The sequence below is a fragment of the Pseudomonas fulva NBRC 16637 = DSM 17717 genome, from assembly GCF_000730565.1.
In the GTDB taxonomy this organism is placed as follows: domain Bacteria; phylum Pseudomonadota; class Gammaproteobacteria; order Pseudomonadales; family Pseudomonadaceae; genus Aquipseudomonas; species Aquipseudomonas fulva.
Genome location: NZ_BBIQ01000004.1, coordinates 173,015 through 230,685, shown reverse-complemented (window position 1 = coordinate 230,685; position 57,671 = coordinate 173,015). Strand labels below are relative to the sequence as shown.

Annotated in this window: 47 protein-coding genes and 1 riboswitch (2 of these 48 running past the window's edge); of the genes, 28 read left to right on the top strand and 19 right to left on the bottom strand. The window is 61.6% G+C overall.

The window, feature by feature from the left end; genetic code table 11:
* The 3 genes in view from PFU01S_RS06605 to PFU01S_RS06595 are tightly spaced (at most 48 nt apart) and all read right to left on the bottom strand, a layout consistent with a single transcriptional unit that may run on beyond the window.
* A protein-coding gene (locus PFU01S_RS06605; RefSeq protein ID WP_371259673.1) for a c-type cytochrome crosses the window boundary here: on the bottom strand, nt 1-720 show its 5' portion. It extends 555 nt beyond the left edge of the window; the window shows 720 of its 1,275 coding nt (coding positions 1-720); the start codon lies at nt 718-720; its stop codon lies beyond the left edge, outside the window.
* A gap of 48 nt (nt 721-768) precedes the next feature.
* Nucleotides 769-2,553, bottom strand: coding sequence for a GMC family oxidoreductase (locus PFU01S_RS06600; protein ID WP_028687449.1), 1,785 nt, complete (start codon nt 2,551-2,553; stop codon nt 769-771).
* A 3-nt stretch (nt 2,554-2,556) separates the two neighbouring features.
* Complete coding sequence (locus PFU01S_RS06595) at nt 2,557-3,300, bottom strand: gluconate 2-dehydrogenase subunit 3 family protein (RefSeq protein ID WP_028687450.1); 744 nt, start codon at nt 3,298-3,300, stop codon at nt 2,557-2,559.
* 171 nt (nt 3,301-3,471) lie between these two features.
* Between PFU01S_RS06595 and alkB the strand changes: the two genes are divergently transcribed.
* Together alkB and PFU01S_RS06585 are read left to right on the top strand one after the other, a co-directional pair.
* The gene (gene alkB, locus PFU01S_RS06590; protein WP_028687451.1) at nt 3,472-4,119 is read left to right on the top strand and encodes a DNA oxidative demethylase AlkB; all 648 of its coding nucleotides are present in this window, start codon (nt 3,472-3,474) and stop codon (nt 4,117-4,119) included.
* A gap of 142 nt (nt 4,120-4,261) precedes the next feature.
* The gene (locus tag PFU01S_RS06585; RefSeq protein WP_028687452.1) at nt 4,262-4,549 is read left to right on the top strand and encodes a hypothetical protein; all 288 of its coding nucleotides are present in this window, start codon (nt 4,262-4,264) and stop codon (nt 4,547-4,549) included.
* A 33-nt stretch (nt 4,550-4,582) separates the two neighbouring features.
* Here the strand turns inward: PFU01S_RS06585 and PFU01S_RS06580 are convergent, their stop codons facing one another.
* From PFU01S_RS06580 to PFU01S_RS06565, 4 genes are all read right to left on the bottom strand, one after another.
* Nucleotides 4,583-4,843, bottom strand: a complete 261-nt coding sequence (locus PFU01S_RS06580) for a DUF1652 domain-containing protein (RefSeq protein ID WP_027914949.1) — start codon at nt 4,841-4,843, stop codon at nt 4,583-4,585.
* A gap of 226 nt (nt 4,844-5,069) precedes the next feature.
* Nucleotides 5,070-5,933: a pirin family protein gene (locus PFU01S_RS06575; RefSeq protein ID WP_028687453.1), complete on the bottom strand. Its 864-nt coding sequence runs from the start codon at nt 5,931-5,933 to the stop codon at nt 5,070-5,072.
* A 45-nt stretch (nt 5,934-5,978) separates the two neighbouring features.
* Nucleotides 5,979-6,899 (bottom strand): alpha/beta fold hydrolase, encoded by a 921-nt coding sequence (locus tag PFU01S_RS06570; protein WP_042139243.1) that lies wholly within the window; start codon nt 6,897-6,899, stop codon nt 5,979-5,981.
* Between the two features lie 20 nt (nt 6,900-6,919).
* Nucleotides 6,920-7,543 carry a LysE family translocator gene (locus PFU01S_RS06565; RefSeq protein WP_033736985.1) on the bottom strand — a complete coding sequence of 208 codons (624 nt, stop codon included), beginning with the start codon at nt 7,541-7,543 and terminating at the stop codon, nt 6,920-6,922.
* Nucleotides 7,544-7,677: 134 nt separating this feature from the next.
* Between PFU01S_RS06565 and PFU01S_RS06560 the strand changes: the two genes are divergently transcribed.
* From PFU01S_RS06560 to PFU01S_RS06530, 8 genes are all read left to right on the top strand, one after another.
* Nucleotides 7,678-8,157: a GNAT family N-acetyltransferase gene (locus tag PFU01S_RS06560; RefSeq protein WP_028687455.1), complete on the top strand. Its 480-nt coding sequence runs from the start codon at nt 7,678-7,680 to the stop codon at nt 8,155-8,157.
* Nucleotides 8,158-8,201: 44 nt separating this feature from the next.
* Nucleotides 8,202-8,424: riboswitch (cobalamin riboswitch) on the top strand.
* Between the two features lie 88 nt (nt 8,425-8,512).
* The gene (locus PFU01S_RS06555) at nt 8,513-8,704 is read left to right on the top strand and encodes a CbtB domain-containing protein (protein ID WP_027914945.1); all 192 of its coding nucleotides are present in this window, start codon (nt 8,513-8,515) and stop codon (nt 8,702-8,704) included.
* 10 nt (nt 8,705-8,714) lie between these two features.
* Nucleotides 8,715-9,401 carry a CbtA family protein gene (locus tag PFU01S_RS06550; protein ID WP_028687456.1) on the top strand — a complete coding sequence of 229 codons (687 nt, stop codon included), beginning with the start codon at nt 8,715-8,717 and terminating at the stop codon, nt 9,399-9,401.
* Entirely contained in the window at nt 9,398-9,784 is a 387-nt protein-coding gene (locus PFU01S_RS06545) for a cobalamin biosynthesis protein (protein ID WP_028687457.1), read from the top strand. Before PFU01S_RS06550 ends, PFU01S_RS06545 begins: the two co-directional genes overlap by 4 nt.
* A 34-nt stretch (nt 9,785-9,818) precedes the next feature.
* Entirely contained in the window at nt 9,819-10,565 is a 747-nt protein-coding gene (cobM, locus tag PFU01S_RS06540; RefSeq protein WP_028687458.1) for a precorrin-4 C(11)-methyltransferase, read from the top strand.
* A 63-nt stretch (nt 10,566-10,628) separates the two neighbouring features.
* Nucleotides 10,629-10,871, top strand: coding sequence for a DUF1272 domain-containing protein (locus tag PFU01S_RS21670; protein WP_081783955.1), 243 nt, complete (start codon nt 10,629-10,631; stop codon nt 10,869-10,871).
* A gap of 220 nt (nt 10,872-11,091) precedes the next feature.
* On the top strand, nt 11,092-11,706 hold the full coding sequence (locus PFU01S_RS06535; protein ID WP_027914941.1) for a response regulator transcription factor: 615 nt from the start codon (nt 11,092-11,094) through the stop codon (nt 11,704-11,706).
* Between the two features lie 16 nt (nt 11,707-11,722).
* Entirely contained in the window at nt 11,723-15,004 is a 3,282-nt protein-coding gene (locus PFU01S_RS06530; protein WP_028687459.1) for a transporter substrate-binding domain-containing protein, read from the top strand.
* Nucleotides 15,005-15,047: 43 nt separating this feature from the next.
* Here the strand turns inward: PFU01S_RS06530 and gntR are convergent, their stop codons facing one another.
* Nucleotides 15,048-16,067, bottom strand: coding sequence for an HTH-type transcriptional regulator GntR (gene gntR, locus PFU01S_RS06525; RefSeq protein WP_027914939.1), 1,020 nt, complete (start codon nt 16,065-16,067; stop codon nt 15,048-15,050).
* A gap of 205 nt (nt 16,068-16,272) precedes the next feature.
* Here gntR and PFU01S_RS06520 point away from each other — a divergent pair, with 205 nt between their 5' ends.
* The 7 genes from PFU01S_RS06520 to PFU01S_RS06490 all read left to right on the top strand — a co-directional run bounded on the left by PFU01S_RS06520 (nt 16,273) and on the right by PFU01S_RS06490 (nt 25,912).
* The gene (locus PFU01S_RS06520) at nt 16,273-16,812 is read left to right on the top strand and encodes a gluconokinase (protein WP_028687460.1); all 540 of its coding nucleotides are present in this window, start codon (nt 16,273-16,275) and stop codon (nt 16,810-16,812) included.
* A 109-nt stretch (nt 16,813-16,921) separates the two neighbouring features.
* Nucleotides 16,922-18,274, top strand: coding sequence for a GntP family permease (locus PFU01S_RS06515; RefSeq protein ID WP_027914937.1), 1,353 nt, complete (start codon nt 16,922-16,924; stop codon nt 18,272-18,274).
* A gap of 85 nt (nt 18,275-18,359) precedes the next feature.
* Complete coding sequence (locus PFU01S_RS06510; RefSeq protein ID WP_027914936.1) at nt 18,360-18,647, top strand: hypothetical protein; 288 nt, start codon at nt 18,360-18,362, stop codon at nt 18,645-18,647.
* 175 nt (nt 18,648-18,822) lie between these two features.
* Complete coding sequence (gene mexE / locus PFU01S_RS06505) at nt 18,823-20,064, top strand: multidrug efflux RND transporter periplasmic adaptor subunit MexE (protein ID WP_027914935.1); 1,242 nt, start codon at nt 18,823-18,825, stop codon at nt 20,062-20,064.
* 12 nt (nt 20,065-20,076) lie between these two features.
* Nucleotides 20,077-23,256 (top strand): efflux RND transporter permease subunit, encoded by a 3,180-nt coding sequence (locus PFU01S_RS06500; protein ID WP_028687461.1) that lies wholly within the window; start codon nt 20,077-20,079, stop codon nt 23,254-23,256.
* A complete protein-coding gene (locus PFU01S_RS06495; protein WP_028687462.1) occupies nt 23,253-24,668 on the top strand; it encodes an efflux transporter outer membrane subunit in 1,416 nt (471 codons plus the stop codon). The genes PFU01S_RS06500 and PFU01S_RS06495 overlap by 4 nt, the downstream gene beginning before the upstream one ends.
* Nucleotides 24,669-24,856: 188 nt before the next feature.
* Complete coding sequence (locus PFU01S_RS06490; protein ID WP_028687463.1) at nt 24,857-25,912, top strand: tetratricopeptide repeat protein; 1,056 nt, start codon at nt 24,857-24,859, stop codon at nt 25,910-25,912.
* Between the two features lie 18 nt (nt 25,913-25,930).
* On the opposite strand, the gene PFU01S_RS06485 is transcribed toward PFU01S_RS06490, so the two are convergent.
* Nucleotides 25,931-27,823, bottom strand: a complete 1,893-nt coding sequence (locus PFU01S_RS06485; protein WP_080992871.1) for a hybrid sensor histidine kinase/response regulator — start codon at nt 27,821-27,823, stop codon at nt 25,931-25,933.
* Between the two features lie 473 nt (nt 27,824-28,296).
* On the opposite strand from PFU01S_RS06485, the gene PFU01S_RS06480 reads away from it, so the two are divergent.
* A complete protein-coding gene (locus tag PFU01S_RS06480; protein WP_028687464.1) occupies nt 28,297-29,109 on the top strand; it encodes a CSS-motif domain-containing protein in 813 nt (270 codons plus the stop codon).
* 15 nt (nt 29,110-29,124) lie between these two features.
* On the opposite strand, the gene hppD is transcribed toward PFU01S_RS06480, so the two are convergent.
* On the bottom strand, nt 29,125-30,201 hold the full coding sequence (gene hppD / locus PFU01S_RS06475) for a 4-hydroxyphenylpyruvate dioxygenase (RefSeq protein WP_027914930.1): 1,077 nt from the start codon (nt 30,199-30,201) through the stop codon (nt 29,125-29,127).
* Nucleotides 30,202-30,496: 295 nt separating this feature from the next.
* On the opposite strand from hppD, the gene PFU01S_RS06470 reads away from it, so the two are divergent.
* Entirely contained in the window at nt 30,497-32,083 is a 1,587-nt protein-coding gene (locus PFU01S_RS06470; protein WP_027914929.1) for an EAL domain-containing protein, read from the top strand.
* Nucleotides 32,084-32,116: 33 nt separating this feature from the next.
* The gene (gene rarD / locus PFU01S_RS06465) at nt 32,117-33,004 is read left to right on the top strand and encodes an EamA family transporter RarD (protein ID WP_027914928.1); all 888 of its coding nucleotides are present in this window, start codon (nt 32,117-32,119) and stop codon (nt 33,002-33,004) included.
* Here rarD and PFU01S_RS06460 read toward each other — a convergent pair.
* Entirely contained in the window at nt 32,967-34,538 is a 1,572-nt protein-coding gene (locus PFU01S_RS06460; RefSeq protein WP_028687465.1) for a TerC family protein, read from the bottom strand. The genes rarD and PFU01S_RS06460 overlap by 38 nt on opposite strands.
* 285 nt (nt 34,539-34,823) lie before the next feature.
* On the opposite strand from PFU01S_RS06460, the gene PFU01S_RS06455 reads away from it, so the two are divergent.
* Nucleotides 34,824-35,405, top strand: a complete 582-nt coding sequence (locus PFU01S_RS06455) for a LysE family translocator (protein ID WP_027914926.1) — start codon at nt 34,824-34,826, stop codon at nt 35,403-35,405.
* On the opposite strand, the gene PFU01S_RS06450 is transcribed toward PFU01S_RS06455, so the two are convergent.
* The 3 genes from PFU01S_RS06450 to PFU01S_RS06440 all read right to left on the bottom strand — a co-directional run bounded on the left by PFU01S_RS06450 (nt 35,398) and on the right by PFU01S_RS06440 (nt 38,571).
* A complete protein-coding gene (locus PFU01S_RS06450; protein WP_028687466.1) occupies nt 35,398-36,186 on the bottom strand; it encodes a helix-turn-helix transcriptional regulator in 789 nt (262 codons plus the stop codon). The genes PFU01S_RS06455 and PFU01S_RS06450 overlap by 8 nt on opposite strands.
* A gap of 36 nt (nt 36,187-36,222) precedes the next feature.
* The gene (locus PFU01S_RS06445; protein ID WP_028687467.1) at nt 36,223-37,353 is read right to left on the bottom strand and encodes a glycosyltransferase 61 family protein; all 1,131 of its coding nucleotides are present in this window, start codon (nt 37,351-37,353) and stop codon (nt 36,223-36,225) included.
* Between the two features lie 66 nt (nt 37,354-37,419).
* Nucleotides 37,420-38,571, bottom strand: coding sequence for a GNAT family N-acetyltransferase (locus PFU01S_RS06440; RefSeq protein ID WP_028687468.1), 1,152 nt, complete (start codon nt 38,569-38,571; stop codon nt 37,420-37,422).
* Nucleotides 38,572-38,885: 314 nt separating this feature from the next.
* On the opposite strand from PFU01S_RS06440, the gene PFU01S_RS06435 reads away from it, so the two are divergent.
* The 3 genes from PFU01S_RS06435 to PFU01S_RS06425 all read left to right on the top strand — a co-directional run bounded on the left by PFU01S_RS06435 (nt 38,886) and on the right by PFU01S_RS06425 (nt 45,696).
* On the top strand, nt 38,886-42,695 hold the full coding sequence (locus PFU01S_RS06435; protein ID WP_028687469.1) for a dermonecrotic toxin domain-containing protein: 3,810 nt from the start codon (nt 38,886-38,888) through the stop codon (nt 42,693-42,695).
* A 141-nt stretch (nt 42,696-42,836) separates the two neighbouring features.
* A complete protein-coding gene (locus tag PFU01S_RS06430) occupies nt 42,837-44,456 on the top strand; it encodes an NADP-dependent glyceraldehyde-3-phosphate dehydrogenase (protein WP_028687470.1) in 1,620 nt (539 codons plus the stop codon).
* A gap of 58 nt (nt 44,457-44,514) precedes the next feature.
* Nucleotides 44,515-45,696 carry a DUF8534 domain-containing protein gene (locus PFU01S_RS06425; protein ID WP_028687471.1) on the top strand — a complete coding sequence of 394 codons (1,182 nt, stop codon included), beginning with the start codon at nt 44,515-44,517 and terminating at the stop codon, nt 45,694-45,696.
* 9 nt (nt 45,697-45,705) lie between these two features.
* Here PFU01S_RS06425 and ilvA read toward each other — a convergent pair whose 3' ends face one another.
* From ilvA to PFU01S_RS06405, 4 genes are all read right to left on the bottom strand, one after another.
* Nucleotides 45,706-47,265: a threonine ammonia-lyase, biosynthetic gene (gene ilvA, locus PFU01S_RS06420; protein WP_028687472.1), complete on the bottom strand. Its 1,560-nt coding sequence runs from the start codon at nt 47,263-47,265 to the stop codon at nt 45,706-45,708.
* Between the two features lie 178 nt (nt 47,266-47,443).
* Nucleotides 47,444-47,875, bottom strand: a complete 432-nt coding sequence (locus PFU01S_RS06415; protein WP_023535716.1) for a PACE efflux transporter — start codon at nt 47,873-47,875, stop codon at nt 47,444-47,446.
* A gap of 81 nt (nt 47,876-47,956) precedes the next feature.
* Nucleotides 47,957-49,264, bottom strand: coding sequence for an ATP-binding protein (locus PFU01S_RS06410; protein WP_027914918.1), 1,308 nt, complete (start codon nt 49,262-49,264; stop codon nt 47,957-47,959).
* A 6-nt stretch (nt 49,265-49,270) separates the two neighbouring features.
* Nucleotides 49,271-49,966: a response regulator gene (locus tag PFU01S_RS06405; RefSeq protein WP_028687473.1), complete on the bottom strand. Its 696-nt coding sequence runs from the start codon at nt 49,964-49,966 to the stop codon at nt 49,271-49,273.
* Nucleotides 49,967-50,174: 208 nt separating this feature from the next.
* Between PFU01S_RS06405 and PFU01S_RS06400 the strand changes: the two genes are divergently transcribed.
* The 3 genes from PFU01S_RS06400 (at nt 50,175) to mobA (ending at nt 55,127) form a co-directional block, all read left to right on the top strand.
* A complete protein-coding gene (locus tag PFU01S_RS06400; protein ID WP_027914917.1) occupies nt 50,175-51,350 on the top strand; it encodes an efflux RND transporter periplasmic adaptor subunit in 1,176 nt (391 codons plus the stop codon).
* An 11-nt stretch (nt 51,351-51,361) separates the two neighbouring features.
* A complete protein-coding gene (locus tag PFU01S_RS06395; RefSeq protein ID WP_028687474.1) occupies nt 51,362-54,490 on the top strand; it encodes a multidrug efflux RND transporter permease subunit in 3,129 nt (1,042 codons plus the stop codon).
* A 61-nt stretch (nt 54,491-54,551) separates the two neighbouring features.
* On the top strand, nt 54,552-55,127 hold the full coding sequence (gene mobA / locus PFU01S_RS06390) for a molybdenum cofactor guanylyltransferase MobA (RefSeq protein ID WP_028687475.1): 576 nt from the start codon (nt 54,552-54,554) through the stop codon (nt 55,125-55,127).
* Between the two features lie 171 nt (nt 55,128-55,298).
* Here mobA and PFU01S_RS06385 read toward each other — a convergent pair whose 3' ends face one another.
* Complete coding sequence (locus PFU01S_RS06385; protein WP_080992850.1) at nt 55,299-55,604, bottom strand: DUF3077 domain-containing protein; 306 nt, start codon at nt 55,602-55,604, stop codon at nt 55,299-55,301.
* Nucleotides 55,605-56,639: 1,035 nt separating this feature from the next.
* Here PFU01S_RS06385 and PFU01S_RS06380 point away from each other — a divergent pair.
* Nucleotides 56,640-57,671 carry the 5' portion of an enoyl-CoA hydratase/isomerase family protein gene (locus PFU01S_RS06380; RefSeq protein ID WP_028687476.1) on the top strand. 39 nt of this gene lie beyond the right edge of the window, so the window shows 1,032 of its 1,071 coding nt (coding positions 1-1,032); it begins with the start codon at nt 56,640-56,642; the stop codon falls past the right edge of the window.

The window sequence follows — 57,671 nt, the reverse complement described above, 5'->3', positions numbered from 1 at the left end:
GCGGCCAGTCTTGAGAAACTGCACCAGCTGTGCCTCGCTCCAACTGCCCAGACCATCCTTGTGATCGCCTCGCAGATTCTTCGCCACCCAGCCTTCGAGAGGCGCGCTGCCGGCCAGGAAAGCATCGCCCTCCTTTGCACTTAACGCTTTTTCCTGCATGGTCAGTGCCCTTGGGGTATGGCAGGCACCGCAGTGGCCCAGGCCTTCGACCAGGTAAGCGCCGCGATCGATCACCGGATCTCGCTCGGGCAACGGCTGCCAATGTTCAGGCTTCGGGGCGAATACACCGCGCCAGATCGACAACGGCCAGCGCATGCTCAGGGGCCAAGGAATGTCCGTGTCCTTGTTCGGCTCCTGCACGGGGGTTACGCCCTTCATGAAGTAGGCGTACAACGCCTGCATGTCGGGTTCGGTCAACCGCGCATAGGACGGGTACGGCATGGCCGGGTACAGTGTACTGCCATCCTTGCGGATCCCACGGCGAAGGGCTCGGTCGAAGTCTTCGAAACTGTACTGACCGATGCCCTCGGATGAGGGGGTGATGTTGGTCGAGTAGATCGTGCCAATGGGCGTTTCCATCGGCAACCCACCCGCAAAGGGCTTGCCGTCCTTGGCCGTGTGGCAAGCCACACAGTCCCCTGCACGCGCCAGGTACTCACCCTGGCTAACCAGCGTCTGTTCGGCCTGCGCTGCCTGCGTTGTCTGCGCCGTCATGCCCATACCCACCAGCACAGTGGCGATCAACATTCTGTTCATGCTCATCGCTCCTTACACCGCCACCAGGGGGCCGGGATTCTTCAGGTACCGTTCACGAATGGCCCGTGCCGACCAGTAGGTCAGCGCAGCGACCAGACCGGTCGGGTTGTAGCCAAGCCCCTGCGGGAACGCCGAGGCCCCAGGTACGAACACGTTGTGTACATCCCAACACTGTAAATAGCGGTTCAAAGCGCTGGTTTTTGGGTCGGTCCCCATGATCGCCCCACCGTTGAGGTGAGTCGTCTGGTAGGAGGCAGTATTGAAGTGTTCCTTGACCTGCTTCCCCAGCACCGCAATGGCCTTGGGGTTCATGGCCTTGGCGATGGCGCTGAGCTTGCCGACCATGAACTGGTTCATTCGGATGTCGTTTTCCTGCCAATCGAAGGTCATGCGCAACAGCGGCAGGCCATAAGCATCACGGTAGGTAGGATCCAGGTCCAGGTAATTGCCGCGGTAGGACTGGTGCGCGCCGTGGGCATCCATGGATATCTGGTGGGTGTAGTAGTCGGCGGTGGCCTTTTTCCAGGCGCTGCCCCATGCAGGCGTGCCCGGCGGGTTGCCTACACCTGCGATGGGCCGGGTCCCCGCCTGGTTGACCCACATCGGGGAGCCACCCACGAAGCCGTGAGGGCCATGGTCGAAATTGTCGGCGTTGAAGTCGTCGATCGCCACGCCATTACCACCGGCGCCGATGAAGTTGTTGGTGTGCAAGTCCTTGTCGAAGAAGGCCTTGACCGTGCCCATGTTCTGATAGGCGAAATTGCGCCCGACCACCCCTTCGTTCTTGACCGGGTCGTAGGGCTTGCCGATGCCAGAAAGCAGCATCAGGCGCACATTGTTGAACTGAAAAGCCGACAGGATCACCAGGTCGGCCGGCTGTTCCACCTCACGGCCCTGGGCGTCGATGTAGGTGACCCCGGTCGCACGCTGCTTGCTGTCGTCCAGGTTCACCTTCAGTACATGGGCATTGGGCCTTAGCTCGAAGTGCTCCACCTGGCGCAGCGCGGGCAGGATGTTTACGTTCGGCGATGCCTTGGAGTACATGTAGCACACGTAGCCGCTGCAAAATCCGCAGAAATTGCACGGTCCCATCTGAGCGCCATACGGGTTGGTGTAAGGGCCGGATGTGTTGGCCGAGGGCAGGTTGTAAGGGTGATAGCCCAACGACGAGGTGGCCTTCTGGAAAACCTGAGCCGACACCACGTTCTTCTGCGAGGGCAGCGGGAACGGATTGGAGCGGTCCGGGGCAAACGGATTGCCGCCTTTGCCCTGCCCGACCAGTTCACCCTTGACCGTCCAGGCCTGCCCCGAGGTGCCGAACACCTTCTCGGCGAAGTCGAAGTAGGGTTCCAACTCTTCGTAACTGACGCCGAAATCCTGAATGGTCATGTCCTGGGGGATGAAGGACGTGCCGTAGCGTTCTTCGTAGTGGCTGCGCATGCGCAGCTCCATCGGGTCGACACGAAAGTGTACGCCCGACCAGTGCAAACCGGCACCGCCTACGCCCTTGCCGGGCAGGAACGCGCCCAGCTGGCGGTACGGCAACGCTACATCGTTGACGGTATGGCGTATGGTCACCGTTTCCTTGGAAAGGTCCACGAACAGCTTCTTGCGCACGCTGTAAGTCAGTTCGTCGATCACTTGCGGGTAGCTGCCATCGGGGTAAGTGTCCTGCATAGGCCCGCGCTCCAGCGCCACCACGTGCAGGCCGGCCTCGGTCAGTTCCTTGGCCATGATTGCCCCCGTCCAGCCAAAGCCGACGATCACAGCGTCGACCTTCTTCAATGTGTTGGCCATGCCTCAAGCCCTCTCGCCGCGGATGGACACAGGAGGGAACGGGTAGCGCTCGTTACGCTCTGCCCAATCCATGAAGTCGGCGCGCGCGCCGGGAAAACCGATCAGTTTCCAGCCGACCATGCCCTGGTTGCCCCCATGCACGGGGTCGCAGAAAAAGCCTTCGCGCGTGTTCTGCAGCAGCAGGCTGAAAAATGCTTTGGCCGGCACATCCTTCAACGCCAGCTCACCAGACTCCAACTGCGCCAGCACCTCGTCCTGCTGCTCGGGGCTGCGCGCGTGAAACGCCTTGTTGCCGTTGGCCAGGCACCATTGGTGCACACCTGCAATTCCCAAGCGGTAGATCTGCTGCGGGGTCAGTTGCAATTGATAGCCAAGCTCGGGTGCCGCATCGGCCTCGAACGGGCCTTGCATGTACCAGAGCCCGCCGCTGGCGTAGGCCGTGCCCATCTGACGGTCGATATACTGCGCAGCGCCGGCCTCGAGGGCACCAGGCCCTAGCGCGTCGGCTGGAATGAGCCGGCTGACCGCTGCCTGGACGAAGGCGAACTCCTCTGGGGTGAAGAACGCAGGATGGTAGGCAGTGTCAGCGGGTTTGGCTTCAGGCTGCTCAGGCGGGCGTACCGGCTCGGCCAGGGCGGTGGCTGCGCCCAGCCCAATACCGGTACTGGCCACCGTTACCACCGGTATCAAGGTCAAGGTCTTGCGCAGGAAGTCCCTGCGGGGGTTGTCCGGTACATGCTCAGACATATGTAATCCTCATCGTCAATCGGCTACCGCGGCCACGGCACGATGAAGACCATCAACGGACGAATGGCGTTCAGAAACGTTTTGAATTATTTGGCGGCTGACTGATAGTGAACGCTCAAAGACGCCAGCTTTCTTCTGCTGGATAACAGGCTTACTGGAATAGTCAGACTGATGATCCAATCCGATCTGGACCTGTTCGGGGCCCAACCGCAGCAGCTGGCACCCCGCACGGTGCTGTTGCCCGGCGTCGCGCTAGATGACGTCGAGCACGTACTGGATGCGCTTCGCCCAATACTGCGATCAGCGCCATGGCGGCACATGCGTACGCCTGGCGGTTTGAACATGGCTGTGGGCCTGACCAACTGCGGCGCACTCGGTTGGATCAGCGACGAACGCGGTTACCGATACAGCCCCGTGGACCCGCTGTCCGGCAGACCCTGGCCGATGATGCCGCCCGTGCTTATGGCCTTGGCCACGCAGTGCGCTGCGCGTGCAGGGTTCGATGGCTTCGTACCGGATGCGTGCCTGATCAATCATTACCTGCCGGGCATTCGTCTGAGCCTGCATCAGGATCGTGATGAGCAGGATTTCAGCCAACCCATCGTGTCCCTTTCCCTGGGTTTGCCTGCCGTGTTCCTGTTGGGTGGCTTGCAACGCGCGGACAAGACCCAGCGTATTGCCTTGAATCATGGCGATGTGCTGGTGTGGGGTGGTGAAGACCGTCTACGCTTTCATGGCGTCCTGCCCATCAAGCCTGGCGTGCACCCACGCATGGGCCCGCGGCGCATCAACCTGACGTTTCGCAAGGCAGGGGCCTGAACGACGAAGCAATCGAATTGAACGCATGGAGCAGGACCGGGCTCCCATGCAGCCTGCAACCTCCTCGAATGCCTTTCCTACAGGAGATCGTCATGACAAATCTGCATGCCCTAGCACGTACTTCGATCAGAGAGCAGCGATCATGAGAATGCCAGGCCGCGCTCCAAATGCATCGGTGCAACTCGACTACGTCCGCGACACCCTGCTCGGTCCCGTGGCGCAAAGCGTCGAGTGCCAGTGCCAGCTTGCGCCGCTCAACCTGCAAGGTCGGCCTGCACTGCGTCTGCACATCTGCCCGCCTCTGCCTAATAAGGTGCACCGTGCGCACAGTGTCGCGTTCATCTGGGACGGGCGCAGTTACCATGGCGTTGTCAGAGACCAGGGCAAGTGCGGCGACGGTGGGCTCAATCTTCTGCTTGAGTTGCAGTGACGGCCGGTTAGAAGCGAGCCTTGCGCCGCGCGGTCAGGCTAATTTCTTCGAGTGCATGGGAGCACTGTCGCGCATTGCGTGTAATTGGCCGACCAGGTTAACCAAGTCCCTGCTGCTGTTCAGACTGCTCAGCGGAACATCGCAAAGCGTGACGGCCTCTGTCAGATCCTGACCATTGCCGAGCCGGATGGTCAGGTGTGAGCCATCGGCACAGTTGATTTCACAACGATCTGGCAAGCATGCCTGTTCGATCATCTGTCGCAGTTCCAGTGTCGATACGCCTAACAGTGACATGGCAGAGAGCCCTCTCTGGATTAACTTGCGGTGGGACAGGCCTGGGGCCAGGCACAGGGCCACAGGAACAGGAAGAGGAACCTGTCGGTGCGCATGTGGATATGCGTTATCGATCGTGCGGGGTTCCATCTGCACCTTAGCTAAAGAACCCGAGCGGTGCTGGGTAGTTCGAGCCGTGTCGAATCGGTGCGACGGGTGGTGCTTCGCGCTCCAGGACGGTGCGCGTTCAGGGCATACGGCCGAACTTCCCCAACTGAAAGCCTTCGATGGACTCGATGATTTCTTCCCGCGTGTTCATCACGAAGGGACCGTATGCCACCACAGGCTCGTCGATAGGCTCACCGCTCAGCACCAGCACACGGGCGGGCTGCAGGGCTTCAAGCAGCACATGGGCACCGTCACGGGCCAATACCGTCACTGAGCACGGGCCGGCCTCGCTGACCTGGTTCAACCGCAAACCGCCTTGCAGGGTCACCACCGCAGCCGTGCGGCCTGCCGGGATAGGGAGCACCAGTTTAGCGCCGGCCTCAAGGTCCAGGTCCCACACGTCCATCGGCGTAAACGTGCGCGCCGGCCCGCTCACCCCCTGGTACTCACCTGCGATCACACGCAGGCTGCCCGCGCCCGCACCCAGATTCACCGTGGGGATATCGGCGCTGGCCAGGGTCTGATAGCCGGCCGGAGCGCGCTTGAATCGGGCCGGAAGGTTCACCCACAGTTGCACTGACTCCAAAACGCCTGCGCTGCGGGCGAATCCAGGTGAGTGAAACTCTTCATGAACGATGCCGTCTGCAGCGGTCATCCACTGAACGTCACCCGGTCCTATTACTCCGCCGGCGCCCGTTGAGTCGCGATGCTCCAGTTCGCCTTGGTAAACGATCGTGACTGTCTCGAAACCCCGGTGCGGATGAGCCCCTACGCCGCGACGCGTCGAGGTGGGGGCGAAGGTGTGGGGCCCGGCGTAATCGAGAAGCAGAAACGGGCTGGTGCGACTGACGTCGTCGTCATAGGTGAACAGGCTTCGCACCGGAAAGCCATCGCCTACCCAGTGCCCGGCAGGATTGGAATGGGTATGCAAAATCGTCTTCATCGTGCGCTCCTCAACGTCCGGGTGCCACCTTAACGTTGCATCGATTCACGGGCTAGCTACCTGAAACGGTCCAGCCTGTTCTACCGGTAGGACGCTGGGTCGAAGGAAAGCCAGCACCTCCTGCGCCGCAGCCTCAGGGTATTCCTGCATGAAACAGTGTCCGCCGCCCACCTCCCGAACACTGACATGAGGGTTGAGCGCTGCCAGCCGTAACGCCGAGGCCCGCACATAAGGGTAGGTCTGGCTGCCGTACAGCACACGCGTCGACACGCCGATACGCGACAGGCTTGACCACAGGTGGGACGGATAGGTACTGAAGATGTCCACTTCGCGGATTGGGCGACACTTGAGCAGCACGTCGCCCTCGCCTTCGGCGATCGCATGCGACACATAGGCCTGCAATGCCGCGTCGCTCCAGCCTTTGAAGATGCCCCGCCCTTGCAGGGAAATCATGGCTGAGTGGCGGTCGGGCCAGGTGCTGCGCCTGCCGGCCGTTTTGCGCGCCAGCGCATGGTGCCGGTTCAGCCCGAAGCAGGCGGCCAGCTTCATCGAAAACAGCATGCGCCTACTGAAAATCACCGGGTCGAGCAGCACAGCGCGCTCGAACAACTGCGGCTCACTGGCCAGCAACAACCCGGTGAGCACCCCGCCGAAGCTGTGGCCGATGGCAAGGCGGGGTACGTCTGCGTACTCAGCCACATGCGCGCTGAAAGCTTCAGCCGCCAGCGCTGCCGTGCGATTCCAGCCACGGAACGGGCCTGCGTGGTCACTGTCTCCGTGCCCCTGAACGTCGCTGAGCCAGAGATCGAAGTGTTGTCCCAGTTGCATCAGCAGCGGTTGGTAGGCGAGCGAGCAAAACCCGTTGCCGTGCAGAAAGTGCAGCAGGGGCCGCCCTGTAGGCTCGCTGCGCCAGCCGCGCAGGGTGAACCCTTCGCTACAATCGTGGGACCACGGTGTCAGTTGCATGGTGGGCGCTGCCTTCTGCCTCAAGGGTGGAACGTAGATTCTACAAACAGCAGCGGGTAGAGCGAAACGACCAGCAGTGCAGCCATCAGGACATTGAACAGCATCAGCCAGCGTGGGTTTTGCAGCAGGCCACGAAGGGCACTGCCGAACATGACCCACACACCGACGCTGGGCAAGTTCACCAAGGCAAACACGGCGGCGATGACCACCACGTTGGCAACGTAGCCTTGCGCTGGGGTGTAGGTCGTTATCGCACCTATGGCCATCACCCAAGCCTTTGGGTTGACCCATTGGAAGGCAGCCGCGGCCCAAAAGCCAATCGGCTTTGGCTCTGCCGTAGAGGCGGTGCCAACCGGCCCTGAGGTGGCAATTTTCCAGGCCAGGTACAGCAGATAGGCCGCTCCGGCATAGCGCAACACGGTATAGAGCACAGGCCAGGCCTTGAAGACCTCTCCCAGACCCAAGCCGACGGCAAGGACCATGACCATGAACCCGACGCTGACGCCCAGCGCGTGTGGCACCGAGCGGCGCACACCGAAATTCACGCCCGAAGCCAACAGCATGGTGTTGTTGGGCCCGGGGGTGATGGAAGAAACGAAAGCGAACAGCACGAAGGCGATCAAGAGGTCGAGCGAGGCGAACATGACGGGTATTCCACTGGGTTCAGGAAAGGGTTCACACTAGCCCATAGCCCTTTGCCCCCTAGCAGTACAGATATAGAGAATTTTGCAGATACACATAGCTGTATCACTCGCAGCCGACAAAGGATAAGCGCTCGATGAGTCTTGTAATTCGCCCTGCCCTACGCACCGATGCCCAACAAATTCTGGACTTCATTACTGAATTGGCCGAGTACGAACGCGCCCGAGAAGAGGTACTGGCCACTACCCAGGACATCGAGCGCAGCCTGTTCGACGCCGACAGCACCGTTCATTGCCTGATGGCCGAACGTGAAGGCCGTGCGATTGGTTTTGCCATCTACTTCTACAGTTACTCGACCTGGCTCGGGCGCAATGGCATCTACCTGGAAGACCTTTACATCTCGCCCAACGACCGTGGCGATGGCGCCGGGCGCCAGTTGCTCAGGTACATTGCCAAGCAGGCAGTTGCCAAAGGCTGCGGTCGCCTTGAATGGAGTGTGCTGGATTGGAACGAGCCGGCCATCGGGTTCTATGACGCACTGGGGGCGCAACCACAAACGGAGTGGCTGCGTTATCGGCTCGATGGCGAGCGGCTGATTGCCTTCGCCCAGCAATGATCGAGCGTAGCCTGTGCATTTGACGCAACGCGGCCCGCGTGCTTTTCTATCGCATTGCGTCAGGTGCCCCTAGAGGGTGAAACGGGAAATCGGTGCGTCGCAGGCTTGCCTTACAGGCCTGGACTATTCCGGTGCTGCCCCCGCAACGGTAAGCGAGTGAGGCGTCTTTACCACTGTGCCGCCAGATACGGCATGGGAAGGTGACGCTGCCCAGGAGATACCCTCCTCCTCGCAAGCCCGGAGACCGGCCTGACGTTCATCAACACCCCGCGGTGGGCGGGCGCTGTCGCATTCCTGCGGGTATCGCCCGCAGCTGCCGCGCCTGCCCGTCGCCTACACGCAGAGGAAGGCGCCAATGCCCGTCACTACCCGCCCGCACGTTAGCAGCATCGTTGCACCCGTATCCCTCAGTCAACGCATTGTCGTGGCTGCAAGCGCCGGCCTGCTGGGCCTGTGCCTGGTTTACTTTGCCGGCTTCTCGCACATCGAAGCCGTTCATAATGCTGCGCATGACACCCGTCACAGCGCCGCCTTCCCCTGCCACTGAGTTGCCGCCCATGATCACGCACATCGCCCGTACGGCGGGCTTCAGCGGACTGCTGGCGGCACTGTTGCTGACCGTACTGCAAAGTTTGTGGGTCAGCCCGTTGATCCTGCAAGCGGAGACATACGAGGCGTCGGCGCCGGCACATTCGCATGCCCAAGGTACCGAGGCCGCCCATGAGCACAGTGACGAGGCCTGGTCGCCTGAAGAGGGCTGGCAGCGCACGCTCTCGACCACCGGCGGCAACCTGGTGGTGGCGGTGGGGTTCGCCTTGATACTGGCTGGCTTGTACAGCCTGCGCCAACCGCGCACCACGGCCAGCGGTGCTGCCTGGGGCCTTGCTGGTTTCGCCGTGTTCTGTCTGGCGCCCACGCTCGGATTGCCGCCGGAGCTCCCGGGAACCGCGGCGGCTGACCTGGCGCAGCGCCAGGTTTGGTGGGCTGGCGCTGCGGGTGCCACGGCCGTAGGCCTGGCACTGCTGGTATTCGCCCGCCATTGGGCATTGAAGGTGTTGGGCGTCATTGTCCTGGTGTTGCCGCACGTCATAGGCGCCCCTCAGCCTGAAGTGCACCAGAGTTTGGCTCCAGCAGCCCTGGAGACCCAGTTCCAGGTGGCGTCCTGGCTTACCAATGCAGCATTCTGGCTCGCCCTTGGCCTGATCAGCGCAGGCCTGTATCGTCGCTTCAGCCGCTCGGTGTGAAGCCGTTCTATGCAGGGTTTGGCTGCCGTGGTGGTTGCCCGATGGACAGGTTGTTGACCTTGCTCGAACAAGGCCTCGCTCAGCGGGGCCTGGACGCTGCGTACCTTCACGGTATCGCCAGCATCGATCTCAAGGCGCACGAGCCGGGGCTGCATGCATTGGCGAGCCATCTGGCGCTGCCTCTGTTGTTCTACCCTGCATCGCACTTGAATCGCTTCGAAGCGCATCTGAGCCACCGCTCAGCCGTCGCTTTTGCGCACAGCGGGTGCTGGGGCGTGGCAGAGAGTGCAGCACTGGCAATGGCCGACCAGTACAATGGCGAAACGAAGCTTCTGATCACGCGTCAAACCCTGGGCCCTGCGACCCTCGCCATCGCTCATTGATCCCGCTCACCCTTGTCAATCATTCAGGAATACCATGACGGTTTATTTCATCGGCGCCGGCCCCGGCGACCCCGAGCTGATCACGGTCAAGGGGCAGCGCCTGATTCGCACCTGCCCTGTCATCATTTATGCCGGTTCCCTGGTCCCTCTTGCCGTTCTGGAAGGTCACTGCGCCGACACCCTGATCAACAGCGCAGAACTGCATCTTGAGCAGATCATCGACGCCATTGCGTGCGCCCATGCCCAGGGCAAGGATGTCGCACGCGTGCACAGCGGTGATCCGAGTCTTTATGGCGCTATCGGTGAGCAGATCCGCCACCTACAGCGTCTTGGCATTGATTATCAGATTGTGCCGGGCGTCACCGCCGTGGCTGCGAGCGCCGCGTTGCTGGGATGCGAACTGACCTTGCCCGACGTCGCTCAGAGCGTGATCCTTACTCGCTTCGCAGACAGCTCGCCCATGCCAGCCGGCGAGCAGTTGGAGGCGCTTGCGCGCCATGCCACGACGCTAGCCATTCACCTGGGGGTCAAGCACCTGGCACGCATCGTTGAGCAGCTGCGGCCTCACTACGGTGGCGACTGCCCCATTGCCGTGGTTTACCGCGCCACCTGGCCGGACCAGGACTGGGTGCGAGGCACACTGGACGACATCGTCGAGCGCGCCGCCCTCAAAGGTTATCGCCGCACCGCGTTGATTGTGGTGGGCCGAGTGCTGGGTGACACGCCGTTCGCCGAATCGGCCCTTTACCGTGCCGGACATGCGCACCTGTACCGCGCCTAGCTTGCGAGCCAGTTCCAGCCCGGAGCACACTGCCTCCAGACCCTCCCGACAGGAACCACGCCTATGCTGGAATTACGCCCCAACTGCGAGTGTTGCGATGCCGACCTGCCCGGTGACAGCCTCGATGCCTTCATCTGCTCCTTCGAATGCACGTTTTGCCGAGGGTGTGCGCAGGGACGCTTGCATGGTCGATGCCCCAACTGCCAGGGCGTTCTTTCGATTCGTCCCGCGCGCGTGGGCAAATCGTTGGCTGAACACCCTGCATCTTCACTGCGCGTAAACAAAGTACACACTGCCTGTACCTGATCATACGGTTCGGCAGCCAACGCGAGGCCACAAGCTGCTGAACCGCCCGCCTTTTTGTAGGATTTTTCATCGGCTCCTTCAAGGTTATTCAACACTTCTATACTCGGCATTATCAAAGTTCGGTAATGGTCGTATCTTGCTGCGCTTCTGACTAACCCGCTTACAGAAGTATTCCTGAGTGTCCCAGGAAGCGGACCATATCTGAACAGGAGTTTTCCCAATGACCAATGTGCTGATCGTGGACGACCACCCCGTCGTCCGTATGTCCCTGCGCATGCTGCTCGAACATGAACGTTTCAATGTCGTTGCAGAAGTGGGCAATGGCAGTGAAGTCGCGCAAATGGCACGCGAGCTCAAACCGGACGTGGTGATTCTCGACATCGGTTTGCCTGGGCTGGACGGAATGGAAGTTATCAAGCGCCTGCAATCACTCGATCAGGTGCCCAAGATCATGGTGCTCACTGGCCAGGCGACCGACTTGTATGTACGCCGCTGTCTGGACGCAGGCATCGGCGCATTCGTGACCAAGGATGAAGATCACGACGCCTTGCTGTTCGCGCTCAAGGCCCTGGTAAAAGGCTATTCGACGTTCCCGCAGATGTCGGTCAACAGCAATTCGCTCGAAAGCGAGCCCATGCGCCTGGCGAGCCTTTCCAACCGCGAAATGGAGGTTCTCAGGCGTCTGGCCCGTGGAGAAAGCAACAAGAACATCGGCAGTAGCATGAACCTCAGCGCCAAGACCATCAGCACCTACCGTGGCCGGATCATGGATAAGCTCAAGACCGAGTCGCTGGTGGAAATGGTGGACCTGGCCAAGCGCAACCACGTCTACTGATGAGCGGTGCATGACGATTAAACGTTTGCTGGCCAGTACCCTCCTGCTGATGGTACTGGCAGGGCCTGTCGCGCAGTCGCTGGCGAGCGAGACGCGCAGTTTGCTGGCCCGTTCGGTGAGCGCCACGCAGCCCTTGAATCTGCAAACGGCCGAGCGCCAGTGGCTGGACGCTCGCAAGCGCCTGGTGCTGGGCACCTCACGGCCGGACTATCCACCATTTGATATCAACGTAAGTCCCAGTGACTACGAAGGTCTGACAGCGGATTACGTCGGCATCATCGCTGAGTTGTTGGGTATAGCCGTCGAAGTAAAGCGTTTCGATAGCCGTTATCAGGCCATTGAGGCGCTGCATGAAGGACGTGTGGACGTACTGGGCAGCTCCAACAGCTTTGAGGCTGCAGACGCTGGGTTGAGTCTGAGTACATCGTATGCCGATGACCTGCCGGTGATCGTCACGCGCGAAGGCCAGCGTCTTGCACCGGCCCACGATCTTGCAGGGCTGCGTCTGGCCATGGTTGACCATTATCTACCCGCCAATCGTGCCCGCGCCCTTTACCCGGCAGCGCAGCTGGTTTTGTATCGCTCCACCCAGGCTGGCCTTGCCGCTGTGGCTATGGGCGAAGCCGATGCCTACCTGGGCGATGCAATCAGCACAGACTATCTGATCGGCAAGACCTTCAGAGGTGCCCTGCGGATCGATCACTTCTCACCCATCGTCCCAGAAGCGTTTGCCTTTGCAGTGGCACGCGATAACGATGCGCTGCGTCAACTGCTCGACAAGGCACTGCGCCGGATTGGGGAAAGCGAGCGCCTGGCCATCCTCAAGCGCTGGAGCAACAGCAATACCAGTCTTTTGTTGCAGCGCCACCTGAGTGTACTGACAGATGAGGAGCAAGCCTGGATCAAGGCTCACCCGGTGGTAGACGTGTTGATCAATCCGGCCTTGGCACCCTTGACGTTCTACGATGATCAGCAGCGACCCAGTGGCATAACCCTGGACCTGCTTAAACAAATTACCCTAAGGACCGGGCTGCATTTTCATACCAGGCAAGCCGAGTCTGCCCAGTCCATGATCGACCGTCTGGGCCAGCGCGACGCACTGATGATCGGCGCATTGGGTTACGGCGCTGAACGGTCCAAACAAGTGCGCTACACACGGCCCTACCTGATCAGCCCGCGCGTGCTCGTTACCCGCGTCGATAACCCTTCGCAAGCCGGCATCAAGCGCTTTGAACCGCAACGAATCGCATTTATTCGCAATTCTCCGCAACGCGCCATGCTCCAGCAGCGCTACCCCCGCGCGCGGCTTGTCGAAGTCGACAACCCGCTGGACCTGATGGAGGCTGTGGTCAATCGCAGCGCTGATGCCGCGTTGAGTAGCCATATCAACGCGGCCTATTACATCAGTCACGTCTTCAAGAACCGCCTTCAGATCGCGAGCATCCTTGACGAAGACCCAGCCGTTGCGGCGTTTGCCGTCGCGGCCGATCAACCCCAACTACAATCGATCCTGGACAAAGCATTGCTGAGTATAGCGCCCGAAGAACTTGAGCAACTGATCAATCGCTGGAGGACGAGCACCGTGGTCAGCGACAGCCCATGGCGCAACTACCGAGAACTGGCGCTCCAGGTACTGGTGATTGCCGCGTTGCTGATCGCAGGTGTCGTCTTCTGGAACAGCTACCTGCGCAAACTGATCCAGAAGCGGGTCGAAGCCGAGCGCGCCCTGCAGACACAACTGGCGCTGAGCCGAGGCTTGCTGGAGCAACTTCGCCATGCCAAGGATGAAGCCGAGCAGGCCAGCCTCATGAAAAGCACGTTCCTGGCCACCATGAGCCATGAGATACGCACCCCCATGAACGCCGTGCTCGGCTTGTTGGAACTGGCGCTCGAGGACAGTCGCGCCGGTCGATGCGATACCCACATGCTCGAGACAGCCCATGAGTCGGCACTGGGGCTGCTAGGGTTGATAGGCGATATTCTCGATATTTCCAGGATCGAGTCAGGCCACATCAGTTTGCAGCCGATCCCCACCGACCTGGTGGACCTGGTGCGCGCTACCCTTCGCGTGTTCGAAGGCAATGCGAGGTTCAAGGGCCTTGAGCTCGCCTGTGACCTACCCACCGAACCGGTCTGGGTCCAGGTAGATGCTGCGCGCCTGAAGCAGGTGCTGTCGAACCTGATCAGCAATGCGATCAAGTTCACCGACCGTGGTGAAGTCCACACCGCGATGCGCACCTCGGTACAGGGCGAACTCCAGCGCGTCGAGCTCTGTGTGCGCGATTCGGGTATCGGCATAAGCCCTGCGGACCAGGCACGCCTGTTCAATGCATTCGTACAGGTCGACGGGCCCCGTGCGCGCCAGGGCACTGGGCTGGGCCTGGTCATCAGCCGTGCCCTGGCCGAGCTCATGGGCGGTACGCTGACACTGCAGAGTGTGGAGGGAGTGGGTACCAGGGTCCAGATCCTCATGGCCCTGCCCCAGTGTACGCCCCAGATCATTTCTGACGGGCAGGACCCAACCACGGGCCTTGATGCTTGCCCGTTGCACATCCTGGTCGTGGACGACTACCCGGCCAATCTGCTGTTGCTTGAACGTCAGTTGCGCGCCTTGGGCCATCAGGTGACCCAGGCGCAGAACGGCGAAATCGCGTTGCAGCTGTGGCGAGAAACGCGCTTTGACGTGGTGATCACCGACTGCAGCATGCCTGTGATGGACGGTCATGAGCTGGCCTGCTGTATCCGTGCTCAAGAACGCCAGCAAGGACTGTCGCCCGCGACGATTCTGGGGGTAACCGCCAATGCCCAGGCCGAAGAGCGGGAGCGATGCCTGGCGAGCGGGATGGATGACTGCCTGTTCAAGCCTATCGGCCTGCATGGCCTCAAGGCACACCTGCCGCAGGCGGCTCGCAAGCCACCAGCAGCCCCTGCACCTGCCCGGCCCGGCGGCTTGAACCTGGCCGAGCTGCGTCACTTGACCCGCGACGACGACGATTTGATCAGGCATCTGATCGAGCAATTGTCGCAAAGCGTGGCCGAAGACCTTTCAACGCTGCGCACCCTGGATGGGCAGCCGCCGGACGGGACGCTCAAGGCATTGGTTCACCGCATCAAGGGTGGGGCCAAGATGCTTAAGGTACGTCACTTGGTCGCCGACTGCGAAGCACTCGAGCAGGCGCTTGTAGCAGGTGATCCTGTAGACAACTTGTGTCGGGTACTCCAGGACACCCTGCAAACACTGCACAAAGACCTGATCGCTACCTTGGAAGCCATGCCCAGACCATCAGAGCCGAATTGAGTCACTCGCACCAGGTGCGCGTAAAACCGGTGCGCGTGAAACCTCAGGAGCTTTCTCGCACCATCAACTCAAACCCCAGGTCCTGCCGGGCTGGCGTCACGGCTTTGCCATCGAGCAGCGTCAACAACGCCTGGGCGGCGACACGTCCCACCGCAGCCCTTGGCGTGCGAATGGAAGTAAGCCTGGGCACCATGTGCGCCGAAGCCGGCAGATCGTTGAAGCCGACCATGGCCACCTGCTGCGGGACACGGATGCCCTGGCGCAGCGCTTGAAGCACCGCGCCTTGGGCAAGGTCATCGTTGCAAAAGAAGATGCCATCCACCTCGGGGGCTTGCCTGATCAGGCGGCTGAACAACTCCCCTCCCAGTGCGATCGAGGACGGGGCCGGGGTCAGGACCTCCCGCTCGGGCGCGTGCAATCCAGCTTCGGCCAGCGCTAGCCGAAAGCCCTCAGCCCGCTGCATGACCCGGGGATCCAGCTGTGCTGCAATAAATCCAGGCCGGGTGCAACCGCGTTCGATCAGGTGTTGGGCTGCGGCCCGGCCAGCCTGGTGTTGGGAAAAGCCCACCGCCAACGCGTCGGCCTCCCCGTCCAGTTCCATCATGTGCACGCAGGGTACGCCACTGGCCGCGAGCATCTGACGCGAAGCGTCGGTGCGTTCGAAACCGGTCAGCAGCATGCCACAAGGCTGATAGGCCAGGTAATTGCGAATGAGGTTTTCTTCCTCGGCGGTATCGTAGTGGTAGTTGCCGATCAGCACCTCCAGCCCTCGTGGGCGCATCACATCATGGATGGCTTCCAGTGTGTCGATGAACAACTGATTGGACAGCGACGGTATGAGCACCACGACCGAGTGGCTGCGGGCAGATGCCAACGCGCGGGCGGCGGGATTGGCCACATAGCCAAGGGTGGTGGCCGCAGCCACAACCTTGGCCGCGAGTTCAGGGGCCACGGTACTGACGCCGCGCAAGGCCCGGGATGCAGTGATGGGGGAAACCCCGGACAGTCTGGCGACTTCAGCCAGGGTGGGACGACCAGTTGTGCGCGAACCAATGCGGGCCATAATGTTGTAATTTTACTACTTGCAAGGACTGGGAACGGCCTCTAAGGTAGCGCTGTCTCAGGACGTAGGCAACGGCTGTTTGCCGGTTGCTCTCAGGTGATTGCCGCACGGCGTCCATACTGCGTAAGCACAAGATCAATAAACATTGGGGAGACCGCGCTGCCCGAGCCTAAGACAGCGCTGTCCCACCCAGCAGGAGGTACAGATGAATTCTCCACTGCCCGCCATCGTGGTCATGGGTGTGGCCGGGTGCGGCAAGAGCTGCATTGCGTCTGCCATCGCGGCCTACAGCGGCGGACACCTGATCGAAGGTGACGCGTTCCACCCGCAGGCCAATATCGACAAGATGAGCGCCGGTATTCCCTTGGATGACGATGACCGTGCCGGTTGGCTGGTACGCCTGGGCCAGGAGATGCAAGCGACGAGTGAGGCCGGCATGCGGCCGATTCTCACCTGTTCCGCACTCAAGCGCAGCTACCGCGACACATTGCGCTGCGCGATGCCTGGGCTGATGTTCGTCTTTCTTGAGCTCACCCCTGCCCAAGCTGAGCAACGGGTTCTGGCGCGACCAGGGCATTTCATGCCGGCCAGCCTCATCCAGAGCCAGTTCGCCGCCCTTGAGCCGCCCTACGATGAACCGCTCACCCTGACGCTGGACGCCACTCAGCCGATCGTTGCGCTTGCCGAGGCGGTCGACGGCTGGCTCAAGCGCTGCGCCGAGCACAGTGTTGCGCAGACTGCCTGAGTCTGCTCGCATTTCGGACCGTCAAGACAGCGCTGTCTTAGCCCATTCATGCAATGACTTACCCAACAAGCTACGCCAAAAACAACGATAAGACCGAGGCCTATACACCATGTTCGGACTGGCTACTGATACTTTCCTGCTCCTCGACGCGCTGGTTACCATCGTCGGGCTGATCCTGCTTATCACTCATTTCAAGGTGCACCCCTTCGTTGCCCTCACCCTGGCTGCCGGCTTCCTCGGCCTGACCTCTGGTATGCCGGTAGCCAAGGTCATGAAGTCGTTCCAGGACGGTTTCGGAGGCGTGCTCGGGTTCGTCGGCATCGTGCTCGCACTGGGTACGATGCTGGGCAAGCTGATGGCCGATTCCGGCGGGGCCGATCAGATCGCTCAGACCCTCATTCGGGCCTTTGGCAAGAAGAACGTGCACTGGGCCATGATGTTTGCTGCCTTTCTGGTGGGCATCCCGCTGTTCTTCGAGATTGGCTTCGTCCTGCTCATCCCACTGGTCTTCATCGTCGCGCGGCGCTCCGGAGTGTCGCTGATCAAGATCGGCATCCCCTTGCTGGCAGGTCTGTCCGTCGTGCACGGCCTGGTACCGCCGCACCCGGGGCCGTTGCTGGCCATCGGCATCTTCCATGCCGACATCGGCAAGACCATCTTCTACGGCCTGATCGTGGCCCTGCCCACGGCCATTATCGCCGGCCCACTGTTCGGCAACTTCATCTCGCGCTATATCCCTGGGCACCCTTCACAGGAGCTGATGGACCAGATCGCCAAGGAATCGGACCAGGCCAACCTGCCGAGCTTCAGCGTCACCTTGATCACCGTCTTGCTGCCGGTGGTGCTGATGCTGCTCAAGACCTTCGCCGATGTGGTATTGCCTGCTGAGCACATCGTGCGCCAATGGATGGACCTGATCGGGCACCCCATCACTGCGCTGCTCGCCGCCTTGCTGCTGGCGTTCTACACCTTTGGCTCGGCGCGCGGCTTCAACCGCCAACAGATCATGAAGATGCTCGATCACAGCCTCGCGCCCACGGCTGCCATCGTCCTGATCGTTGGCGCCGGCGGCGGTTTCAAGCAAATGCTGGTCGATACCGGTGTCGGTAACGTGATCGGGCAAATGGCTGTACAGGCCGAGATATCACCGATTCTGCTGGCCTGGCTGGTCGCCGCAGTGATTCGAATTGCCACGGGCTCTGCCACCGTGGCGACCATTACCGGTGCGGGAATCGTGGCACCTGTGATCGACCTGGTGCCTGGGGTCAACCGTGAACTGCTGGTGCTGGCGACCGGTGCCGGGTCGCTGATCCTGTCCCATGTCAACGATGCCGGTTTCTGGCTGGTCAAGCAGTACTTCAACATGACTGTGGCCGAGACCTTCAAGACTTGGAGCATGATGGAGACCCTGCTGTCGGTGGTCGGCATTGTATTCATCATGGCGCTGTCGCTGGTGGTGTGACCGTTGATCGGAGTGCTGGCACTTTGAACGGCCGGGCAAGGCCAAAGGTTACGAACCTGCCCTGCCCGTTGCAAAGGAGATTGCCATGAATCGTCCCAGCTTCCTGTTGCTTGCCCTGCTTGCCTCGCCCCTGGCCCTGGCGGCCGGCACCGGGCCTACCTACCCGGATGACCCGCACAACCAGGCACCCAAGCCGGGTGCAGACAGCACGCTCAACCCGATCGAGAAGCCCATGCCCCGTGATACCGATCCAAGGCTACAGGGCAATGATCCAGACAGCCCGCCGGCGCAGCAGAACGACAACCAGGATTTACCGGGCATGGACGGCACTGGCTCGGAAGGCGCATCAAGCAAGGGTGCAAGCCAGCCCTGACTCATTGGGGGCGCCGGGGACGCCCCACCGCTGAGCGGCTCCTTCATCACCAGGTGGCGATAGCCGATGGGTTCATATCATTCACCATGATAATAACCTTCAGCCCATTCGATTCGTTCCCCGCACGCAACACACTCACACTCCGCCCATTCCTAATATATTGGCGGAGTTCTCCATGGAGCAGTCACTCAAACCTTTCGGTGTTCCACTTGCAGCCCTCGCAGTGGTAGCGCTCGGCGCTTGCAGCAAAACCCCCGATGCCGCGCAGGCCCCGGCAGCTCCGAAGGTCACCGTGGCCAAGGTGATCGAACAGCCGATCAACGAATGGGACGAGTTCACCGGGCGCCTGGAAGCGCCGGAAACCGTCGAGGTGCGCCCCCGTGTGTCGGGCCAGATCGACCAAGTGGCGTTCACCGAAGGCGCCCAGGTACGCAAGGGTGACCTGTTGTTCCAGATCGACCCTCGGCCCTTCCAGGCTGAAGTCCGCCGCCTTGAGGCCCAGCTGCAGCAAGCCAAGGCCAGCGCCATCCGAAGCGCCAATGAAGCTCGCCGGGGCGAGCGTCTACGAGACAGTAACGCCATCTCCGCCGAACTGGCTGAGTCACGCAACAGTGCTGCGGCCGAAGCACGCGCCGGCGTAGATGCCATCCAGGCCCAACTTGACCTGGCACGTTTGAACCTGAGCTTCACCCGTGTCACCTCCCCTATCAACGGCCGCGTGAGCCGCGCGCAGTTCACCGCCGGCAACATCGTCACTGCCGATGTCACGCCCCTGACCAGCGTGGTCTCCACTGACAAGGTGTACGCCTATTTCGATGCTGACGAACGCGTCTACCTCAAGTACACACAGCTGGCCCGCCAAGGCCAGCGCGGGCAAAGCACCCCGGTCTACCTGGGCCTGACCAACGAGACTGGCAACCCGCACCTGGGGCAGATGAACTTCGTCGACAACCAGGTCAACCCGCGCACCGGCACCATTCGTGGCCGGGCCGTGTTCGACAACAAACGCGGTGAATTCACCCCTGGCCTGTATGCACGCCTGAAGCTGGTCGGCAGCGCTCAATACGATGCGGTGCTGATCAACGACGAAGCGGTGGGCACCGACCTTGGCAAGAAGTTCGTGCTGGTCATGGACAAAGACAACAAGGCGGCCTATCGCGCTGTCGAGTTGGGGCCAAAGCTTGAGGGTTTGCGCATCGTGCGCAGCGGGCTGGGCAAGGACGACCGCATTGTGGTCAGGGGCCTGCAGCGAGTGCGTCCAGGCTCCCAGGTCACCCCTGAAGAAGCGCCAATGGCCAGCGAGCAGACACTGGCCGCGCTCGCCGAGCAACGTCAGGCTCTGGAGGCGAGCACCCGCACGGCCAAAGTGGCCGGCAACACCAATCAGGGCGCCAGCGCGCCTGCGCCGCGCGGTTGAGGAACCCCACCGATGAACTTCTCCAAATTCTTCATCACACGGCCCATCTTCGCGGCGGTGCTGTCACTGGTGCTGCTGATCGCAGGCTCCATTTCGCTGTTCCAGTTGCCCATCAGTGAATACCCCGAGGTCGTACCGCCTACGGTTGTGGTACGCGCCAACTTCCCGGGTGCCAACCCCAAGGTCATCGGCGAAACCGTTGCCGCGCCCCTGGAGCAAGCCATTACCGGGGTCGAGAACATGCTCTACATGTCCTCGCAATCCACCGCCGATGGCAAGCTGACCTTGACCATCACCTTCGCCCTGGGGACCGACCTGGACAATGCCCAGGTGCAGGTGCAGAACCGTGTGACCCGCACGCAGCCCAAGCTGCCCGAGGAAGTGACACGTATCGGTATCACGGTGGACAAGGCGTCGCCCGACCTGACCATGGTCGTGCACCTGACTTCACCGGACAACCGCTATGACATGCTCTACCTGTCCAACTACGCCATCCTGAACATCAAGGACGAGCTGGCACGGTTGGGTGGTGTGGGTGATGTGCAGCTGTTTGGCATGGGCGACTACTCCCTGCGCGTCTGGCTGGACCCGAACAAGACCGCCTCGCGCAACCTGACGGCCACCGATGTGGTCACTGCAATTCGCGAGCAGAACCGCCAGGTGGCCGCGGGTCAGCTGGGTGCTCCGCCGGCGCCGGGCTCCACCAGCTTCCAGCTCTCGATCAACACCCAGGGCCGCCTGGTCAATGAGGAAGAATTCGAGAACATCATCATCCGTGCCGGTGCGGACGGTGAGATCACGCGCCTGAAGGACATCGCTCGTGTCGAACTGGGCTCTAGCCAGTACGCGCTGCGCTCGCTGCTCAACAACCAGCCTGCCGTGGCCATCCCAATCTTCCAGCGCCCGGGCTCGAACGCCATCGACATCTCCGATGAAGTACGCGCCAAGATGGCGGAATTGAAGAAAGACTTCCCCGAGGGCATGGACTACAGCATCGTCTACGACCCTACCGTGTTCGTGCGCGGCTCGATCGAGGCGGTGGTGCACACGCTGTTCGAAGCATTGGTACTGGTGGTGCTGGTGGTCATCCTGTTCCTGCAGACCTGGCGTGCATCGATCATTCCGCTACTGGCCGTACCGGTATCGCTGATCGGCACCTTCGCCGTGATGCACCTGTTCGGCTTCTCGCTCAATGCCCTTTCCTTGTTCGGGTTGGTGCTGGCAATCGGCATCGTGGTCGATGACGCCATCGTGGTAGTGGAGAACGTCGAGCGCAACATCGGGCTGGGTCTCAAACCGCTCGAAGCCACGCAAAAAGCCATGAGCGAGGTGACAGGCCCGATCATCGCCACCGCCTTGGTGCTGTGCGCGGTGTTCGTACCCGCAGCGTTCATCTCGGGGCTGACTGGACAGTTCTACAAGCAGTTTGCCCTGACCATTGCGATCTCCACGGTGATCTCGGCGTTCAACTCGCTGACCCTGTCCCCTGCCTTGGCGGCGGTACTGCTCAAGGACCACCATGCGCCCAGGGACAAATTCTCGCGGCTGTTGGACAGGTTGCTGGGTAGCTGGCTTTTTGCGCCCTTCAACCGCTTCTTCGACCGCGCCAGCCATCGCTACGTGGGCGGTGTCCGCCGAGTGATCCGTTCCAGTGGCATCGCCCTGTTCGTCTATGCCGGTTTGATGGGCCTGACCTATCTGGGCTTCTCCTCCACGCCGACCGGTTTCGTGCCTGCCCAGGACAAGCAGTACTTGGTGGCGTTTGCCCAATTGCCGGATGCCGCCAGCCTTGATCGCACCGAAGCGGTGATCAAGCGCATGAGCGAGATTGCCCTCAAGCAACCGGGCGTGGCGGACTCTGTCGCGTTCCCGGGCCTGTCCATCAATGGCTTCACCAACAGCCCCAACAGCGGCATCGTGTTCACGCCTCTCAAGCCCTTCGACGAGCGCAAGGACCCCAGCCAGTCGGCCGCTGCCATCGCCGCAGCCTTGAACGCCCAGTTCGCCGACATTCAGGACGCCTACATCGCGATCTTCCCACCGCCGCCCGTGCAAGGGCTCGGCACCATCGGTGGCTTCCGCCTGCAGATCGAGGACCGTGGCAACCTGGGTTACGAAGCGCTGTACAAGGAAACCCAGAACATCATTGCCAAGAGCCATGAGGTGCCTGAGCTTGCGGGACTGTTCACCAGCTACCAGGTCAACGTGCCGCAGGTCGATGCGGCCATCGATCGTGAGAAAGCCAAGACCCACGGCGTGGCCATCAACGATATCTTCGACACTCTGCAAGTGTACCTGGGGTCGCTGTATACCAATGACTTCAACCGATTCGGACGTACCTACCAGGTCAACGTGCAGGCCGAGCAGCAGTTCCGGCTCAACGCCGAGCAGATCGGACAGTTGAAGGTGCGCAACAATCGGGGCGAGATGATCCCATTGGCCACGTTCCTCAAGGTCACCGACACCTCCGGGCCCGACCGCGTGATGCACTACAACGGCTTCATCACCGCAGAAATCCATGGCGCAGCGGCGCCTGGGTACAGCTCAGGCCAGGCAGAAGCGGCCATCGAGAAACTCCTGAAGCAGGAATTGCCCAACGGCATGACCTTCGAGTGGACGGACCTGACCTACCAGCAGATCCTCTCGGGCAACACTGCGCTGTTCGTGTTCCCGTTGTGCGTGTTGTTGGCGTTCCTGGTACTGGCCGCCCAGTACGAGAGCTGGAGCCTGCCCTTGGCGGTGATCCTGATCGTGCCGATGACGCTGCTCTCGGCCATTACTGGCGTCATTGTCTCCGGTGGTGACAACAACATCTTCACCCAGATCGGGCTCATCGTTCTGGTCGGGCTTGCCTGCAAGAACGCCATCCTGATCGTGGAGTTCGCCAAAGACGAGCAGGCCAAAGGCCTCGATCCTCTGGCTGCGGTGCTGGAAGCCTGCCGTCTGCGCTTGCGCCCCATCCTGATGACGTCCATCGCGTTCATCATGGGTGTCGTACCGCTGGTGTTCAGCTCGGGAGCAGGCTCGGAGATGCGTCATGCCATGGGCGTGGCGGTGTTCTCCGGGATGATCGGCGTCACGGTGTTCGGCCTGTTCCTGACCCCGGTGTTCTTCTTCCTGATCCGCCGTTTTGTCGAGCGACGTCAGGCCCGCAAGGCCGAGCGCATCCATCCGCTGGAGAACCCTGCATGAACCTGTTCAAACACCTGACACCGAGCCTGCTCAGCCTGGCCCTGGCGGCCTGCGCGGTAGGGCCTGATTACCACGCGCCGGCTACTGCCCCAGCTCAGCTGGACGTCGATGCCCAGGCCAAGGCCTATGACCGCACCCGTTTCGAGAGCCTGTGGTGGAAACAGTTCGACGACCCGACCCTGAACCAACTGGTGCAGGCCTCGTTGGAAGGTAACCGAGATCTACGGGTCGCTTTCGCACGACTCAAGTCGGCCAGGGCGATTCGGGACGATGCCGAAAACGATCTGTTCCCGGTCGTGACCAGCCGTGCCAGCAGTGAAGTGGGCAAAGGCCAGGAGCCTGGCCAGACTGACCATCGGGTCAATGCCGAGCGCTACGACCTTGGCCTGGACATGGCGTGGGAAGTCGACCTGTTCGGGCGGATTACGCGCCAGATCGAAGCCAGCCAGGCTCAGGAAGCAGCAGCGGCGGCTGACCTTCAGCAACTTCAGGTCAGCCTAATCGCCGAGCTGGTCGACGCCTACGGTCAGCTGCGCGGCGCGCAACTGCGTGAACACATAGCCTTGGCGAACCTCAAGACCCAGCAACAATCGCGCACCATCACTGAAACGCTGCGCGATGCCGGGGTGGGTAATGAACTGGACGTGGTACGGGCCGACGCGCGCTTGGCAGGGGTCGAAGCCAGTGTGCCGCAGTTGCAGGCCCAACAGGCCAGATCACGGCATCGCATCGCCACCTTGCTGGGCCGTCGACCTGACGCAATCGGCGTTGACCTGTCCCCCAAAGCACTGCCAGCCATCGCCAAGGCCTTGCCTGTCGGTGACCCTGGTGAACTGCTGCGCCGACGCCCCGACATACGCAGCGCCGAACGCCAGCTCGCTGCGGCCACCGCAAACGTCGGGGTGGCGACGGCAGATCTGTTTCCCCGGGTGAGCCTGAGCGGTTTCCTGGGCTTCACCGCAGCGCGCGGCTCCCAGCTCGGCTCCTCGGCAGCGGGCGCCTGGGGGTTGGGGCCCAGCATTACTTGGGCGGCCTTTGACTTGGGCAGCGTGAGGGCACGCCTGCGCGGCGCCAAAGCCGACGCGCAAGGCGCGCTGGCTAACTATGAGCAGCAGGTACTGCTGGCGTTGGAAGAGTCGGCCAATGCGTTCAGCGACTACGACAAGATCCAGCAGCGGCTGCTGTCGCTGATGCGCCAGAGCGAGGCCAGCCGCAAAGCGGCCGACCTGGCGTCGATCCGCTACCGCGAGGGGTCAGTCGATTACCTGGTGCTGCTCGATGCCGAGCGCGAGCGCCTGAGTGCGGAGGATGCACAGGCCCTTGGCGAGGTCGACCTCTATCGGGGAATCGTTTCAATTTACAAGGCACTCGGTGGCGGCTGGCAACCTGACACGGTAGCCAGCTCGCACTGAACCGCAGCTCAACAAGCTCCTTTGGTTGGTCCCGGACCGGCCGTTTGCCCCGCAGATCGAGTTCTGCGGGGCTTTTTTTGCTCGGGCCTGCGGTTTTCAGGCAAAGCCTGCCACAGGCGTACCCAGCCCGGTTGCATTTAACCCAAGGCTGGCCCAAGCTTTGCCTCTCCTGACACACGGACCGTCCGATGCCAAGACGTACCCGCTACCTGATTGCACTGCTGGCGTTGATGATGTTGTCAGCGCTGTTCGGTTATCTGTGGCGCGACGTAGAGCCTGATCAGCCAGCACTGCCCCCGCATAGCTACGTGAAGGCACTGCGCCAGGCCCATGACGGTCAGCCCGGCGCTGCACGGGTCTTGTACCAACAGCTTCAGCGCCATGACCTGCCGGCCATCCGCCGAGCGGCCCTGTATGCCGAGCTGCCCAATTACCCGTCTGCGCTAGCCTTCAAGCTGGCCCAGGCAGATCTGGACCATGCCGATGCCATCGTTCGTCGCGCCGCCGTGTCCGCGATCAGCCGCCTGCTGCCTGGGCCTCAGCGGAGCCTGATACTTGGCCCCCTGCTTGAAGACAGCGATCAGAGCGTTCGTTTTGCGGCCGTAGGGGCGCTGTTGGACGTGGACGCTGACAGCATGGGCCTGTATCTGCGTGCCTTGCACGAAGCCATTGGGGCGCAGGAGCAGGTTCTGCTCGCCCAGCCCCAGGACGTCGATGCACAGGTCCAGCTGGCCCGCCTGTACCTGCACGAGGACGAGTATGCCAAGGCGGCCGCTGCCATCGAGCGGGCATTGGCGGGCGATAACAGCAACCTCGATGCCGTGGCGTTGAAGGTGACCGTGCTCGAGCGCCAAGGGGCGCACGATGCTGCACGTCAGGTGCTGGCCGATGCGTTGGCAGTGACACCCGATTCGGCGTTCTTGCAGCATGAGCTCGGCCGTTGGCTGATTCGTCACGACCAGCAGGAATACGCGCTATTGGCGCTGTCGCGGGCGGTCGAACTGGAGCCGGACAATGCCGAGTATCGTCTGACCCTTGCCACGACCTTGCATGACCTTGAACAGCTGGATGCGGCTCAGAGACAGCTGGAAGCCATCTTGAGCAGAGCGCCAGCCAATCGGCAAGCCAGAGTCCTGTTGATCGAGTACTGGAAAGCGTCCGGACAGTTGCAGAATGTCCAGGTGCTGCTCGCCGAACTCGAGCGCCAGAACCCTGATGATCCATTCCTGCAGAAAGACCTTTAGACTCGCGGCCACCCTGCGTCAGCTGTCGATCATCTCCAATGCCTGCTCCGCCAACTGCGCCAGCTGGAATGGCTTGCGCAGAAGCGCCGTTCCGGGTTGCTCAGTGGCGTCGGAGTCGATTTCCTGCAAGGCATAGCCCGTGATGAACAGGATCTTCTGGTCTGGCTTGAGCATGCGCATGGCCTTGGCCACTTGCCTGCCACTGAAGCTGCCGGGCAACCCGATGTCAGTAATCACCAGCTCGAAAGGTTCATCCTGGCGAAAGCGCTGCAGAGCACTGTTGGCATCCGCGACATCGGTTACATCGAAGCCAGATTCAATCAAGTATTCGCGCATCACCGTACGCAGGTTCGATTCATCATCGACCAGCAGTACGCGCTCGCCGCTCCCTACCCGGCTTGAGCTCTTGCGACCGGCGAGCGTTTCGTGAACGGCCTCAAAGCAGCGTGGGAACAGCATGCTTACCTTGGTCCCCTCGCCCACCGTAGACTCGATCCACGCATAGCCACCCGATTGACGAACGAAACCGTAGACCATTGATAGCCCCAGCCCAGCCCCCCGACCTGGAGGCTTGCTGGTGAAGAAGGGTTCGAAAGCCCTGGCCACGTCGCTGGCCGGCATGCCATGACCTTCATCGGCTATATGCAGGGCCACATAGTCGCCGGCAGGCAACCCTGTTTCATCCGGAAAGGGCACGCTCAGCCGTTCGTTGACGCTGCGAACCCTCACGGTGCCCTTGCCTAGGCTTGCCTCGCGCGCATTGGCGCACAGGCACAGCAATGCGTTTTCGAACGCCGCAATGTCCAAGGCTACGACCCAGGATGCGACGTCCAGTTGCCAGTCGATGTGCATCTCGGGGCCCAGAGCGCTCAGCAGCAGCGGCTCGCTCAGGCGCAGTTGGCGATTGAGGTGAAACGGTCTCGGCGCCGAAGGCCGATCACGAGAAAAGGCGAGCAGGCGATGGGTCAGTTCCATGGCGCGTAGTACCGAATCACGAGAAAGCTTCACATACTCCTCGATACGTTCCAGGCGCCCTTCCTGGAGTCGCAGCTGCAGTAGCTCAAGCCCACCCCCAATACCCGACAGCAGGTTGTTCATCTCGTTGCCCATGCCGCCGGCCAATTGTCCCACCGCCTCCATGCGCTCGGTGTTACGCATCAACATGCGGGATTGGCGCATGGCCTCTTCGCGTGTTCCGGTGATGTCTCGCCCTACGATGGTCACCAATCTCGCACCCACTCGCGCACGCCATCTAAACCAGTGGTAGTGGCCTTCACGGTGCCGCAGGCGCGTCTCGATCTGATGGGTATCGTTACGACGCAGCAGCGATTCAATCGCTAGCTGGACCTGTGCAAGGTCTGCAGGGTGGACCAGGGACAAGATGGGCAAGTGCCGCACCTGCTCCAGCTCCCATCCGAGAATGCTTAGCCAGGTGGGATTGGCATTGTGCAGCTTGAGGTCGGAGGTGACCGTCATCATGGCGTCGTTTGACAGCTGCCAGATTCTTTCCAGCTCGCTGGCATGAGATGCAATCTGCCTCTCCAACGACATGGCCTGGCTTCGCCAATGCTCACGGCCCCCCTTGGTCGCCGTGGTTTCGATGATCGTATGGACAAACCCTGCGACCTCCCCTAACTCATCGTTCAGGGGGGTATAACCCAAGGCGCACCAGATGCCGTCAGCGTGATCGCAGCGAGCGATGTGGACTGGCGGATGTTCGATGAAACTGGAACGGCCCGCTAGCGCGTCGAACACAGACGGGCCCAGACTTTCCCAGTCGTCGTGCCACAGCGTATCGAAACGCGCACCTAACGTGATTGGCGATCCCTTGAGCGCCACATAGGCGTCGTTGGGTATGACCGTCAGTTGACTGCCCCACACCACAGCACACGCAAACGGCGAGCGAGACATGGTGTCGACTGCGATGCGCAAGCAGGCAGGCCAGTGGGGCAAGGCCCCCAGAGGCGTATGCGACCAATCGAAGCGGATTACTTGTTCCTTGAAATCGCTTGGGCGTGTCCGTTTGGAGAGTCTAGTTGCGACCGATCTCGTTGAGACTCCAGGTCCTTCTTTGCCGACCAATGTGGTTCTCCGTCGTTAAGCGAAAGCCGGTGGCCTTAGTGATGGGCCTGCACGCAAGCTCCATGCGCCGTGCCACGTTAGCATAGGCCAGCGCGACACGCAGACACTCCTGCCCCGGATGTGCCGGCGCAAGCCCATTCATCTGTTGCTGCACCGCTTATGAATACGGATGGCAACTACGTTCAGCCTAACCAAATCCCACACCTTCTCGGCTATCCCCCTACAGTGGTGCTTTCGACAACGCCCTAGGCTTGAGCCAGCTGCCTACCCTGGGCAGCGCGAGGCTTGAGGAACGATGATCGATGGACAAGTTCATGCATGCGGGGCGGAGCCTGCTTGAGTTGGTACTGCTGATGGCTGTAGGTCTGGTACCTGTCTTTTCAGGACTACTGGTCATCAACTATCAGCAGGAGGCCAAGCTTGCGGACAACGCTGAAGTGTCGGTTCGGGAGGCGGTTTTCAGCGTCGATCAAGCCTTGGACCGCGTACAAGAGGTGGCCATGAGCACGCTGCCACTGGCTGGTCAGCCTTGCAGTAGCATCAGACGCGCCCTTGTCGACCAGGTGACCAGCCGTTCGATGCTCAGGTCGCTGGCTGTGATTGATGACGGCAAGGCCTATTGCAGCTCCGCCTCGGACTCGCATGAGCTGCTGACTGAAATCGCCTCGACCGGGCAACTGTTGACGTTCAACCACCTGATGCTGGATGCGAAGGGTTACTTGCTGATGAACATGTACGTGCAAGGTGAGCAAAAAGGCGTGATCGCAACAAGCTTTCCAGTGCAATTGCGCACTGAACTTGACGCTTTCAAGGACGGACTCGCGCTGGTGTTGGAGTTTGACAAGCACTCTGTCTGGAAGGATGGCGATAGCCTGAACGGTACAAGGCCTTCCGTCGCGGAATTCACCCATGAACTGGGGTCCACCCAGTACCCTTACCGGGTGGTCGCTGGCTATCCCGCGGGTTACGCCGCCCAGGAACTGCGCACTGCCGTGTTCAAGATGCTCCCTTCATTGATGCTGGTGGGGCTCATGACGGGCTCGGTGATCTACATGGTGTTGAGCAAAATGCGCGGCAGGCAGCGAAACAGTGCCGTCGATCGCCCAGGACCATGACGGCACCGCCGGTATTTACTCGACGCTGAGCACGCCGCGGCGAACCTGGTCACGCTCGATGGATTCGAACAGCGCCTTGAAGTTGCCTTCTCCGAATCCGTCGTCACCCTTGCGCTGGATAAACTCGAAGAACACCGGCCCCAGCAGCGTTTCGGAGAATATCTGCAACAACAGTCGTTTGTCCCCGGCTTGTGCTGCACCGTCCAGCAAAATGCCACGTGCCTGAAGCTGATCCACCGGCTCACCATGATCAGGCAGGCGCTCGGGAAGCATCTCGTAGTAAGTCTGCGGCGGCGGGGTCATGAAGCGCATGCCCAGACCTTTGAGCGCATCCCAGGTCTTGACCAGGTCGTCGGTCGAGAACGCGACATGCTGAATGCCTTCGCCATTGAACTGCATCAGGAACTCTTCGATCTGCCCCGCACCCTTGGACGATTCTTCGTTGAGCGGAATCCGGATCATGCCATCGGGCGCAGTCATCGCCTTGGAGGTCAGACCTGTGTATTCCCCCTTGATATCGAAGTAGCGTATTTCGCGGAAGTTGAACAACTTCTCGTAGAACCCAGCCCAATAGGCCATGCGCCCGCGATAGACGTTATGGGTCAGGTGGTCGATGACCTTCAGGCCTGCACCGGTCGGGTGGCGATCCACGCCGTCGATGAAGTTGAAGTCGATGTCATAGATCGAGCTACCTTCTTCAAAACGGTCGATAAGGTAAAGCGGGGCACCGCCGATGCCCTTGATCGCCGGAAGACGCAGTTCCATCGGGCCCGTCTCGATCTCGACGGGCTGTGCGCCCAGCTCCAGGGCGCGGGCGTAAGCATCGTGAGCGTTGCGCACACGAAACGCCATGCCGCAAATGGACGGGCCATGCTCAGCGGCGAAATACGAAGCTACGCTTCTGGGTTCATTGTTCAAGATCAGGTTGATGTCGCCCTGTCGATACAGGTGCACATCCTTGGAGCGGTGGGTGGCCACCTTGGTGAAGCCCAACATCTGGAATACAGGCTCCAGAACCCCGGGAGTAGGCGAAGCCAGCTCGATGAACTCAAAGCCCATCAAACCCATAGGATTGTCGAAAATATCAGCCATGTGCGTGTCCTCATCTGCAGCGAATTCAATGTTTGCCTGGGATGTCGAACAGCGCCGGCGGGGAGCACGGAATGCCCCGCACACTGCGCGCGAGGAAGTCACCAATGATCAATCTGAAGCCAGGGTATGTCATAGGACCCGTACTCAGCAGGTGTGACGCCTTCGGAACAAAGGCGCCTTATTGTTTTTTTCGTAAACCGATTCTACACAGCGTAATTTGTTTTGTCCCGCATTAGTTCCTCACCCCTGGGCACAGGGCTATGCTTTGTAACGTCTCCTTCGATCAGTTGCCACTATGCCCCTTTCTAGAAAATCGCGCTCAGGCTTCGGCTGGCGAACCCTGCTGCCCTGGATGGTCGGCGCATTCCCTATCGCATGCGGCCTGACCGTTATGAACTGGCAGATTGAGCGTGATCTGCAAGCCGGCAGCCGAGCGACTGCCGAGCAAGTCATCGAGCATGTCGAGCGCATCCTCGACGGCGCCTCGCGTACGGCGATCGCGTTGCTACCCTCGGCGGGTACGCCGTGTACCGAGGCGCAGCTGCTGTTACGTGGCGAAGTGACCCGCAACGCCTTCATTCGCTCGACCAACCTGGTCAATCAGGATCGGTTGTACTGCAGTTCGTTGTTCGGGGCGTTCGATGAACCGGTAACAGCCAGCGACTATGTCGATGGGCACTTGTGGTTGATGGACGGCAATTCCGTCACACCTGGGCACCCGCTGCTGGTCTATCGCGCCAGTGACAAAGACCGCGCGGCAATCACCACGGTCGATGGCGATCATCTGCTGATGGCGCTGCGTCTGCTGGGTGCAGGCCACGCACTGTACCTGCGCGTGGGAAACGCCTGGATGGGCCGAGACGGCATCGTTCACCGGGGGCCGGCACCGGTTGCGGTTAGCGCCCCCGTGTTCATGGCGTCTGCACATTATCCGTTCAGCGTTGAAGGCGGCTATATGGCGCACCAGTCGAGCCGGCTTTGGCGCAGCCACTATCTGGCGCTTCTGGGCTTACTGGCGGTGCTGGGCGTTCTTGCCGGCGTTGTCTGTCGCTGGCAGATCAGGCGGGCCACCTCGCCGCGTGCCGAGCTGCGCAGGGCATTGGAGGCCGACGAGTTCATGCCCTACTTCCAGCCTGTGGTTCGTCGAGGGGATTACCGCTGGGCCGGTGCAGAAGTGCTGATGCGCTGGAATCACCCGAGTGAAGGTCTGGTTAGGCCCGACCTGTTCATTCCCTATGCCGAGCACAGCGGTCAGATCGTGGCGATGACCCGTTCGCTGATGAAGCATACGGCGAGCAGCCTGGCGCCCTATGTCGCCCTGATGGAGGACGGGTTCCACATTGGCATCAACATCACGGCCGACCACTGCCGCAGCCTTGAGCTTCTGGATGACTGCCGCGCATTCCTGGCCCACTTCCCACCCGGTCGGGTCATCCTCACCCTGGAGTTGACCGAACGCAAGTTGCTCGAACCCTCGCCCACGACGCTGGAGCTGTTCGAGCAGTTGCATGAGATCGGCGTAATGATCGCCCTCGACGATTTCGGCACGGGCCAGTCGAGCCTCAACTACCTCAGGCAGTTCAAGGTGGATTACCTGAAGATCGACCAGAGCTTCGTCGCCTTGATCGGCGGGGACGCGTTGTCCGTTGCCATTCTCGAAACCATCATCGAGCTGTCGGTCAAGTTGGGTCTTGGCATCGTAGCCGAAGGCGTCGAAACGGCGGTTCAGCGTGATTACCTCGAACAACATGGGGTTCACTTCCAGCAGGGTTATCTATACGCCAAACCCATGCCTGCCGCTCAGTTTCTGCAGGCGCTGGCGGCGCAGCCCGCCGCTTCGCGGTTGCCGCAGAGCACGCCCCCTGAGATCATGCGCGGCTGATCTCAACGCTCATCTCCTGCATACGAGGCACTTGTGTCAAAAGGGATTGTTACATCGGTCACGGCGTCCTGCCTGTTCGCCGTGATGTACTTCTATACATCGCTGCTCAAGCCACTGGACGGCGAGGAAATCTTCGGCTGGCGCACCCTGCTCACGCTGCCATGCCTGACCCTGTTCATGCTGGTGTCCAAGGACTGGGCAAGGGTGGGCGAACTGCTGCGCAGGGTCCGGCGTACACCACAGCTGCTGCTGGGTATGGTGGGTACGTCCTGGCTGATGGGCGTGCAACTGTGGCTGTTCCTGTGGGCGCCGCTGCACGGACGCAGTCTGGAAGTGTCGATGGGGTACTTCATGTTGCCCCTGGCCATGGTGCTCACGGGCCGGTTGGTCTACGGCGAGCAATTGTCGCACTTGCAGAAAATTGCAGTGGGCTGTGCGGCGCTTGGTGTGGGCCATGAACTGTATCAGCATGGCAGTTTCGCCTGGGAAACCTTGGTAGTGGTGGTCGGCTACCCCATTTATTTCGTGCTCCGGCGCCGCTGCGGCACGGATCATCTGGGCGGGCTGTGGTGCGACATGTGCCTGCTGTTGCCTTGGGCCCTCTACTTCGTGGTGCAAGGGCCGCTTTCCAGCGCCGACATGCAGGCCCATCCCGGCCTTTACGTACTCATTCCCGTGCTGGGAGCGATCAGCGCGTCTGCGTTGATCGCCTACGTCATGGCCAGCAGGCTATTGCCGTTCAGCCTGTTCGGGTTGCTCAGCTACGTCGAGCCTGTCTTGCTGGTCGGCGTAGCCTTGCTGTTGGGCGAAACCATCGGTGCAGACCAATGGCTGACCTACCTGCCCATCTGGGGGGCCGTGGTGGTGCTGGTCATCGAAGGATTCAAGCACATGCTGCGTCACCGTCGGCGTTCTGTTTGAGGCGCACCTGACGCACCCGACGCTCTTCTACCGCCTCGACGATCAGCGTCCAGTCATTCCAGGCAAGACGATCGCCTACTACCGGAAGGCGATCGAGCAAGCTCATCACCAGGCCCGCCAGGGTCTGGTAGTCCTCGGTCGCACGGGCGGCGAAGCCCGTTCGAGCCTGCACCTGAGCCAGGTTCACTGCGCCGCTGACGACGAAGCCCTCCCCATCCTGGATGATCCCAGGCCCCTCCACTTCACTGGCGTCAGGTAGCTCACCGGCGATGGATTCAAGAATGTCGGTCATGGTCAGCACACCCGTGAAATCACCGAACTCGTTGACCACGAAAGCAATGTGGGTGGATTGGCTGCGCATCTGTTCGAGTGCATTGAGGATGCTGAAACTGTCCAGCAGGTTCAACGGTGCCCGGGCCATGCCTTCCAGGTCAGGCTGATTGCCCGACAGCAGCTCCTTGAACAGCTCCTTCTTGTGCACGAAGCCCAGTGGCTCGTCCACCCGACCCTCACGGATCAGCGGCAGCCGCGAGTAAGGCGAATTGATCAAGGCTCGCGTGATGGCGTCGGCCGGTTGGGCCAGATCGATCACGTCGACTTCCGAGCGCACGGTCATGACTGTCCGGATCGGGCGTTCGGCCAGGTTCAGCACGCCGCTGATCATGATCCGCTCACGACGATCGAACAGCACCTGTTCGCCATTGCCCTCTAGCATGTCGGCGATTTCTTCCCCAACTTCGTCAGCTTCGACGCGACGACCGCCCAGCAGGCGCAACACCGCATGCGCCGTACGCTCACGCAAAGGTCGATGCTGCTGCAGGCTGCGCTTGCGCCGCGCCCTGGCCAGCTGGTTGAACAGCTCGATCAGAATCGAGAAACCGATCGCTGCGTACAGATAGCCTTTGGGGATGTGGAAGCCCAGGCCTTCTGCGGTCAGGCTGAAACCGATCATCATCAAAAAGCCCAGGCACAGCATGATGACCGTCGGGTGGGCATTGACGAACCGGGTCAGCGGCTTGCTGGCCACAATCATGATACCGATGGAGAAAATCACCGCGATCATCATGATGGACAGGTGTTCGACCATGCCGACTGCGGTGATCACCGCATCCAGGGAGAAGACCGCATCGAGTACCACAATCTGCGCCACGATTGGCCAGAAGGCGGCGTGACGAACGGGCCCGCTGGCCTGGGCAACATGGCCCTCGAGCCGCTCATGCAATTCCATGGTCGCCTTGAAGAGCAGGAACACACCACCAAACAGCATGATCAAGTCGCGCCCGGAGAAACTCTTGTCGAACACCTCGAACAGCGGCGCCGTAAGGGTGACCATCCAGGAGATGCTCGCCAGTAGGCCCAGGCGCATGATCAGCGCCAGGCTCAGGCCAATGATGCGCGCGCGGTCGCGCTGATGGGGGGGAAGCTTGTCTGCCAGGATGGCGATGAATACCAGGTTGTCGATACCCAGCACCAATTCCAGGACGATAAGCGTGAGCAGGCCTAGCCAGGCCGTCGGATCAGCCAGCCATTCCATCAGCGAGTACTCGTCAAAATTGAAGGGGTTGAACGATGTGGCCAGCAAGGCCGGGGACTGGGAGGCTCCGCGAAGGTGCTCATAGTGACCTGAATAACAATTAGGGAAGATGATCCTACAAGCACAGCAGGTTTTTCGGTAAGCGCAAAACTATTACAAACCGTTAGCAGCTATGCCCGTGCACGGCCGGTGCGCTCCCCCAGCACCAGGTAGGCACTTTTGTTCAATACCTGACTGACGTTGCGCCTGGATGATGTGCGGTAAATGACCCACGAGTACGTTCCCATGAATCTAGCATTGTCCATGGCTGCCTTCGCACTGGCGGCCTCCATTTCGCCTGGGCCAGTCAATGTGGTGGCCCTGGCCAGCGGCGTTCGACACGGCCTGCGCGCAAGCCTTGGCCACGCAGCAGGCGCGACATTCGGTTTTTGTGTGCTCCTGCTCCTGGTGGGCAACGGCCTGCACCAGTTGCTGGGACATTGGGGGCCGCTACAGGGTGTACTCCAGGCAGGTGGGGTGCTGTTTCTGCTTTACATGGCCTTGCGACTCGCCAGTGACGACGGCGCACTGGGGGCCGGTCATGCCTGCGCACCCCCTTCAGCCTGGTGCGGCGCAACCATGCAGTGGTTGAACCCCAAGGCGTGGCTTGCCGCCGTGGCCGGGGTGGGCGCCTACACGGCTGGCGAGCAACAGGCGCTGTGGATCTTTACCTGGATATACGCACCAATATGCTTCGTGTCCGTGGCCTGCTGGGCTTGGGCAGGCAGCGTTGCGGGCCAGCACCTGCAGAGCCCGCGGCCGCTGCGCCTGTTGAATCGTACGCTTGCCGCTTTGTTGGTCGCCAGCGCGTTGGGGCTGGTCATCTAAACGCTGTGGTTTGCCGATAATGCCCGGGGGTGGCCGCCAGATGACGCTTGAATGCCCGCTGCAAGTGCGACTGGTCGGCAAAGCCTGCGGACTGGGCAGCCTCGGCGATCGATTGCCCGTGGCGCAAGTGCGCGCGGGCCAATTGCACACGCTGATCAAGCAGGTAACCGTGGGGCGTCAAGCCGAAGCGCTTGCCAAAGGCGCGGATCAGGTAGGCACGCGACAAGCCGCAGGCCGTGGCGATGTCCCCAAGCGTCAGCGGGTCGCTTCGATGGGCGCGGATAAACGCTGCGGCCGCTTCAAGGCGTGGGTTGATTCCATCCTCTGACGCCGGTTCTTGACCAAGGAACCTGGGCAGGTCGCACAGCATCGCTCTAAGTCGTTGCTCGCGATCAGCCGCATCAGGGTCAAACAGCGCAGCGCACACCGATAGCACTTGCTGGTACAGGCCCGGGGCTGCGCTGTAACGTTGCCTCGGCAAGGTTAAGCCCACCGATGCCAACCATGGCGTGTCGATGAACAGCATAATGTACGACCACGGCAGACCCGAGACAGGATTGCACGCGTGAATCACACCCGGGTTGATCAACACCGTGCTGCCGGCCGCCACCTCGAACTGGTCATGACCGCTGACGTAAGTACTGCGCCCGCCGGTGATTACCCCGAGTGAAAAACTCTCGTGGGAATGAGCGGCATGGCATACCTGACGCCCGTCTCCGACCACTCGCGCCTCGACGAAAGGCAGTGCCGAATCACGCCAGAACCGAGATACCTCAAGCATCGCCGCCTTATCCCCTTCCCATGCAATCGGCCGATACTACACCGCCGGAGAGGGAAACAGGTCCAGCGTTCGCTCTACCTCCTGGATGTCGATACGAAAGCCGTCCCCGTCGGGCACGCCAACCACGAACCCGAAATGCTGATGGTCGCGGTCGGTGAGGTATTTGTAGTAGCTGACGAAGCGGTTCGGGGGCTGGAGGGTCAGCAGACACCCGCCCGCCTCCAGCACGTTCACACCGTGAACCAGTTGGCTACCTTCCACCCCTATGACTACATGCGCCCCGGCGCAGGCTGCGACGATCGAAGGCACGTCGCTTTTCAACGGATCGACCACGCGGAACCCACGGGTGACGCGCAAGTGCTCAGCCAGTGCCAGTTCGTTGCGCAGCAAGCGCAGATCACCGTCGCCTCCGCGCAGCAGAAATACACCCGGGTGCGAACAATGGGCCACATGCGCCCGAAGCTTGTCCCCCATGGCCCGATAGCGGGCGTGGCGGTCGCGGTTGTTGCTCTGGTCGTCGAACAGCACCAGTTCGCGAAAGAACGCCGTGCGCAGGCGATGCGGCTGCATGCCAAGCCATGCTTCATAGGCAGGGGCCTGGGTGAAGATTGGGTACTTTGCAGAGGGCGCGGTAGTGACGGGCATGCCCTCGTTGCAGGCCAGTGCATAGGTCGGGCAGTCCTCCATCAACCAGGTGCCAAACCATGCATTGCCGTTATGGGTGCAGTAGATGGCCCCGCGGTCGATTTCATGCTCAACGCTCAGGGGGGGGAACGCGCTGTGCCTGTGCGACAGCCACTGCGCTGCCCTGCCCTTGTACAACGCGCCGTCGATCAACCACACGTCCCTGCACAGGTAGCCGCGGGTCGACCCATGCGCGGTGCGGATGCCGCCCTCCATGGTCGAGCGCGGGTGCACGAAGGGATAGAACCGCTTGCCTTCCCAGCCTGTGACGCGTTCGAGCTGGCCTGGCAAGAATATCGCGGGCGGGGTTATGGACATCTCGCCCGGCGCAATGTCCCACGAACGCTCGGCAATGCTCCTGATGTCTGGCGAGGGCTGCCTGAGCAGGCGCTTGCGCACCATGTACTGATAAGCGGCCAGGGTCCATGAGCGCGACGACAGGGCCGCGGGCAAAGTGCTGGGCTGCAAGCTATCACCTGCCATTGAACGTCTCCCCGCAAAACTGTCGATTAAGGTGGCCGCCTGGCCCATGCGTTGCCTGGACCGCACTCAGGTACAGGTGATGATCTCCATCGCCGGCGCTGATGGCAGGCCTGCATAACGCTGCCTGAGCGCCGCGATCAGCTGATCGCCCGCTCCCGTGGCCCCGTACAAGTAGATCTTGCTGAGCCCGCCGAAGACCATTTCGTGATAACGACTGGCCAGCGCCTGTTCGCTCGCACCGTCAGGCACGCCGAGGTGCAGCGTCAGCTTGTCACCTTCGACGGCGAACAGGGGTGTCTCCCAGAGAAAATGAGCGATACCGGATTTAGGCAGGCGTACGAAGAGGTGGGCGTGGTTGCCCAGCGAGTCGATGTCGCCGCCTCTGCGGCGCTTCCATTTCAACAGCCCGTCGTCAGGCCGCGCCAGACACAGGCCGATGTCGTAGTAATCGAAGCCCTGCCCAAGCGCCCACTCCATCGCCATGTAAGTTGTAATCGAGTTGACTTCACGCAGGCGCTTGGCATCGGAGAACACGGCTTCGCAATAGCCGAAACGCACCGTGCTCCAGTAGCGCTTGCCGGCGCGAACCACTTCACAACCCAGGTGACAACCGATCACTTGATCATCCTGGACGATGAGGTCGAGCCTGCCGACCTGCCTGGCGATTCTGAAGACTTCATCGGTCGGTATCTGCGACGCAAGAAGACCCTTGCGGGCTGTGGCATAAGGGCGCAGAAACTCCCGGTCCGCGGACTCGATGTCTTCGTCAGACAGCGCCTGGCGCATGTGATAAAGGGGCCGGTGTTTGCGAATGCTGCGGCGCAACTCGCTGTCATAGCGCGCGGTGATGTCCTCAAGGGGGCGCCCCAATGGCACGACGGCACTCACATAGTGAGGCACCGTCAGCGCGCCTGCTGTGGGCACTTCGCTGACCATCACCACAGGTCGTCGCGTGGTGGGTTCAGCAGGGCTGATCATTGCAGAGGGGGGGCTGGCCAGTCCGGTCATCAGCAACTTCGCCATGTCGCGTTGCTGTTTGCGGCCCACGTAAAGGATGTCATGGGCACTTTCGTGTTGCAGGCGAAACCGACTGATTTCCCAACGCCATACACAAGCACGGGCGGCAAGCTCACGCGCCTGGCTTGCCAAATGCCTTAACCGATAGCGCTGAGAAGGTGACAGTGAGCGACGAGCCACTGCCGAGAGCGTCTGTTTCATCAGGTTCAACGTCCACTGAAAGTTTTGCGTTCTTGCAGACATATAAAATGCCAGGCACGACTAACCTATTGATTAATTGAGCATTGCATTACTTTAAGATTCATATTCAGTAACAATTTAAGGTGCTGCCAAAGTGTTTGGCAAGTAGCGAGCCGATATAAAGGCCATATGTTTTATGGCGCCAATAATCCACGGCGCCGCCTGGCCTCGATTGGGCCAGGCTATGAGTCATAGCGCCTGGGTAATAACCCAGCACCACCGCATCAGTCACCCATGACGTGTGATAGCGCCTCAATACAAGGAGCTCGCACCACATGTCTGAAAGCAACTCAGTTTCACCTGTGACTTTGCCTCATTGGGCTGCACGGGCCACCGCGCACCAATGGCAGGCCCTCAAGCACACTCAACACCCCACTTGGCAAACGCAAGACTGGTTCTGCAATGCCCCTCCGGATCTGAGGGAAACCGTTGCCGCCAGTCATCGAAGATTGATCAGCGCGCAGGCAGCGCTAGGTCGGGCGATGCGCGGCCTTGAGCAAGTGGCAGAACTCGCCGAACGTGCACTACAGCAGTGCTTGCAGCGTCAGGGGTTAGATGTGGACGTCAACGCCTGCGAGTTGCTGCGCGTCGAGCAAACTTGGCGATGGGTCGGCCTGCGCTATGTGTTTAGCCACCAACGGGAAAACATCGTAAGGGCTGCATTGCAGAACTTTGCGGAGGATGAAGTGTTCTCTTCCCAGAGTGCAATCGCCCTGAGCAAGGATATTCACATAACGCCCATCACGGTGACGGGCACGGCGCCGATTGGTATGCAAGAGCCGGCTGCACAATTTCCCATCGACTCGGAGCGTTACCAAGTAACACCCTTGCCCCTCACGCCGGCCGCTTTCGCCACCCTGACGCGAGCGCTTGATTTGGGAAGTGCCTACCATGGTCATCTTCAAGGCTATTTCGACAGCCCGGCCGTAAAAGCGCACATGTTGCAGGTGTTCAAAGCGCGTCTGCAGATGGCGGCAGACTTGGCTGTGCTCAGGCACTTGATCAGCGGCAGCGCTCGCGATGACCTTGACCGCCTGCTGCAGGGAGAGCCTTTGACGTGCTGGCGGCTGAGCTTGTTCGGGACCGATCTTTACGAAGTCATGCTGATCGACCTGGGGCAGAACGGCCTAGGCGTGTACCTGCCCAACCACGAGCCTGCATTGCGCAGCTGCAAGGACCTGGCAGCCGTGCATGAAGCGCTGGCCATCCTGTTGCTCGAGCCTGCAGCACGTGAAGCGTTCACAGGGTATGTAGCCCAAGATCAACGCGAACATTTCTTCGATCTGTTGCAGCAAAACCTCGACGCGGCTGGCAACACTCCGGCCGACAAACCCTGGGAGCGTGCCTTGGACGCAGACCTGCGCCCGGCTCGTCAGCCCATCGAGGGAGACCCGTTCAGCGACTGCTACGTCCGGCACTGGACACGTTTGCAGCACGAAGCCAGTTTGCTCGCCGTTCCTACTGCACAGTTCGACGCCAGCGCCAGAGCCCAACGTCTGGCGACGTGGGAAAGTCGCGGCTGGGACCTGCTCAACATCGCCAGCTTTTTCGTACCTGGGGTGGGCACTTTCATGTTGGCCGTCACTGCCTGCCAGCTCCTGGGCGAAGCTTTCGAAGGGTATGAAGCCTGGGAAGCCGGGGATCGTCACCTGGCGCTCGAGCACATCGAGTCGGTTGGGATAAACCTTGCTTTGCTGGGCGGTTTCGCCGCAGCCGGACACGCGTTGCCACGATTGTTCGGCAAACTGTCCGGTACGACGCTGCAAGAGGTGCGCGGCAGCGACGGCACATTCAGGCTCTGGAACCAGGACTTGGCCCCTTACCGTTCCAAGGAAGTGCTGCCAACGCAGTTGCGGCCCAATGCGCAGGGCCAGTATCTGCATGATGGCCGATACTTCATCAAGATGGACGGACACCTCTATGAGCAACGGCTGGACCCTTCACTGTCGCGCTGGCAAATTGTTCACCCCGAGCGGCCAGATGCCTGGCAGCCCCCCCTTGAGCACAACGGTGAAGGCGCTTGGCGCGCCCAGCACGAGCCGCTAGGCGAGTGGCCGCTGGTAACGCTGGTAGAGCGCCTGGGTGAGCCGTTCGAGGCCTTTACAGCTGAGCAAATCCAGCAAGCGTGCGATGTGACTGGCATCGACGCCGACAACCTGCGAGACCTGCACCTTCGCGGGCAACCGGCGCCGCCGCTGCTGTTGGACGTTCTACAGCGTCTGCGCATAATCGCCGAACGCCCTTCGATGGATGTACAAGGCGCGCCGCAGTGGTTCGAGCAGCGCTACAGCCCAAGCATGCCGCACGATCCCGGCGTGGACCGCTTGCTTACCACCTACCCGCGTCTCACGCCGCCTTTGGCCAGGCAACTGCTGGGCCGGCTGGAGGCCGCCCAAGCGTTGACCTGGGAGCAAGAAGGAACACTGCCTGCCAGGATTCGACAATCGGTAGAACAGGTGCATAGCGAGTTACCTCTGGTTCGGGCGCTGGAGGGCCTGGTGCAGCCGGCGCTCGCCAACGCTGAGACCGAGCGCCTGCTATTCAGCGCACTGGAGGCCATGTCGGACTGGCAAGCTGACATACGTCTGGAACTGCGTGCCGGCAACCCTGACGGTCCCACCCTCGCTCATACCGGCACAGGTCAGCTCATTCGTGTGATCAAATCAAGCCAAGGCTATGAAGCTTTCTTGGGAGAGCGTCCTGCGCCCGGCGTGGTGAGTATCGATCTTTGCCGCGCCATCGAACAGGCACTGCCCCGCGCCCGTCGCGACCTGCTGGGTATCGAGCACCCTGACGGCGTCCACCTTCGCCGTCGGGTGATGACCTGGGTCAGGGCAAACCGCGCCACGCTCGCCCCCAGGCTCTATGGGCAACGCAGCCAACGCCTGGTAACACGGGGTTGGTTGCGGGGTGGAAAGCCGCTCGAACCGCTGCCGGCAGCGCCACGCCAGACCACCTCGTTGAGCGCGGCCTATCGGCGTCTCTACCCCACTGCGACCGACGCAGAATTTGCCGACTGGCTCAATGAAGGGGAAGACGAGGACAACCTGCATGACATGCGCTCACCCACCCAACGCTTGCGCGACCTACAAGCGCGCCTAGAGAACTTGCGTCGTGATCTGGCCCAGTGGGCCGCCCCCAACCCCCAGCGCCCACATCAACGCCACCTTGCCGTGCAGCCCATCATCAATGCCTGGCGACGGGTTTCGTGCACGGTACTCGATGGCGGCGGTTGTCTGTACAGCCTCGATCTCTCCGGGCTGGGCCTGACTCATGATGACTTGGCCAGCTTGCCACTGAGGGATGACTTCCATCACATCGAGCACCTGACGTTGTGCGGCAACCCCGCACTCAGCCAACTGCCTGCGGTCTTCCACCAGCGACTCCCGAACCTCACGCGGTTACTGCTCAGCGATTGCCGCTTCGACCACCTGCCTCGCCTGGCCTTCGGTCAGCGCCTGCGCTGGCTGGATGTGGACCGCAACCGGATTACCTGGGACCCTACGGATCAAATTACCCTGCAACGATACCCCGGCCTAGCCGTACTTGATCTGAGTGAAAACCCGCTGCTCGTCGCGCCCGATCTGCGCCTGCATCCCGACATCAGATCGCTGTTCCTGTCGGGATGCTCGCTGACCGAGTTGCCACAGGGGTTGGCGCAATTAACGGAGCCGCTCGCCGTTGACCTGACGAACAACCAGTTCGTGCAGTTACCCGAGGACTTCACTTTGCCCATTCCCGTAGCTGACACCCTGTCCATGGAAAGCAGTTGGCTGGCAGAGCCGATACTGAGTCAGATCGAAACGTACAATGAGATTCATGACGTGGATCTGTTAGTGAACGAGGGCGACTACACTGAATTCTTCGAACTTGCAGGCCCGCATGAATACAGCCTGTGGCGCCGCTTGCCATTGCAATATCGGCGCGACCTCAGGGCGCTGCTGGACGACGATCCTTTCCTCACCTACCCCGAACGAGCGCGCCGGGAGTTCTGGCGACGGCTGTCTGTGATCGATAACGCAGGGCCAGACCGGCAGGCCCTGTTGGAACAACCAGCAGAGAGATTGTTCGAGCTCGAGCTGTGACACCCTGATCAGGCGCCGGGCGACCGGCGCACTGCTCAAGCGCTTGCTGTGCGCTGGTATTCTGGTCGCCTCAGGCGCATGCTCGTCGCTGAACCGTTTCACTGTGCTAAACCCTTCCCGGCCACTGTGAGGTGCAGTTTCATGGAATCCTTGCTCGACAACCTTTACCCCAACGCCGCCGACGTACCTCCAGCGTGGCAACTGGGGGCTCCCCTTGAACAACGTGACTACCTCGTGGGCGGTGAACTGCGCCATTGGGACGGGCCGTTGGCCACAGTCCGTAGCCCCATTTGGCTAAAGGACAACGGCCAGGAGCAACAGGTGGTGCTGGGCCACGCACCGCTGCTGGACGCCGACACGGCCATGACCGCACTGGATGCTGCGGTTCAAGCTTATGACAAGGGGCGCGGTGCATGGCCGAACATGCGCGTGGCAGAGCGCATCGGCCATGTGGAGGCCTTCCTGGCACGCATGCGCGAGCAGCGCCAGGCCGTGGTCAAGCTCCTGATGTGGGAAATCGGCAAGAACCTCGCGGATTCGGAAAAGGAATTCGACCGCACCTGCGACTACATCACCGAAACCATCAATGCCCTCAAGGACCTGGACAGACGCTCCAGCCGCTTCGAACTCGAACAGGGCACCCTGGGCCAGATACGCCGCGCGCCGTTGGGCGTGGCGCTGTGCATGGGCCCGTACAACTACCCTCTCAACGAAACCTTCACCACCCTGATACCGGCCTTGATCATGGGCAACACCGTGGTGTTCAAGCCCGCCAAGTTCGGCGTTTTGCTGATCCGCCCGCTGCTCGAAGCCTTCCGCGACAGCTTCCCGCCCGGTGTCATCAATGTCATCTACGGCAAGGGGCGTGAGACAGTCAGCGCAGTGATGGCCAGCGGCAAGATCGACGTCTTCGCCTTCATCGGCACCCACAAGGCTGCCAGCGACCTCAAAAAGCTGCACCCACGACCACATCGGCTGCGCGCGGCACTGGGCCTGGACGCGAAGAACCCCGGCATTGTGTTGCCTCAGGTCGACTTGGACAACGCCGTCGACCAGGCTCTGACGGGCGCCCTGTCGTTCAACGGCCAGCGTTGCACGGCGCTCAAGATTCTGTTCGTCCATGAAGATGTGGCCGATGCATTTCTGGACAAGTTCACGCGCAAGCTCGCCACCCTCAAGCCGGGCATGCCCTGGGAGCCAGGCGTCGCCCTGACACCGCTGCCCGAACCCGGGAAGATCGATTACCTCGACGGCCTGGTGCACGATGCGACCGCCAAGGGAGCACGGGTGATCAACGAGCACGGGGGCCGCAGCCGGGGTTCGTTCTTCTACCCCGCCCTGTTGTATCCGGTGTCGGCGCAGATGCGCGTGTACCAGGAAGAACAGTTCGGGCCAGTCGTGCCGATCGTCCCCTACCGCGATCTGCAGACGGTCATCGACTACGTCCTGGACTCGGACTATGGCCAGCAGTTGAGCCTGTTCGGCAGCGACCCTGCCACCGTCGGCAGCCTGATCGACATCTTCGCCAACCAGGTCGGTCGCATCAACATCAACACCCAATGCCAGCGAGGCCCGGACACCTATCCGTTCAATGGCCGCAAAAACAGCGCCGAGGGCACCCTGTCGGTGCACGATGCCCTGCGGGTCTTTTCCATACGCACCCTGGTGGCCACGCGCTTCCAGGACGACAACAAGGCCTTGTTCAGTGACATCATCCGTAATCGACGGTCGAGTTTCCTGACTACCGACTACATCTTCTGACGGTTGAAAGCGGCACCGCTTTGCTGGAAGCTTGAAGCTCATAGCACGGAGCCGCTCAATGCGTATCATCGACAAGACCGCCGCCCAGGTGCGCAGCCTGACGCCCGCCGAAGACGCGCTGCTGGTGGAATTTGCCACCGGCGGCTTGACCGGGCCCCGCCTGCTGCAGGCCAACCAGATGCTGATGAAGGTGCGCAACGCCAATCAATGGCTGGCCTGCGACTGCCGCACCGACGCCCTGCCTGTGCTCAATGTCACCCTCAATGGCAACACCGGTACGTTGTTTCTCAAGAACAACCCAGGCACGGCCGAACATGCGCCGGGCTGCCCCTTCACCAAGGATGATCAGGAAGCGGCCGAGCGTGCTCAGGCACCTGTTCAGCCGGTGGCCTGGCTGCCTCCCGACACACCGCTGCGGCTGATCGGCGACTTCCGCACGGGGGCAAGCGCAAGCACCAACGAGCCAGGCGAGCGCCGCGAACAACAGCGTTTGCTGGCCTTGTTGTTGACGTGGATCGAGACCAGCGGCCTCAACCTCTACGCCACGCATTTGAAGCAAGACCTGACCGGGCAATTCGCTCAACTGCGCGCCGTGGCCAGTCGCTATCCGCTGGTGGAACGGGTGCCGGCCAGCAACTACCTGGAAACGCGCCTGGACATGAAGCACATGATGATGCTCAAGGCCCGTCTGCGTGAAGCAACGATCTTTGGCAACCATCGTCGTCATGGACTACTGCTCGACTGCATCGACCAGATCAAGGGCCGCAAGGTCTTTCACTACCGCAGTGAAGAGGGTTTCGATTTCCAGGGCCATCATCTGTACTGGGGTGGTCAGCGCACCTGCGGCCCGTTGCTGACGCTGGCACTCTATTCGCCTACGACTCCCGGCAGTCACTTCTATGAACTGATCCACGTGGCCAGCGTACCGGTGCTGTCGCGCGGCCATCTGTTTCCGGTCTATCGCGATGAAGAGCGCGAACCGCTCAAGGCATTGGTATCGCTGGTGGACTGGATGGCCAGCAAGGGCGTCAAGGTGCAGATGCGCCGCCCGGTGGTCGGCGGGCAGCTCATGGATGAACTGGTGATGACGTCCGACCAAGACCGTGTACTGTCCATTTCGCTGCTCGAACAACCCATCGGGCCCGAGCCGGATACCGAGAACTTCAAACGGTATGCCGACTTCAAGAGCCCTGAAACCTTCCGCAAGTTCGTGGCCGGTTTCTTCATGCGCGAGCGGTGATCCGCCGCCTCAGCCGAGGAACAGGCGATAAGCCGGGTTATCCGTTTCGTCCCAGTAGCGATAACCCATCTGGTCAAGCGCCGAAGATAACCCGGCACGCTCATCGGCAGGCACCTGCAGCCCAGCGAACACCCGCGCATGGGCTGCACCGTGGTTGCGGTAATGGAACAGGCTGATGTTCCAGCGCTGGCCCAGGCGCTCCAGAAACGCCGGCAGTGCCCCGGGGCGCTCTGGAAACTCGAAACGCAGCACCTGCTCGTTACTTCCAGGCGTCAAAGGCCCACCCACGGTATGGCGCACATGCAGCTTGGCCAGCTCATTGTCGGTCAGGTCCACAACCTCATAGCCTTGAGCCTGCAAACCGTTCAACAGCTGATCGCGTGGATCCTGCAATGGGTGCGTTTGCACACCCACGAACAGCCTTGCGGGTTTGCCCGGCTGGCAGCGGTAGTTGAATTCCGTGACCTGGCGCTTGCCCAACGCTTGGCAGAACGCCCGGAAGCTCCCAGGCTGGTCGGGGATGGTCACCGCGATCACCGCTTCGCGCTGTTCACCCAGTTCGGCGCGCTCTGCCACATGGCGCAGCCGATCGAAGTTGATATTGGCCCCAGAATCGATGGCCACCAGCGTCTTCCCGCGAACGCCCTCGCGGTCCACATACTGCTTCATGCCCGCGACCGCCAGGGCCCCCGAGGGCTCGGTGATCGAGCGGGTGTCATCGTAGATGTCCTTGATCGCGGCACACAACGCGTCGCTGCTTACAGTCAGCACCTCGTCCACAAAATGCCGGCATAGCTCGAAGCAGTGGGCGCCCACCTGGGCCACGGCCACCCCGTCGGCGAAGGTGCCGACATGCGGGAGCACCACCCGCTCGCCAGCCTGCAGGGCGACCTGCAGGCAGTTGGCATCCTCAGGCTCCACACCGATCACCCTGACCTCGGGGCGCAGGTACTTGATGTAGGCCGCGATTCCGGCAATCAAGCCACCTCCGCCTACCGGAACGAAGACAGCCTGTAGCGGCCCAGGACACTGCCTGAGGATCTCCATGCCGACCGTACCTTGACCGGCAATCACATCCGGGTCATCGAAGGGTGGCACGAAGGTGGCTCCTTCTAGCTCGGCCAGCTTCAAGGCATGTGCCAGGGCATGGGGGAAGCTGTCACCGTGCAGCACCACCTGGCCACCGCGGGCGCGCACGCCCTGGACCTTGAGCGAAGGCGTCGTGGACGGCATGACGATCGTGGCCGTCATGCCCAGATGCGCGGCGGCCATGGCCACGCCCTGGGCATGGTTGCCCGCCGAAGCGGTCACTACACCGGCCTGACGCTGACGGGTGGTCAACCTCGACAGTCGCGTGTACGCCCCACGGATCTTGAACGAGAATGTGGGTTGCAGGTCTTCGCGTTTAAGCAGTACCCGATTACCCAGCCTATCGGACAACCCACCGGCCTCTTGTAACGGCGTTTCGATGGCCAGGTCATACACGGGCGCTGCCAAAATTCGCCGAACCTGCTCGGACAGCAGTTGCTCAGGGGTGATTGCTAGCGGGGCGCAACACAGGTTGGACATCATCGACTCCTTGGCCGGTTAACGGTGCCCAGGAGTCAGATGGAAAAACCCGCCTCCAGGGCGGGTTTGGTGCATGCTCGCGCTAGCCCGCCAATCTGATGATGGCGGTAATAATGCTGGCGAAGGCAGGCTGATAGCGGTTCATGTGCCGAACGTTAGCCCGAGGCTTGGTCGCGCGTCAACACTTGGCCTGCTGCGCCGACAACGGCACGTCGAATACCTTGTCGAAGCCCCACTGGAACACGAAGGCGTAGACGAAGAAAAAAGCGAACAGGGCCAGATTGGTCAAGAGCGCTGCCAGCAGGCTGACTTGCAACCAATAAGCCACCAGCGGCAGCAGGATCACCACCAGGCCACCCTCGAAGCCAAGCGCATGCAGCAAGCGGCGCAACAGCGTGCGCTTGCGCTGAGGCTGGCGCGCCTCCCAGCGCTCGAACACCCAGTTGTAGAGCATGTTCCAGCTCATCGCGACGCCTGACATCAATACCGACAGCACAGTGGACTGCGCCATCCCCGCCCCGAACGCAAGTTCCAGGGCAGGGGCAACACACGCCACGGCGATGGCCTCGTAGAGAATGGCCTGGACGATCTTGCGGGCCTTGCCTTGCATGTTCAGCTCCCTGAATGACGACCCGACACGCTACAAGATCCCGCCGGTTAAAAGAAGAGGCTTACTACCAGGCATCAGCCTTCAGGTCACCTGCCCGGCGGGCAAGCGGATACGAAATTGCGCACCGCCCAATGGGGACTGGGCGACCGTCAGGGTCCCGCCCTGCCCCTCAATGGCCCGCCGGCTGATCGCCAGCCCCAAGCCGAATCCACCCGTGCTGCGGTCCCGGCTGCGATCCAAGCGATAGAACGGCTGGAAGATTCGCTCACGCTCCTCGACAGGGATACCAATGCCATCATCCTCCACCGTCAGCGAGCAAGCCCCGTCGGGCTCCAGGCGCAAGCGCAGTACCAGGCGCTGCTCACAGTAGCGCATGGCGTTGCGCACCAGGTTCTGCACCGCTCGGGCCGTCAGGCGCGGATCGAGCACGAAGCGCGGCAACTCGGCGTCGGCATGCACCTCCCACTGGATGCCCCGCCCGTCCAACTCCTCGGCAAAGCTGCCTAGCACGCTGTCCACCAGCTCGAGCAACGACACCTCCACTCGTTCGCGCGCCTGGTCGGCATTGTACAACCGGCTGTAGGACAACAACTCCAACACCAATTCATCCAGCTCTCGCACATGCCCGACTAGCTCCAGCAAGCGCTTGCGGCTGGCCGCAGGCACTTCGTCGAAGAGCAGCACCAAGCCGAAATCCAGGCGCGTCAGGGGCGTGCGCAGCTCGTGAGATACGGCATTGAGCAGCTCGCGCTGCTGATTGACATGGCGCTCAAGGTCGCTAGCCATGGTGTCGAATACCCTGGCCAGTTCGCCGATGTTCGAATGCGCCGAGATATGCGTGCGCTCGGACATCTGCCCCTGCCCCAGACGCCGAGCGGTTTCCTTCAGGCGCTCCAGGTCACGCCAGTGCGGCCATACCCAAAGCAACAGGCAACCCAGCATCGCGGCCCCGATCAACACCGTCACGCCCCATGACAGGACGTTGATGTCCAAGGGATCAGGCGGCGAATCCAAGCGTACCAGCCAGTGGCTGTCCAACGGCGCCAGCAGGGTTTCGTAGTAGCCCCATTGGGCCAGGCGCACTGCCGACTCCCCTTGCGCCAGCCGCGCGCGCTCCGTTTCATTCAAGTGGGCCTGGTCGATGGGCAGCAGCTGGACCTGCAAGGGTGCAAAATCGTCGGCCAGCGCTTTCGCCACGGCAGGCCACTGGGCCTGAGGCGCCTGGTGGAACTGACGTACGATCAGCGACTGCACGCCTTTGGTCTGGCTGAGGTTGTAGGCCATGAAGCGTTCCTGAAACAGCCCCACGATGGTGTCGGGGATGAACAGCAAGGCACCGGCATACGCCACGATGATCAGCAGATACAGCCGCACCAGGATCTTGAACATCGCAGCTCACTCCCACTCGACACGGCTGAACAGATAACCTTTGCCCCAGACCGTCTTGATCTTGCGTGCTTCGCCTGCGTTGTCGTCGAACTTGCGGCGCAGCTTGGAAATGGCCACGTCCACCGAGCGGTCGGTGCCGTTGAACTCGATACCGCGCAACTGTTGAAGAATGCGATCGCGATTGAGCACGACCCCGGCATTGCGCGCCAGCACGACCAACAGGTTGAATTCCCCGCCCGACAGTTCGACAGGCTCGCCGCGCCAGGTGACGGTGCGTTCGGCCAGGTCGATGCATAACCCACCTACCACGATCAGGTCATGGTCCAGCCTGGGTTCGTTAGCGCTGCGGCGCAGCAAGGTGCGCACCCGGGCCAGCAACACCCGTGGCTCGCACGGTTTGGTGACGTAGTCGTCGGCCCCCATTTCCAGCCCCAGCACCTGGTCATGGCTGTCATCGCGGGCGGTGAGCATCAGGATCGGCAGGCATTGGGACTGCTGACGCAACTGGCGACACACCTGCAGGCCGTCCAGGCCTGGGAGCATCAGGTCGAGAATCACCAAGTCGGGTTTGTCGCGGCGATACTCGTCCAGCACGTGGTCACCCCGGGCGATGACCCGGACGACGAATTCGTTGCGTTGCAGGTAACTGGCGATCAGCTCGGCCAGGGCGCTGTCGTCTTCGACCAGAAGTATAATGGGCATGGGTGGCTTGGCAGGCAGGTGGAGGGACTTGCAGCGCACCGGCTCGGTGTGGCCTCGTAAGCGCTGCGTTCTAGTGACGCAAGCTTATAGAAACATCGTGGTGCACAACCCATCGCTTCACACTTTTTCACACTCCCCGTACAGCTGTTAACAGCCAACCATGACCCGGGTGCCGTAGCATAGCGCAGATCATCAGCGGAAGATCCCAATGTCCGACACACTCACTGTTACCCTGCGCCGCATGGCGCTTCTGGCGCTTGTAGGCTTGGGCCTAGGCGGCTGCAGCGCTAGCGACGAACCCGAGCAGCAAGCCCCGGCCCCGCAAGTGCGGATCGAAACGCTGCAACTGCAACCGCTGGCCATCACCAGCGAGCTCAACGGCCGCATTCTGGCGCCGCGTACCGCCCAGGTGCGGGCTCGGGTGGCCGGCGTAGTGCTCAAGCGGGTGTACCGCGAGGGTAGCGACGTCAAGCAGGGCGATGTGTTGTTTCAGATCGACCCCGCACCCTTCAAGGCCGACCTGGACAGCGCCCAGGCGGCACTGGCCAGAGCCGACGCTACCCGTTATCAAGCTCGCCTGCAGGAGCAGCGCTACCGCGAGTTGGTCAATGACAAAGCCGTCAGCGGCCAGGAATACGACAATGCCAAGGCCAGCCTGCTGCAAGCCAACGCAGCAGTGGCCGAGGCCAAGGCGGCTGTGCAACGGGCCCGTCTGAACCTGGGATACGCCACTGTGACCGCTCCCATCGCCGGGCGCATTGGCCGTGCCCAGGTGACAGAAGGCGCATTGGTCGGGCAGAACGAAGCCACGCCACTGGCGACCATCGAGCAACTGGACCCCATTCATGTCGACGTCACCCAGTCGACCCGTGAGATCACGGCGCTGCGCAAGGCTTTGCGTGCCGGCCAGCTGCAACGGGTGGACGCAGACCAGGCCAGTGTCACCTTGATCGAGGACGACGGCAGTGCCTACCCGCTGCCCGGCAAGCTGTTGTTCTCCGACATCCAGGTCGACCCCTCTACCAACCAGATCACCCTGCGCAGCGAGTTCCCCAACCCGAACCTCGACTTGCTGCCGGGCAGCTATGTGCGCGTGCGCCTGGCCCAGGCCGTGCAACCGCAAGGGCTGAGTGTGCCGCAACGGGCGATCCTGCGTGACAGCGCAGGCGTGCCGAAGGTACTGGTCGTGGATGGCCAATCGCAGGTCAGCGAACGGCAAGTGGTTCTGGGCAGCGTACAGGGCGACCGCTGGGTAGTACGCGAAGGCCTCGCTGCCGGTGACCAGGTGGTGGTCGAAGGCCTGCAACATGCCAAGGCAGGCGAACGCGTGCAGATCGACCCCGCCCCCGAGGCCACCTCCGCCACCCAGCACACCGGCCAGTGAGGGCCTGATCGATGCCGCAATTTTTCATTGACCGCCCCATTTTCGCTTGGGTGGTGGCGCTGTTCATCCTGCTGGCTGGCGCCTTGGCCATTCCTCAACTGCCCGTGGCGCAGTACCCCAACGTGGCGCCGCCGCAGGTGGAAATTTACGCCGTATACCCTGGCGCCTCGGCGGCTACCATGGATGAAAGTGTGGTCAGCCTCATCGAGCAGGAACTCAACGGCGCCGACAACTTGCTGTACTTCGAGTCGCAAAGCAGCCTGGGCAGCGCCACCATCACCGCCACCTTCGAGCCGGGCACCGTGCCAGACCTGGCACAGGTTGACGTGCAGAACCGCTTGAAAGTGGTCGAGTCGCGCCTGCCACGCCCGGTCACCCAACAAGGCTTGCAGGTTGAAAAGGTGTCCACTGGTTTCCTGCTGCTGGGCACGCTCACCTCCGAGGATGGCAAGTTCGACGAGACCGCGTTGTCCGACATTCTGGCGCGCAACGTGATGAACGAGATCCGGCGCATCAAAGGAGTCGGCAAAGCTCAGCTGTATGGCTCCGAGCGCGCCATGCGCATCTGGATCGACCCGGCCAAGCTGGTCGGCCTCAATCTCACCCCCAACGACGTGGCCGAAGCCATCACCGCACAGAACGCGCAGGTGGCGCCCGGCAGCATCGGCGACCAGCCTAGCCCCGCTACCCAGGAGATCACCGCCAATGTGGTGGTCAAGGGCCAGCTGACCACACCAGAAGCGTTTGCGGCGATCGTGCTGCGAGCCAATACCGACGGTTCGGTGGTGACCATCGGTGATGTGGCCCGGGTAGAAATCGGTGCGCAGGAGTACCAGTACGGCACGCGCTTGAACGGCAAGCCGGCCACCGCATTCAGTGTGCAGCTGGCCCCGGGTGCCAACGCCATGGAAACGGCCACGCTGGTGCGCGCCAAGATGAAGGACTTGGCGCGCTATTTCCCGGAAGGCGTGAAGTACGACATTCCCTACGACACCTCGCCGTTCGTCAAAGTCTCCATACAGCAGGTCATCAGCACGCTGTTCGAGGCAATGGTGCTGGTGTTCGCGGTGATGTTTCTGTTCCTGCAGAACCTGCGTTACACGTTGATTCCCACACTCGTGGTGCCCGTGGCGCTGATGGGCACCTTCGGCGTGATGCTGATGCTAGGCTTCTCGGTCAATGTGCTGACCCTGTTCGGCATGGTCCTGGCCATTGGTATTTTGGTGGACGACGCCATCGTGGTGGTCGAGAACGTCGAGCGAATCATGGCCGAAGAGGGTCTGGCGCCGCGTGAGGCCACACGCAAGGCCATTGGCCAGATCAGCGGGGCGATCATCGGTATCACGCTGGTGCTGGTGGCCGTCTTCCTGCCCATGGCCTTCATGAAGGGCTCGGTCGGCGTGATCTACCAGCAGTTCTCGGTGTCCATGGCCGTTTCCATCCTGTTCTCGGCCTTCCTTGCCCTGAGCCTGACGCCGGCGTTGTGCGCCACCTTGCTCAAGCCTGTGAACCCAGGTGCGCACCATCAGCGCGGCGGTTTCTTCGGTTGGTTCAATCGGCGCTTCGAGGGCATGAGCAAGGGCTATGAGGGCTGGGTGTCGCAGGCACTGCGTCGCAGCGGGCTCTACCTGTTGGTGTACGCCGTGCTGCTGGGCGTGCTGGGCTACGGCTTCAGTCAGCTGCCCACGGCCTTCCTGCCGACCGAGGACCAGGGTTACACCATCACCGATATCCAGCTGCCGCCTGGCGCCAGCCGCATGCGCACCGAGCAGGTGGCGGCTCACATCGAGGCGCACAACGGCGATGAGCCTGGCGTGGGCAATACCACGGTGATTCTGGGTTTCAGCTTCTCCGGCAGTGGCCAGAATGCGGCGCTGGCCTTCACGACCCTCAAGGACTGGTCCGAGCGTGACGCTGAGGACAGTGCCCAGTCCATTGCCGATCGCGCGAACATGGCATTCACGCAACTCAAGGACGCCATCGCCTTCGCCGTACTGCCACCACCGATTGACGGGCTTGGCGAGTCCACTGGCTTCGAATTCCGCCTGCAGGACCGGGGCGGGCTTGGTCACGCCCAACTCATGGCTGCCCGTGATGAACTGCTGGCCAAGGCGAGCAAGAGCGCGGTACTGACAAACGTGCGCGAGGCATCGTTGGCCGAAAGCCCACAAGTGGAGCTGGAGATCGATCGCCGTCAGGCCAATGCGTTGGGCGTCTCGTTCGCCGATATCGGCTCAGTGCTGGACGTGGCGGTGGGTTCGAGCTACGTCAATGACTTTCCCAACCAGGGCCGCATGCAGCGGGTGGTGGTGCAGGCCGAGGGCGATCAGCGCAGCCAGGTGGAGGACTTGCTGAAGATTCATGTGCGCAACAGCGCCGGCAAGATGGTGCCGCTTGGCGCCTTCGTCCAGCCCAGATGGGTTAGCGGCCCGGTCCAGTTGACGCGCTACAACGGTTACCCGGCGGTGTCCATTTCTGGTGAGCCGACGGCCGGGCAAAGCTCGGGGCAAGCCATGGCCGAGATCGAGCGAATCGTGGCGCAGCTGCCGGCTGGTGTTGGGCTGGAATGGACTGGGTTGTCGCTGCAGGAAAGGCTCTCGGGCAGTCAAGCGCCGGTGCTGATGGCCCTGTCGCTGCTGGTGGTGTTCCTCTGCCTGGCGGCGTTGTATGAAAGCTGGTCGATCCCCACGGCGGTGCTGCTGGTGGTACCCCTGGGGATTCTGGGCGCGGTCCTGGCAGTCACGCTGCGTGGCATGCCCAACGACGTGTTCTTCAAGGTCGGGCTGATCACCTTGATCGGGCTGTCGGCAAAGAATGCCATTCTGATCATCGAGTTTGCCAAAAGCCTGATGGACCAGGGCATGGATGCCACCCAGGCTGCCATCGAGGCTGCCCGCTTGCGCCTGCGGCCCATCGTGATGACGTCCCTGGCGTTCATCCTTGGGGTGGTGCCACTGGCCATCGCCACCGGTGCCAGTTCGGCAAGCCAGCAGGCCATCGGTACAGGGGTCATTGGCGGCATGTTGAGCGCCACGCTGGCGGTGGTGTTCGTGCCGGTATTCTTCGTCGTGGTGATGCGTTTGTCCAGGCGCCGGCGGCCACAGGAACCTGGCGACGAGCCAGCCCCGCGCAGTCACTGACTGGACAAGCGGAACGTGAAATGGGAGGGTTTCTGGCACTGACTGCCAGGAACCCTTTTTCATGCCTGCTACCCTGCCCCTTTGCTCTGTCCTCATGCTCGCCGGCGGCCGTGGCCAACGCATGGGCGGGCGCGATAAAGGGCTGATCGACTGGCAAGGCCGCCCTCTGATTGCCCACGTGCATGCGGTGGTTCGGGGCCTCAGTGATGACCTGATCGTTTCGTGCAATCGCAATCAGCAGATATACCAGCGGTACGCCGAGCACTGCGTGTGTGATGCCGAGGCCGGCTTCCCTGGCCCACTGGCTGGCGTGCTTGCCGGGTTGGCGGTAGCGCGGCACGGCTGGGTGGTGGTGCTCGCCTGTGATGCGCCGCGGGTCGATCAGGTGCTGGTCAACGACCTGCGGCGCGCCGCCTTGGCCGCGAACAGTGCCGCGATGGTCCGCCAGGGTGGGTATTGGCAACCGATGTTCAGCGTGCTGCCCCGCGCCATCCTGCCGCTGCTTGAACAGGCCTGGAATGCTGGGGAGCGCAGTTTGCAGAGAGCCTTGCTCGGCGCGCCCGTGGCGGCGGTTGATTGCGCTGAAGAGGATTGCCGGCTGAATAATTTCAACAGCCCGCAATGGCTTGAGGGCTGACAAGGGGGCTGTCGATTTTTTTCGATACTAAAGGCGCGCCAGGGCCTTAGGAATCTAGCTTCGCAGCGCAGACCCGGCGATACCGCGTTGAGCCTGGGAGTTCGCTAACCACCCAGGGCGGAGCCAGGCAGTTGACTCCGCCACTGCCTAGGCGCCCCCCGCCGTCTTCGACTAGCGGTCAGCTACCAGCCGCCGAGCCTCCAACCCATTCAACAAAGCCTCCACCACTGCGGTCGCCGATTCCAGTCCATGGTCATTGCCCAGCAACAGGTCGAAACAGGTCCCATTGGCCAACTCCATGGCCTTCAGATTAGCGGCATAGGCGCCACGCAACAGCGTGGACAAGTGCACGAGCGCGTCTTCGAGATCTACGCCCGGACGTACCGAAAACAAAGGCGGATGGCTGCTTTCGCAGGTAGAGAAGGATGTGGGCGCGGTTGTGAGACTGGCAGGAGGATCAGGTAACCCTTTTGTCATGGTGTGCTCCTTGATTCATCAGAAGCCGCCATCAATCGCTACCAAACGAAATGGTGACGGCTATGCGCAGGTTGGTAGACCGGGAATCAAGGAAACCGGCGCGCACAGAGGCGCCCTACGCACAGCCGCCATAAAACGATACAGCCGACCATAAAAAATGCGCCAACCATAGCGAAAGCGGGCGCTTTGTGCGCCTTGATCAATTCGGGCTACCAAACCCGACTGCTGGATTGACAGCAGCCCGCGAAGACTAACCCTCTCCCACGGTGCTTTCAAGCCAAAAGCCCCGCTTGAAACACTTGTAAGAGGCTTAGCAGGGTGCCGATTAAGCCCCCTGGCGCCTGGTTCGCGGCTACGGTAGCGGGTGAGGCTGCTGGGCGCCCCGGCAAGGGCGCTCTTTAAGCGGTAACCCTGGGAACTCGCTGACGCTCAGCGGCGCAGCCGTGCAATTGCCAGCGCGACGGCTTGGACGCACCCCGCCGTCTTCGTGTTCTCCTTGATTCATCAGGAGCCGCCACGCAACGTGACCAAACGAATGGGTGGCGACTGTACGCGGGTTGGTCAACCGGGAATCAAGGAAACCGGCGCGCACGGAGGCGCCCCACGCACAGCCGCCATGACACGAGACAGCCGGGCACAAAAAAACGCCGACTGCTTCGCTGAGTGGCGCTGATGCGCCTTGATGATTGCGGGTGACCAAACCCGACTGCTGGATTGACAGCAGCCCGCGAAGACTAACCCTCTCCCACGGTGCTTTCAAGCCAAAAGCCCCGCTTGAAACACTTGTAAGTGTCTTAGCAGGGCGCCGATAACGCCTACTGGCGCCTGGTTCGCGCTACAGTGAACGCCTGTGACCCATCAGCGTGCAGTTCCCATTCACTCTGACTGGCAACGCAACGGGCATCGGCGCAAAAATGCACGATGCCCCTGCACAATTGTCGATTGTACTAGGCAAATTCGCATGCCAGGATCCAGCGATCCTCCAGCGAACTCCAGATTTCACATGGAAAATCAATAACAAGCAGGGAGACCGCAATGACAGCGCTTATTCAGACGCCGGTTACCGAACACATTCTGAGCGAGGTTCGCAACCAGATCGGCCACCTGCGCCTCAACCGCCCCGCTGGGTTGAACGCCCTGACCTTGGACATGGTGCGCAGCTTGCGCAAGCACCTGGACGCGTGGGCCGGTGATCCGAACATCCGCGCCGTCGTACTGCGCGGCGAAGGGCCGAAAGGCTTCTGCGCCGGTGGTGACATCCGCTCGCTGCATGACAGCTACAAAGCCGGTGACGACCTGCACGCGGTTTTCTTCGCCGAAGAGTATGCCCTGGACTTGCTGATACACCGCTACCGCAAGCCTATCCTGGTGCTCATGGACGGCTTTACCCTCGGCGGGGGCATGGGCTTGGCGCAGGGCTGCGAGCTGCGGGTGGTCACCGAGCGCAGCCGCTTGGGCATGCCAGAGGTGGGCATCGGCTATTTCCCCGACGTGGGGGGCAGCTACTTCCTGTCCCGCCTGCCGGGCGAGCTGGGGACCTACCTCGGCGTCACCGGCACACAGGTCCAGGCGGCCGATGCCCTGTATTGCGGCCTGGCCAACTGGTATGTGACGAGCGACAAGATCGAAACCCTTGATCGCGAGCTGGACCAGTTATCCCTCAATGACAATCCGCTCAAGGATTTGCAGAACCTGTTGGCGCGCCTGGGCACACAGGCGCTGGAAGCGCCACCACTGGCTGCACTGCGCCCAGCGATCGATCACTTCTTCGCCCTGCCCGATATGGCAGCCATCGTCGAGCAGTTGCGTGCCGTCAGCATCGGCGACAGCCATGCCTGGGCCGTTACCACTGCAGAGCTGTTGGAAACCCGATCCCCACTGGCCATGGCCGTGACGTTGCAGATGTTACGACGCGGCCGACAGTTGAGCCTGGAAGAGTGCTTCGCCATGGAGTTGCACCTGGATCGCCAGTGGTTCCAGCACGGCGACATCATCGAGGGGGTGCGCGCCCTGATCATCGACAAGGACAAGCAGCCGCGCTGGAACCCCCCTACATTGCAGGGGCTG

What these genes read in the sequence shown, in the direction of transcription:
- PFU01S_RS06600 (WP_028687449.1), bottom strand. Translation starts at nt 2,553, where the DNA reads ATGGCCAACACATTGAAGAAGGTCGACGCTGTGATCGTCGGCTTTGGC.
- PFU01S_RS06595 (WP_028687450.1), bottom strand. Translation starts at nt 3,300, where the DNA reads ATGTCTGAGCATGTACCGGACAACCCCCGCAGGGACTTCCTGCGCAAG.
- alkB (WP_028687451.1), top strand. Translation starts at nt 3,472, where the DNA reads ATGATCCAATCCGATCTGGACCTGTTCGGGGCCCAACCGCAGCAGCTG.
- PFU01S_RS06585 (WP_028687452.1), top strand. Translation starts at nt 4,262, where the DNA reads ATGAGAATGCCAGGCCGCGCTCCAAATGCATCGGTGCAACTCGACTAC.
- PFU01S_RS06580 (WP_027914949.1), bottom strand. Translation starts at nt 4,843, where the DNA reads ATGTCACTGTTAGGCGTATCGACACTGGAACTGCGACAGATGATCGAA.
- PFU01S_RS06575 (WP_028687453.1), bottom strand. Translation starts at nt 5,933, where the DNA reads ATGAAGACGATTTTGCATACCCATTCCAATCCTGCCGGGCACTGGGTA.
- PFU01S_RS06570 (WP_042139243.1), bottom strand. Translation starts at nt 6,899, where the DNA reads ATGCAACTGACACCGTGGTCCCACGATTGTAGCGAAGGGTTCACCCTG.
- PFU01S_RS06565 (WP_033736985.1), bottom strand. Translation starts at nt 7,543, where the DNA reads ATGTTCGCCTCGCTCGACCTCTTGATCGCCTTCGTGCTGTTCGCTTTC.
- PFU01S_RS06560 (WP_028687455.1), top strand. Translation starts at nt 7,678, where the DNA reads ATGAGTCTTGTAATTCGCCCTGCCCTACGCACCGATGCCCAACAAATT.
- PFU01S_RS06555 (WP_027914945.1), top strand. Translation starts at nt 8,513, where the DNA reads ATGCCCGTCACTACCCGCCCGCACGTTAGCAGCATCGTTGCACCCGTA.
- PFU01S_RS06550 (WP_028687456.1), top strand. Translation starts at nt 8,715, where the DNA reads ATGATCACGCACATCGCCCGTACGGCGGGCTTCAGCGGACTGCTGGCG.
- cobM (WP_028687458.1), top strand. Translation starts at nt 9,819, where the DNA reads ATGACGGTTTATTTCATCGGCGCCGGCCCCGGCGACCCCGAGCTGATC.
- PFU01S_RS21670 (WP_081783955.1), top strand. Translation starts at nt 10,629, where the DNA reads ATGCTGGAATTACGCCCCAACTGCGAGTGTTGCGATGCCGACCTGCCC.
- PFU01S_RS06535 (WP_027914941.1), top strand. Translation starts at nt 11,092, where the DNA reads ATGACCAATGTGCTGATCGTGGACGACCACCCCGTCGTCCGTATGTCC.
- gntR (WP_027914939.1), bottom strand. Translation starts at nt 16,067, where the DNA reads ATGGCCCGCATTGGTTCGCGCACAACTGGTCGTCCCACCCTGGCTGAA.
- PFU01S_RS06520 (WP_028687460.1), top strand. Translation starts at nt 16,273, where the DNA reads ATGAATTCTCCACTGCCCGCCATCGTGGTCATGGGTGTGGCCGGGTGC.
- PFU01S_RS06515 (WP_027914937.1), top strand. Translation starts at nt 16,922, where the DNA reads ATGTTCGGACTGGCTACTGATACTTTCCTGCTCCTCGACGCGCTGGTT.
- PFU01S_RS06510 (WP_027914936.1), top strand. Translation starts at nt 18,360, where the DNA reads ATGAATCGTCCCAGCTTCCTGTTGCTTGCCCTGCTTGCCTCGCCCCTG.
- mexE (WP_027914935.1), top strand. Translation starts at nt 18,823, where the DNA reads ATGGAGCAGTCACTCAAACCTTTCGGTGTTCCACTTGCAGCCCTCGCA.
- PFU01S_RS06500 (WP_028687461.1), top strand. Translation starts at nt 20,077, where the DNA reads ATGAACTTCTCCAAATTCTTCATCACACGGCCCATCTTCGCGGCGGTG.
- PFU01S_RS06495 (WP_028687462.1), top strand. Translation starts at nt 23,253, where the DNA reads ATGAACCTGTTCAAACACCTGACACCGAGCCTGCTCAGCCTGGCCCTG.
- PFU01S_RS06490 (WP_028687463.1), top strand. Translation starts at nt 24,857, where the DNA reads ATGCCAAGACGTACCCGCTACCTGATTGCACTGCTGGCGTTGATGATG.
- PFU01S_RS06485 (WP_080992871.1), bottom strand. Translation starts at nt 27,823, where the DNA reads ATGTCTCGCTCGCCGTTTGCGTGTGCTGTGGTGTGGGGCAGTCAACTG.
- PFU01S_RS06480 (WP_028687464.1), top strand. Translation starts at nt 28,297, where the DNA reads ATGGACAAGTTCATGCATGCGGGGCGGAGCCTGCTTGAGTTGGTACTG.
- hppD (WP_027914930.1), bottom strand. Translation starts at nt 30,201, where the DNA reads ATGGCTGATATTTTCGACAATCCTATGGGTTTGATGGGCTTTGAGTTC.
- PFU01S_RS06470 (WP_027914929.1), top strand. Translation starts at nt 30,497, where the DNA reads ATGCCCCTTTCTAGAAAATCGCGCTCAGGCTTCGGCTGGCGAACCCTG.
- PFU01S_RS06460 (WP_028687465.1), bottom strand. Translation starts at nt 34,538, where the DNA reads ATGGAATGGCTGGCTGATCCGACGGCCTGGCTAGGCCTGCTCACGCTT.
- PFU01S_RS06455 (WP_027914926.1), top strand. Translation starts at nt 34,824, where the DNA reads ATGAATCTAGCATTGTCCATGGCTGCCTTCGCACTGGCGGCCTCCATT.
- PFU01S_RS06450 (WP_028687466.1), bottom strand. Translation starts at nt 36,186, where the DNA reads ATGCTTGAGGTATCTCGGTTCTGGCGTGATTCGGCACTGCCTTTCGTC.
- PFU01S_RS06445 (WP_028687467.1), bottom strand. Translation starts at nt 37,353, where the DNA reads ATGGCAGGTGATAGCTTGCAGCCCAGCACTTTGCCCGCGGCCCTGTCG.
- PFU01S_RS06440 (WP_028687468.1), bottom strand. Translation starts at nt 38,571, where the DNA reads ATGAAACAGACGCTCTCGGCAGTGGCTCGTCGCTCACTGTCACCTTCT.
- PFU01S_RS06435 (WP_028687469.1), top strand. Translation starts at nt 38,886, where the DNA reads ATGTCTGAAAGCAACTCAGTTTCACCTGTGACTTTGCCTCATTGGGCT.
- PFU01S_RS06430 (WP_028687470.1), top strand. Translation starts at nt 42,837, where the DNA reads ATGGAATCCTTGCTCGACAACCTTTACCCCAACGCCGCCGACGTACCT.
- PFU01S_RS06425 (WP_028687471.1), top strand. Translation starts at nt 44,515, where the DNA reads ATGCGTATCATCGACAAGACCGCCGCCCAGGTGCGCAGCCTGACGCCC.
- ilvA (WP_028687472.1), bottom strand. Translation starts at nt 47,265, where the DNA reads ATGTCCAACCTGTGTTGCGCCCCGCTAGCAATCACCCCTGAGCAACTG.
- PFU01S_RS06415 (WP_023535716.1), bottom strand. Translation starts at nt 47,875, where the DNA reads ATGCAAGGCAAGGCCCGCAAGATCGTCCAGGCCATTCTCTACGAGGCC.
- PFU01S_RS06410 (WP_027914918.1), bottom strand. Translation starts at nt 49,264, where the DNA reads ATGTTCAAGATCCTGGTGCGGCTGTATCTGCTGATCATCGTGGCGTAT.
- PFU01S_RS06405 (WP_028687473.1), bottom strand. Translation starts at nt 49,966, where the DNA reads ATGCCCATTATACTTCTGGTCGAAGACGACAGCGCCCTGGCCGAGCTG.
- PFU01S_RS06400 (WP_027914917.1), top strand. Translation starts at nt 50,175, where the DNA reads ATGTCCGACACACTCACTGTTACCCTGCGCCGCATGGCGCTTCTGGCG.
- PFU01S_RS06395 (WP_028687474.1), top strand. Translation starts at nt 51,362, where the DNA reads ATGCCGCAATTTTTCATTGACCGCCCCATTTTCGCTTGGGTGGTGGCG.
- mobA (WP_028687475.1), top strand. Translation starts at nt 54,552, where the DNA reads ATGCCTGCTACCCTGCCCCTTTGCTCTGTCCTCATGCTCGCCGGCGGC.
- PFU01S_RS06385 (WP_080992850.1), bottom strand. Translation starts at nt 55,604, where the DNA reads ATGACAAAAGGGTTACCTGATCCTCCTGCCAGTCTCACAACCGCGCCC.